Raw genomic sequence first — 57,671 nt, forward strand, 5'->3', positions numbered from 1 at the left:
TCAGTATTGTCTAAATGTAATGTATTTTTATTTAATCATGAATTCGGATCAGAAGCAACTCGAAAGATACACCATAAAATATTTTAAACAGCAATCAATGAGAATAGCAAAGTAGAGATCGAATTTGAAAGCATAGCCGAATCACCGGTATAGCACGCAAAAATCTTGCCAGTAACGGATTTTTCGTTACCAGCATAGTTGGTTCACGTATTCCAGCCATCCATCTCTGTCAAGCCGAAAAACGCTGCCCCGCATCCTGACGTGAACAGTTGGAAATGATCGCTCGCGCTGACGAGGCGAAGCGCTGCTGCGCCTCGCGCTCACGCCTCGGCGGGTGAACATCATCACCTATACCAACCGGCAGGGTACCTTCCCCCCGTGAGGGAGCGGACGGGGGCCGAGGGAGGGTACGGGGAGCACCATTTCCCGCACGAGCGCTGAAAACGCTCAAAACCCCACGGGCGCAGGGTGCTACACACCACGCCAGTGTGCTAACGAGGGGTGATCCCTCGCCTTGATAAATACAGAAACGGCTATAATCTCCAAACCGATACATCCAGGTAATTCGGTCCTGGTAACATACCGGATATACTAGATAGGGCATTTAAACAATCAATTGAACACATTCTCACTTAGAGTTTCACCGCTTCTCCCCACAACGAGCGTTGAAGGGGAGCTATGAATGCTGAGTATGTTCAAGCCCACGTCGATTGCGGTTGTTAGACATGTTTTACCCACTGCCAAATTTACTCTGCTGGCACGTCTCTATATAGAGAACCGATAAAGAATCGGCGCAAGATAGTTGGTAATAGCAAATTGAAACGTGTGGATTACATTTCCCGTTCGACTCGCATCAGTTCAGAATTCAACGGAGGATCGCAGTGCAGTCGAGGTATCGTTTCATGATCACTCTCGCCATCATCGTGTCAGTAGTCGGGTTGGGACTGGGTAACTCAGGAATCACCTCAAGATCGAGCGCTGATAATGGTATCGCTGCCGCCGCACCTGCTGGCGGTGTCACGACACAGCAGACGCAGCCCTACCGCGTCTTCCAGTTCGCCATCGGCGCCCATGCGACCGTGGGGCAATTCAACATTCCTTCCGACGTGGCCGTGGCGCCCGACGGCACTGTCTATGTGGCGGATCAGGACAGCCATCGCATCCACCGCTTCAGCGCCACCGGCGAGTTCCTCGGCGGGTGGGGAGTGTATGGCTATAGTGACGGGCAGTTCTACAATCCTCGCAGCGTGGCGGTGGCACCGGACGGCACGGTCTACGTGGCGGATACCGGCAACCACCGCATCCAGCGTTTCAGCGCCAGCGGAACCTTCCTCGGCGCGTGGGGGGCGCAGGGTTACAATGACGGGCAGTTCAGCTCTCCCGGCGATGTGGCGGTAGCGCCGGACGGCACGGTCTACGTGGCGGATACGGGCAACCACCGCATCCAGCGTTTCAGTGCCGACGGAACCTTCCTCGGTACATGGGGAGTGTCGGGCAGTGGCAACGGGCAGCTCTCTTCGCCGTCCGGTATAGCTGTGGCGTCCGATGGCACCATCTACGTCGCGGATAGCGGCAACCACCGCATCCAGCGCTTCAGCGCCAGCGGAACCTTCCTCACTACATGGATGGCATATGGCAGTAACGAGGTGGCAGTAGCCTCCGACGGCACGGTCTACGCCGCGGATTCCTGGAATAACCGCATCCTGCACTTCAGCGCTACCGGAGCCTTTCTGGGTACGTGGGGGGCTTCTGGCAGTGGCGACGGGCAGTTTAACAAACCTTCCGGTATGGCGGTTGCATCCAACGGTACGGTCTACGTCGCAGATAGCGACAACCGCCGCATCCAGCAATTCAGCGCTACCGGAACTTTCCTCGGCAAGTGGGGAGCGCCAGACAGTAGCGACGGGAAGTTCGGATCTCTTTCTGACGTGGCAGTGGCACCTGACGGTACAGTTTACGTGGCGAATAGTAACCGCATCCAGCGCTTCAGCGCCGACGGAACCTTCCTCGGCGCGTGGGGGCATTCCGGCAGTGGCAACGGGCAGTTCTCTTTTCCGTCTGGCGTGGCAGTGGCACCTGACGGTACGGTGTACGTGGCGGATTGGGGCAATCACCGCATCCAGCGTTTCAGTGCCGATGGAACTTTCCTTAGTGGATGGGGATCACGCGGTCAGAGCGAAAGTCAGTTCAGTTATCCCTCTGACGTTGCAGTGGCTTCCGACGGTACGGTCTATGTAGCAGATAGCTTGAACCACCGCATTCAGCGCTTCACAGCAACTGGCACTTTTCTCAATGCATGGGGTGAGTATAGCAGCGGCAATCGTCAGTTCAACAAACCCTCCGAGGTGGCGGTGGCGCCTGACGGCACGGTCTATGTGGCAGACGATGATCGCATCCAGCGTTTCGATGCCAATGGAAACCTCTTAAGCAACTGGTGGATGAGAGCTGCTGGCATAGCAGTTGCACCCGACGGTACGGTCTATGTGACTGGTGGAAACCACCAAATTCTGCGCTTCCACACCGACGGAACTATTCTCGACAAGTGGGGGTCGTATGGCAGCGGCGACGGGCAGTTCAGCAATCCTTCCGACGTGGCCGTCGCGCCCGACGGCACAGTCTACGTGGCAGATTACTACAACTACCGCATCCAGGTGTTCGGAACAGACTACCCAAATGCCTGGCGCGGCGAGTTCTTCGCCAACGACTGGCTCGCCGGGCCGGTGTTGCACGTTGAAAACGTTTCCGACCTGTTTCTGAACCGGTCGTGGGCCAGCCAACCGGCGGCGAACATCCCCGCCAACCATTTCACCAGCCGCTGGATGCGCTACGTGAACTTCCCGACTGCCGGACGCTACCGCTTCACCATCCGCGCCGACGATGGCGTGCGTTTCTGGGTCGATGACCGGCTGGTGGTCGAGTCCTGGCAGCCGCAGTCGCCCACCCGCGAGGTCACTGTTGAACTGTCGGCGGGCTATCACAAGCTGCTGCTTGAGCACTGGGATCAGCAGGGCGTGGCGACGCTGGCGCTGGAGTGGACGAGAGTTGCTGCTACTCCTACGCCAACAATAGAACTACCTCCTACAGTAGCACCACCTACACCAGAGTCGGGTGGTGCGGGACAAGCCAACCCGACGGCCATCCCCACGCCGACGGCCACGGCCATCCCAACAGCAACTCCATCCCCGACAGCCACGCCTACGCCGACGGCCACACCCGCGCTACCCCAAACCCCCACCAACCTGCGCCAAACCGGGCGCACCACCACCAGCATCACCCTCACCTGGCAGGACAATGCGGTGAACGAAACCGGCTTCCACCTCTATCGCAACGGCACTCGCATTGCCACTCTGGGCGCGAATATCACTACCTACACCGATACCGGTCTGACCTGCGGTCAGAGCTATCGCTATCGGGTTAGCGCCTACAACACCGTTGGCGAGTCGGCAATGAGCGAAGAGCTAACCGCCACCACTGCCGATTGTTCGCACTTCCTCTTTATGCTCTACCTCAACGGTGATAATGACCTTTATCGCTACGTAGAACGTGCGCTTCAGGCCCTCGAACGAGCAGCAGCGAACCCCAATGTTCTTATCGTGGCCGTGGTCGATGGTCCCCGAAACGGTGACACGCAGCGCCTGGTATTTGGGGCAACAGGGGTACAGCGCGAGCCGCTGGGTGAGCTTAATATGGGCAACCCGCAAACCCTTCAGGCGTTTGTTCAGTGGGCGCGGGAGCGCTACCCGGCCCAATATTCCTACCTGGCCCTGGCCGGACACGGCAATGGCCTGGTCGGCATCGGGCCGGATTGGAACGATAGGGATGATGTTCTTGACGCCGAGGAAATCCGGTTAGCTTTACGCGAAGCAACGAACAATGGGCAGCGCAAGATTGATATTGTTCATTACGATTCCTGCTCGATGGCCCTGTTCGAGCATGCGTATGAGATACGCGACTACGCCCATTATCTGATTGCTTCACAGTACTTGGCCTGGTCGGTCTTTGCCTACCGCGATTACGCAGCGCAGGTGAGCATCCAGGACGCCACGATGCTGTCCGGCCTAGACGAGGTGATTGCCAGTGTGAGTGCCGAGAGTACCCCGCGCACCCTGGCGACGCAGATCGCCGAACGCTATTTCAACCATCCTCAACTTACCGATAAGCCACGCACGATCGCGGTGCTCGATCTGGGACAGGTCGAATCGGTGCGTCAGGCCCTCGATCAGCTTGTCATCCTGCTCAAAAATGAAATAGCCAGCGTGCAAACGCCGCTGAAAAACATCCGTCAGCAGGTGCAAACGTTCGATTCGCGCTCACCCGCCTATGTAAACGACCCACAGGATGAGTATATCGACCTCTACCACTGGGCGAGTCTGGTACGGTCGCTCCCCAACGTGTCTATCAGTACTGCCGCTCAGGAGTTGATGGATAAGGTGCGCACGCAGTTGGTGGTCCTTTCAAGGCGAGCAAGTGGTCAGTATGCTGGTAGTGCGATCAATCTCGACCAGGCCTACGGGGTGAGTCTCTACTACCCATTCTGGTCAGGTGGGAGCGGGTACCGAACGTATATGGCCGACCGGATGTTCCAGTTCACGAGTAATAGTCAATGGGACGATTTTCTCGTTGACTACTTTGGCGTGACAGGATTATTCGGTACTGAGATGGAGCCACTGACCTTATTGCTTATGCTTCAGCCAAACGACGTCGTGTACGTGCCCCTGGTCGTGCGTGGGCTCTAGCCGCAGGGCGCGATCCTCTCTGGTGAGAGCGGACGGGATCTAGGGGGAAGGTGCGTGGACGCACTCCCCCTTCCTCTCCCCATGTGGGAGAAGAAGGGGGCTGGGGGAAGGTGAAGGCACCAAATGTCCCTATCTCTCACTCTTCACTCCTCACTCCTCTCCCCTCACTCCTCACCATTACATCCCCTTGCTCGGCCAGAGCCGCAGCAACCCGCTCAGCCGCTTGCACGCCGTTGGCCCACGTCTTCGGTACGCCAACACCGTCGCGGTAGCTGCCGGTCAATTGCAAGGTCGGGAGACGCTGTTCAAGCCGTTCCAACGTTGTGATTCGTTCACGGTGACCAAACGTATATTGGGCGATGGCATGACGCCAGCGTGTGACGTGCGTGAGGATGGGTTGACCGTTGATCCCCAGAAGTTGCTGATGATCGCGAATGGCCGCCTCAATCAGCGCTTCTTCGCTCTGATCGACCAGCTCTGGCCGGATTGCACCACCACTCAGAGTTGTTGTGAGCACTCGATCAGGTGGCGCTACGTGCGGGAAGATGCTCGATGTCCAGAGGATACCCAGAAATTGTCGCTGTTCGCTCGATGGAGCTAACACACCAAAACCGCACAACTCACGACTGAGCTGAGACCGCCGAAAACCGAGATGGACGACTGCAACTGGCGCATACGGGATCCCGCGCAGGGCAGCGGCGGCTTGTGCATCAACTGACTCGATCAGGTTGGCCGCAGCGTATGCGGGGGTAGCAATGATCACACTCCGACTGCTGATCGTCTCCAGACCGTTTGCGCCATCAACGGTCACTTCCCACAGCGAGCCACGTTGCTGTAGGCGAACTGCTTGCCGCTCAGTCCAGACATTCCCTGCGCCTAACGCCCGCGCCAGAGCGAGCGGCCATTCCGCCAACCCGCCACGAAAACTAAAGGTACGGCTACGCATCTTCGGTTCGCTCAGGCGAGCTTTATCCTTCGGTTTCCTCAGCATGCCCCGCACGATGCTGCCACCCCGCTGCGCTGCTTCCCATAACGATGGAAAGACGGCTGCAACCGAGAGGTGCTGTGGATTACCGGCGTATACCCCGGCAACGAAGGGGTCGATCAGATGGTTCGTAGCTTCAGGACCAATGCGGCGCGCAAAAAAGGCAGCAACACTCTCATCACCACTGCCTGGTTTGAGGTTAACAAATGGCTCCGCCAGGACACGCGCTTTGCCCTGCCACGAGAGTAATGACGTGCCGATCAGGCCAATCGGTGAGGTTGGTATCTCGATTGGCCGGCCCTTAATCAAAATGAAACGACGTTTACTACAACGCTCCGCCAGAGTAATCCGTTCACGAAGCCCTAAATCAACCAGTTCTTGCCATAACCGTACATCTTTCGTCCCTAGCGTATTCGGCCCGCAATCGAGTGTAAAACCTTCCGGCGTCGTGATGCTATGGATCACCCCACCGACCCGATTGGCGGCCTCGATAACCAGGACACGGTACCCGCGCTTATAAAGGGTATAGGCTGCTGCTAAACCACTGATGCCGCCTCCGATTACCACACTGTCATAGGCCGCTATCATGCGTAATCCTCCTTATACTGTGCTCGAGAAGATCGGTCGTTCTGTTGCTTGCTGGAAATACCGGTCAAGTTCCATCGCCAGGTTTCTGACGAAGAAGCGACCGCGGTCGGTTACTCGTAAGCGGTTCGGCTCGACCACCACCAGATGATCATCGGCATACGCCGCTATTCGTTCAATTTCAGCCGTAAAAACCTCACCCAAGCGCCAACCGTGGGGTGGCAGTGGTAGATCAAACGGAACTTCGAGATTGCACATCAAATGCATAATAGCATGACGCCGCATAAGATCGTCGTCGCTGAGCCGCATTCCTCGTGTAATCGGGAGACAGCCCTCGTCGATGGCACGCTGGTAACGTCCTAGACCGGAGTCGTTTTGTACATACCGTCCGGCAAGATCGCCAATTGCACTCATCCCGAAGCCGATCTGGTGGGGTGCCGGTAAGACGGTATAACCCATAAAATTGCGCTGTAACCGCCGCTCGCGTGCTGCTATCGCCAACTCATCGTTCGCCAGGGCGAAATGATCCATCCCGATCCATTCATACCCGACGGCGGTTAAGGTTTCAATTGCTTGCCGGAACAGTTGAAACTTATCGTAACCGGTCGGCAATTGACGGGCATCCACCCGTTTCTGATTGGGGCGAGCTTGCGGTAGATGGGCATAGCTAAAACAGGCAATCCGATCAGGGTGAAGATCGATCATCGCCTGGAGGGTCATAGCAAAGCTGGCCGGGGTTTGATAGGGTAAGCCGTAGACAAGATCGATGTTAATGCTGCTAAATCCGGCGTCACGCGCCGCTCGCACCACGTTCTCGGTCTGCCAGAGAGGCTGAATGCGCCCAATTGCAATCTGTACTTCCTGAGCAATATCCTGTACCCCGAAGCTAATGCGGTTGAATCCTAGCTCGCGGAAGAGAAAAACCTGTTCACGACTACCGATCCTCGGATCAACTTCGAGTGCGACCTCGGCGTCGGGAGCAATGGTAAAGGCGGCTCTCAACAATCCCATCAAGCGTCGAGTCTGTGCTTCATTCAAAAAGTTGGGTGTGCCGCCGCCCCAATGCAACTGCACAACTCGGCGCCCAGTACTCAGATGCGCCGTAATCATCGCTAGCTCATGTTCGATCCGATCAAGATACTGATCAACGACCGCGGGCCGCCGTGTCGATGTGGCATTGCACCCACAGTAGGCACAACGTTCAGCACAAAAGGGCAAGTGAACGTAGACACTGATCGGGTCGTTCGTGACTGCAACATCGTGCAGTGCAGCCAGATAATCTTCAGCGGTAAACGTGTTGCTCCAATGGGGAACGGTCGGGTAGCTGGTGTAGCGCGGGCCGGGTCGATTGTAGCGATCAATCGTTTCGCGAGTAATCTCGACAGTCATAACAGCCCCTCTTGTCGCAGAAATGATGTAGTTCGGTTTTCAAACTACAGGCCCAGAAAAAATATGATCACCAGGTTTTTCTCAAAAGCACATGATTAGTCTGATTGTAGCATGATAGTCAATCATTTGAACATCTGAAAAAGATATCTCTCAGCGTGGCATGATCGGCTTTTGACCGATAGTAGTGCGCTAGAGGGCCAGTATGTGACGCTGGTTTTCGTTATCGAAGAACAACGATGATAAATATTTTTTCTTTTAATGAGGTAATTGTCAACCGCTCATCATCGAGAGTCGGCTGTTCTCGTGCTATACTGTGATGCCGCATTCAGGCGGAACAATAGCATAATGGTGATGTTCATGAAACGTTCACAACAACGACCGATTCGTTTGAGTGCGCTCCGCTGTATTATCTATGAAGTGGCGCTCAACGGCTGGCGTATCCTGCGTCGCACGGTTAACGATTTTAGTCTCTGGCGATTAATTGAATATCCTTGGGCCACCAGAGCACTCGATGTTCGTCGTGGTGATCTGGTTGTCGATATTGGATCGGGAACTTCCTCCTTTCCACATATGCTGGCGAAAGAGGGAGTTGATGTTGTTGTCCTCGAACTCGATCCGGATCGGGTACGCTGGCAACAGGCCAAACGAGTGGCCACAGCGCGCCCAGGTGATGGTCGCTTCTTCCCACTGGTCGCCAGCGCCACAGCGATGCCTTTCCGATCTGATACAGTATCCCGCATTGCGGCTGTCTCGACGCTCGAGCATATTCCCGATGATGAAGCGGTTGGCCGTGAAATTGGCAGAGTATTGGCGCCTGGTGGTATTGCGGTCATCACGATTCCCTACACGAGTAGCGAGCGAACCGGCTTTTTCGAGGGTATTCGCCGTTTTAAGCGGGTAGCTCGTAATGCCTTTGTCCAAGAGGGGAAAGCCGGTTCCTTCTTCCGTTTCTACACTGACGACGACATTCAGCGTGTGTACGTTCAGCCGGCAGGTTTACAGATCAGTCCGCTGCGTGGATTCGGTCGCTCGATCCTCAACTGGCGCTACCACGAAACCAGGCTGACCCGCTTCTGGCGCACCTTTATTCTCAAAGATTTGCTGCTGGCCTGGATCGTTCATCCGCTCGAAGAGCGGTTTGATCGCAGCGATCCCCTCTATGTGATGTTTACGCTGCGCAAACCTGATATAAGGTCGCGATCGTGATCTGCTGGTTCGGAACAAATTTCCTCAAGCATACGTCTGAGTCATGGTAGGATAGGTCTGGGATGGAATCGACCATGCGAGTCATCTACATATTACCGCGCTACGATAGTGCAGCGATGGGCAATCGGATTCATACTGAGGTCATTCATGCCTGGCGCGAGTTGGGGATCACCGCCGAAGTCCTCAGTCTGGCCCCGGCGCAGTCCCAACCTACTTGCACGGTAGAAGATGGGATCGTTGTTCATCGCTTGCCTTCGCGTGGTCGTTTCACAACGCAGCTTGCCAATCGTGCGTTGGCTGCACTCTTTTTCTACCCCTATCTGACAAGTGCGATTGTTGGGATGCGCCGTTTCTTTGCAACCAATCCAACTTATGATCTTTGTCACGTGGAAACGGCATTTCCACTCGGCTTCGCCGCACTGCTTGCCGGTAGACGGGTACCACCGCTGGCCGTAACCTTACCCGGCGCCGATGTGATGGCCGAACCTGAATATGACTATGGCTATGCGCGCTTTCCGGCAGTACGTGCTGTGTTGCCACTGGTGTTTCGGCGCGCACGAGTGATCCGGGCCGACTCACCACAGATTCGGGAGCTGGCCATCGCTCGTGGTGCACCACCGGCTAAGGTAACGGCCATCCCATATAACATTACCGCCGATAGCTTTCCGCCGCACGATACGCCGCTGAGTGCGTTTCGTGCCCACAGTCGGGAAATTATTGTTGCTCGCCATCGTCTCGATCCATCCCGCCCCATCATTGTCAGTCTCAACCGGCTCCATCCCTTCAAAGGAATTGCCTACCTGGTTGAAGCCATCCCCACCATCCGCACTGCCGATCTTTCACCACAAGTAGTCATTGTCGGACCGAATCGCTCAACACCACGTTTCGGCGATTACGGTGCATTTCTCCGTCGCCGGGCACTGGAATTAGGGGTTGCAACTGATGTGATTTTTACCGGTGCTATCCCGCACCACGAAGCCCGTACTTATCTGGCCGGTGCAGATGTCGTGGTTGTCCCGTCGGTCGCCGAGTCGTTTAGTCGGGTGGTAATTGAAGCCTGTGCAGTTGGTACGCCGCCGGTCGTTACGCGCACGACCGGTGCGAGTGCCTATGTGGCAGCAGCTCAGGCTGGTCTCGTTGTTGAACCACGTTCAGGACCGGCCATTGGTGAGGCAATTGTGTCTCTCCTGCGAGATCCGGGTGTATGGCAAACCTATAGCGAACGGGCAGCAGCATTGGCGCCGCAGTTCTCATCAGCGTGCATCGCAGACGATCTGGCTAGTCTGTACCAGACTGCCTTGCACGTTCAGCCAATGCCAGCACCGATGCTCGGTCAATAACTGTCGATGTTGTTATACATCTGTTAAGGAGGAATTTCATGCCGCGAAGAACCAGTGTTGTACCCACCATTGCGCTGGCGGCTACGCTACTGGCAATAGGCGTAGCCCTCTTCCTGGCCTTTCGTCCCGGTCAGGCCGAAGAGGGAGGGCCAATCTTGCAGTATCCGCCCGAACCACCAGCCCCCACCATCGGCCCCAACCCGACCGTCCCCGCCAGCCTGGCCACCGGTCCGCAGTTCGTGGCCGATTTCGCTACTGCCGACAGCCTGACCGTCTGGCAGTCCGTCGAGCTTGATTTCGTCTTACCTGAAGACCGTGCCAACTGGGTCATCGACAATGGCCGCTTGCGCCAGGATTTTGCCGGTGAATTGCGCAACAGCTCGCTCGCCCAGGTCACGCTGCTGGCGCCCACCACGTTCACCGATGGTGTCGTGCGGGTGAGTTTCTACGATGAGTTTAACGGGATTGCCGGGGTGGTCGCTCGCTATCAGGGTGAGGTTGGCTACGAGGCGAGCTATTATGTCCTACGCCTGCTGAAGCGCGAGTACGAGGCAACGCCGAAATACGCGCTAGAAAAGGTGGTGGATGGGGTAGTGACGCCGCTGGCAACGGTGGAGGGGCCGGGCTTTGCCCCGCGCCAGTGGCACGTGATCGAGCTGGAGGTGCGCGGGAACACCCTGACCGCCCGTCTCGATGGCAAGCTGCTGATGCAAGCCAACGATGCCCAACCGTTACCGGCAGGGCAAGTTGGGGTCTACACCCGTGCCATTGGTGGCATCCTGTTCGATGATTTCATCGTCAGCCCGTGAGTGAACTCCGAGGAGCAGATCCATGAAGATACTCTTCCGCACCGTGTTTGTGCTATCCGCACTTCTGACCTTGCTCATTAGTACGCTGCCATCTGCCATCCCGACGGCAGCTCAAGCTCCGCTACAATTACTGGTTGAGACCGTTTTGCCTAACAGTGCAAACCTCAAGCTGCCCCAAGCGGCAACTTTCAATGATCAAGTGCATTTGATAGGGATTGCGGAATCGAGCGAAGCTTCCGATGGCAAAGCTCGGGTCTGGACAAAGACGGAGACCGGCACGGCATTTCCAAGTCCCTTTACGTTAGGTACCACAACCACATCCCGCACATCTCCCGAATACATCAACAGTGCCATCGCAACCTCACCCTCCGGCGAGGTCCTAACGCTCTGGATCGATCAGGCAGCAAAGATTATGCGGTTTCGCAAGCGCGATACCGCCGGAAATTGGGGCGCAATCTTCGAGATAACTCGCAACCTTGCTTTTCCGGTGCGACCTGCGCTTACCGTGGTGAATGGCGGTCCCCAGAATGGGCGCATTATCGCTGTCTGGCGCGATGACTTTACCGGTGATGATGCCTCTATCTACTACTCGTATTCTGACAACGGTGGTTCCTCATGGGCGCCCGTGGCGCGTGCTTTTGGGATGAAGGCGTATCGCGCCGTCGTGCAGTTAGCTTCAGGCACCAACGGCGAAGTCGCGCTGACCTTTACGCGCGACGCACCACGTCCGCTGCACGTGATGGTTTCATTGTGGCAGGGCAATGGCTTCAGCGTACCGGTGGATGTCAATCTCGGTGATAATAACCACTACGCTGATAGTAGCGTTGCCATCTATAATGGCAAAATCTATGTCGGTTATCGCCACGCAGATAGCGGTGTATTCTACGCTGAAAAAGACATCAGTAACTTTTTTGACAATCAGGTGTGGCCCCGATCACGCCTGACCGGTGATAAGGGAGATGGTCAGGTTTCGGTAAGTATCGATCCGTATGGCAACTTACACATCTCGTGGATTCGTACTCCAGGGAGCCGGAGCCAGAATCGGCTTAACTATGCGTTCCGGTTCGCCAACGGGACATTCCTCGGCCCGATAGAGTCGGCGACGTCTGGCCCCCTGTTCAATGCCTGGGGCGTTAACAGTTCAGGCAGTGGCTTCTACATGCATGTAGCCCATGAATTGTTTAACGGTGAGACACCGTTTCTCCGTTATGCCCTCTTCAAAGCTCCTGGTTCGCCATTTGGCTCCGATCCCTTGATCGAAGGCGGCGCTGCACGGGTTGGCGGTGATGGTCGTACCTCGATTAAGGTGACTTTCCCCGGCCTTGGGTCTACGCCGCAAGATGTGAGTGTACGCTGGCGGTGGGGTGCGCCACCTACCGATACCGAAAACGACTCTGGTGGTTGGGTACCATTGGCATCTAATGCCACTGCTACCACCGAATTGACCGTGCCTATTCCTACAGCTTTCCTGAATGTCAACGATTGTACGCCACGCACGTTGTACACGCAGTTGCGGCGAAATGGAACTGCGCCTGTTGTGGAGACAATGGAGCGCAAGGCAAGCGTAATCATTGACACCAATCTTGTAGCGACTGTTCAGGTTGCCAATCCGCTGTTGTACGATACGGCGAGCTGGTATGCTTCCAACTACTCGGTGCGCGATCTCGACCCCGGTAGTACACCGACGATGCAGGTCTGGCTATCGGTTAGCGATGGTGGTGATTGTTCACAGGTTTCACGGGTCAGAGTGGCTGCCAGCACGGCTGAGTTGGCTGTCACAAGCGATCTTGATGTCGAAGGTACGCTGAATGCTATCGTTCCTTTACCTGGTACTACCTTCTCACCACCATCGCCGGATGGTGATTACCCGGTGGTGGTACGAGTGTACGACCGGCTGGGGAATTCGCAAACCGTTATCAGGACAATCCGCCTTGACCGTACTCCACCGCAGATGACGCTCAGCGGAAGTGAGACCATTACGGCAACCGATTCACCGTTAGGCGATATTCTTCAGGATTTCACCTTTGATCTCTCTACGGCAACAGTGACTGAGACCAACGGTATCTTAGGTGTCTTGATTGCCGTAAGTCCGAACGCAGTCTCTAATCCGGCTACTGCATCTACGCTGCGCTGGATTGCAACGAAGGTTGATTTCAACGATGGCCAATTTACCGTGCCGTCCTGGAGTATGGCGAATGCACCTGGGGTCACGATGGTTACGACCAGTGCACCTGAGCAGACCTTCTATATCTACGTTCGCCTCATTGATCGTGCCGGTAATATTGGTGATACAGTTCTGGAGACGACGGCTACCAGTACGCTTACACCGGTGCGTACCTATATCCCATTAACATCACGCTGATGAAGTACATGTGGGGCACAGGGCTGTCTGTGCCCCTTTCAAGCAGAGCACAAAGGCAGGAAGGTGGAGTGTTGGGTAGGTGCCAGGTCTGACATTGGAACAGTAGGTGGTTCCCAAACTGATCTCATACTCATGCGGTGGTATTCTTCCCGGCAACACATGGGTGCGGCAACACTACGCTCCTATGTAGCACCTGCATCATCACGACGGCCCCGCGATAGCGTTGCTCTGTAATCGTAACCTTCTCATGCATACCGGTAGGGGCGGGTTCCCAACCCGCCCTCATTGTATGTCGTTGTCGCCCGCAATAGATTACGACAAATAATGATGACTGCCATCCACCTGACCGGCAAGCCACCGAAGCAAGCGAAATATCTCGTTCGTATTTGACGTGACTATGCAGTTCCCCGCTTAATCCTTGTACGGCCATAAGCTGTAGCATACAGGTTTGATAAGAACTTATTGCAAAAACCAAACGATTACGTTTGAGCCATTGTGACTATCATTGATTCACCCGACAGACTAAATGTGGGCCAGCAGTACGTGCATCCGATATGATGTATCAGGTTTAGTTTGGTATGAAGACTTGAAAGAGATACTTTTGATAGCAGGCGTATCTTTTGACGCACTCCTGCGTTATATAACTATCAGCAGCTTGTTGCTCCTCATCTGGTATTGCTCCTATGTCCTAACATTACAGTACAGCATCAGGAACATCGACTCTCCTCACGTCTCGCTGCTCGCTCCTCAAATAAATTTAGCGCTAAACTTTTACCGTTTTCAGTACTTTTTCGTTATATGCTGTCTCTATCAATATCGTCGGCTACGTTGTACAATGTCGGTATACTTCATCTGCAAGGAGGATTACGATGTGGAACCGCCGACCTATCCTGCTCATTTCATCACTGTTGTTGGTGGTAGTGGTCATCATCGGAGGCTTGTGGCTGGCGCTCCGTCCCGGTCAAGCCGAAGAGGGAGGGCCAATCTTGCAGTATCCGCCCGAACCACCAGCCCCCACCATCGGCCCCAACCCGACCGTCCCCGCCAGCCTGGCCACCGGTCCGCAGTTCGTGGCCGATTTCGCTACTGCCGACAGCCTGACCGTCTGGCAGTCCGTCGAGCTTGATTTCGTCTTACCTGAAGACCGTGCCAACTGGGTCATCGACAATGGCCGCTTGCGCCAGGATTTTGCCGGTGAATTGCGCAACAGCTCGCTCGCCCAGGTCACGCTGCTGGCGCCCACCACGTTCACCGATGGTGTCGTGCGGGTGAGTTTCTACGATGAGTTTAACGGGATTGCCGGGGTGGTCGCTCGCTATCAGGGTGAAGTTGGCTACGAGGCGAGCTATTATGTCCTGCGCCTGCTGAAGCGCGAGTACGAGGCAACGCCGAAATACGCGCTAGAAAAGGTGGTGGATGGGGTAGTGACGCCGCTGGCAACGATGGAGGGGCCGGGCTTTGCCCCGCGCCAGTGGCACGTGATCGAGCTGGAGGTGCGCGGGAACACCCTGACCGCCCGTCTCGATGGCAAGCTGCTGATGCAAGCCAACGATGCCCAACCGTTACCGGCAGGGCAGGTTGGGGTCTACACCCGTGCCATTGGTGGCATCCTGTTCGATGATGTGATCGTCACACCATAGCCGACCCTCTCATACGTTGATCTTGATGACATACCCACATATGAGAAAGTCATTGCATTCTCTACAGGAGATCACTCCTATGATGCGTCTACCTTCAATCATCATCACCATGTATTGCATCGTTGTTGTCCTGGTTGGCGTATCACCGCTTCCTTCACAGGCACAAGAAGGAGCTAGCTTCGTCCTTGAAACCAATCTTCCGGCCAGCAATACCAAGTACCCGCAACTAGCTGTTGATGCGAATGGCGTGTATGTAAGTGCTACCGACGGCATTTCATCAGAGAATAATGGCACGGTCAAACTTTGGATCAAAGGTGAAGAAGATAATGCCTTTCCAGCACCCTTACCGCTCGGCACTGTAGGCGCTGGGATTGCGCAGGATTGGGTACAGACGGCTGTTACGACTGCATCCACCGGCGAGGTCTATGTGCTGTGGATCGATCAGGTCGCTAAGACGATCCAGTTTCGACGTCGTGAACCAGGTGGTGCCTGGAATCCAGCAACATTTGAAGTAATGCGGGGTCATATCTTTGCGGTCGAACCGGCTTTAGCGGTACGTACAAACGGTCAAATCGTCGCTGCTTGGCGTGACGACAAAAATATCAATTTTGCCTACTCCAATGATCGAGGGACGACATGGTCAGCCGTGGGTTCAGTACCGGGAGCGCTGGCTTACAAGTCACAAACAGCAATGGCTGCTGGTCCGAATGGCGAGTTGGCGATTACCTTCACCCGCGATACGCCACGCCCATTGCACGTTATGGTCGCGCTCTGGAATGGCACCGGTTTTAATCCACCGGTTGATGTAAACGGCAGCACATCAGCAGTCTTTGCCGATGCCAGCGTCTCGTTCAGTCCTGATCCGGCGCCAAATACACGCATCGTAGTCGCCTTCCGTGGCGCAGATGACGGTATCTTCTTTGCCGAAAAGCTGGTCAGCAATTTTAGTGGCCCATGGACGGCAACTCAATTAATTAGTGGTAAAGGTGATGGCCGGGTGAACGTTGACTACGACCAACAGGGGAATCTACATCTCGCCTGGATTCGGCAGGGTACCAATCGTAATGTCAACCAACTGTTCTATGCTGTCAGGCCAGTAAATCAAGGTTTCCTCCCCGTTGTCAGTGCTCCAACCGTTGCACCGGTATTCAATGCGTGGGGTGATGCTCGAATCGGAGTGCGGAGCTATATGCACGTCATCCATGAATTGTTCCAGGGCACCGTACCACTTCCCCGTTACGTCTTATTCCGGGCGCCCGGCGCCATCTTTGGTTCGCGCCCACAAATTGAAAATGATGCTCCGGTCATAGGGGGTGATGGTAAAGTTTCGGTGAATGTCACCTTCCCCGATCTCGGTACAACGAATCTCCCTGATCAAGTGCGCTGGCGTTGGGGAGCACCGCCGACCGATACTGAAAATGACTCGGGTGGCTGGCAGCCGTTTAATCCAACTGGCCCGACCAGTATCCTGACAGTGCCTATTCCTGACTCACTGCGAACTGATGCTGGTTGTGTGGAACGAGTGTTGTATACACAATTGCGTCGTACAGCGAACAATCTCATCGATCAAGTGCGTTCAGATGCAGTTGTGATCGATACCGGTGTGTTAGCCGGAGTGACGGTTGGTAATCCCTTCTCACGCCTGCGAACCTCGCCGTTTACTGCGCTTGCACCGGCCGACCTGATCAGCGAGGGTGGGGCGAATGATGGACACCCCGATTATACTCGCATCCAATCCGTCTACGTCGAAATTCGCAACCTCGGCGATTGTAGCGGTTTGCAAAACTTTGCCCTGGCTCCTAACACGACAGTTCTTAATAGTGTAAGTAATATGACGATTAGCGGCGGTCGGTTTGCGAATATCCTACCTTACCCCGACATAGTGACCGAAGGCTCGTTACCGGTAGTAATTCGGATCCGCGATGCCCTCAATAACTCGATAGTGATTAACCGTACCCTTATTTACGACAATACACCACCTGTACTCAACGGCGGTAGTTTGCAGGTACTGCCAATTCCCGGTAGTGCAACGATTATCGTTAATCTTGAATTTACAAATATCGCGGTAACCGATAACCTCTACCCCGGGCGCGGTTTCTGGGGGGTTTGGCTAGCCAACAGCCGTACTCCGGTTGCCGATCCGGCAAATGATCCGAATCTCGTTTGGTTCCCGGTTGAAGCTCCCGGCGATAGCAACAGCTTCACTATTACGTGGAGTCTGGCCAGCGGTTTAACGGAAGATCAGCTCACACCAGGACCATACTACGTGTATGCTCGTATACTCGATGGCGCCGGAAATCCGAGTGTGAGCGGTAGTGCTGGTCCTAACAGCAGTCTCAGTGCCGCTCTCTTACCGGCAGCCACCATCACCCTCGATCAGGTGACTTTCCCGAAAGTGTATGTGCCACTGCTCCAACGATAGACTGGCGTTCAGTTGGGGGTTCTGAGAGTCGATACTTCCACCAGCTTGAGCGTGCTTGCAGCATAGCTGCGGCACGCTCAAGGGTTTTGCCGCAACTGAGCGCCTATCTGAAGTATACCGAAGGAAGGGGCAGTTTGCGAACTGCCCCTCAGATAAGGTGGGGCACCGTCGTCGGGGTGCAGCGCCGCTGCTCCCGTACATCTATCGGCCTGGTTTCATTCGTTGTGCTGTGACGACGAGTGTTCGGAGAGGCATTGTCGTCGCGACAGGCATGCCCGGCATCACACGGTAGAGAACGTTGGTTACTGATGTAGTGAGCAAGTTTCCAGCCGCACCCGATGAGTGGTCGTTGAAGCTAACTCCCGCTTTGCCTTCCTGCCCAGATGCTGTTCCACTTACGCCTTCCTCGTCCTGTGTATGAGAGGAAGCGGATTAAGGGGAATAAGTGATCACCCTTCGCAATACGCAATACGAAGAACCCTGGTTATCTCTTCTGGCAGTGATAGAACGATCCTTACTCTGATTAGTCACTATACCAGACGACCTTTTCTGTCAGTGGACGGCGGCGACCACGAGGCCATTCATGGTTCACAGGACGGCCAACGTAGAAGAAACCCAGTAAGCGTGTTTCCGGAGCAAATCCTATAGCACCGGCAACATGTGGATGAACCGCACAGCCGCCACTCATCCATTTTCCGGCAAGCCCTAATGCACTGGCTATCAGATGCAGGTTCTGAACAGCACAACCTACAGCAATCAGTTCTTCCCACTCTGGTCGTTTTGGATTTGGCTGCATACCGATAGCGATCCAGACTGGTGCCTGCCATGCCCGTTGGCGCTGTGATTTTTCACCAGAGCTTCCAGGTGGCTGATCTGGATTTAGAAGACGAAATGCCGTACCAAAAGCTTCACTAAGCATATGGCGGGCATCTCCACTGAAAACAGCAAAACGCCATGGTTCAGTTTGACCATGACTTGGGGCCCAGTTGGCGGCTTCAAGCATCAATCTTACTGCTTCCAGATCAATCGGATCGGATGACAGCTCTTGGAGGGCAAAACTGCGGCGTGATGCAATAGCGTTGAGTAATTGCTGAGGAAGTTCTGGCGAGCGTATCGGCAATGGCGACTCTAGCCAAATCTCAGATGATACAAGCTGGCGAGCTTTTTGCGCCATAGCAATGAGTACAGGTCGTAGTTGTTCGGTATCGGTCAGTGGTGGCTCAAACGGTAGAAAAATAGTCGTTTCAAGATCATCACCGATGGCATGAATCTCAATGCCATTGGCTGCAAGACGTGTTATCAATGCCCGTTTAGCCCAAGTGATGCCAGCCAAACCACGGGCATAGTCCAGAACCGCATCAGCGTGATCACTGTTCATATGTTTGATGGCTGCTTCCGCAATTTGTGCAATTGGATCGTGAGATTCTGTCATAGATTCTTCAGCTCAGTTTTTCGCTGTCCGGTAACGTCAACTCGTTAATGTGCCATTCCGTAGCGTTGCTCACGTCGATGCAAATATTCGGCCAGATAATAGCTTCCAATGACGAAGATTGCTGCAGCGGCTTGCAGACCGATACCTTCCCAGGTCGGATATACGCCAAACCAGAAACCAGTCCAGTAAGGTAAGTTTAGCCAACGTATTGGGTGTATCGGTAGCCAGCCGATAACTTGCAATACGTTGACCGTATGTCCGACCATCTGGAGAAGGACAGCACCAATCAAAATGCCGGTAACAATCAACATTTTCTTGTGCGGCAGCTTCATCTGCATGACAAACACCGCCAGTCCAACGAGAGTGGTAAGCGCCAGTCCGATAGCAACACCTGCCAGAACCGTGGTGATCGAATCGCTTAAAATCAACGCCTGAAGAAAGAGCACCGTTTCAAACCCTTCACGATAGATACTGGCGAAACCAAGAGTGATAAGACCGATCCATTGACCAGTTTGCCCACCGATAATCTGTTTCTTTTGTTGATGGAAAGAAGCCATCCAATCTTTCCAATAGACATCGTGAAAGAACCAATTGGTAATCAACAGTAATACAGCAACAGCAATCAGTGAAACAATAGCTTCCAGAGTTTCACCGAAGCGAGCCATCGCCATTAATGTACCCTGCGCTAAAAGCCACGTTAACGCGGTTGCCAGTATTGCCAGGCAAGCACCGATCCAGATGGGACGACGGAATCGTCGTTGAACTGGCGTTCTGAGACTACCCATCAGTGACGCTAAAATAAGAACTGCTTCGAGACCTTCACGAAATACGATCACAGCAGAGTTTATTGTAACGGCCAGAGGTGCATTGCTACCAGCTAAAGCCTGTTCAGCCTCGGCTAGTGCCTTATCGAGGGCAATGCGTGTAGCGGCGATCTCCGATGGTGCGGCCCGTTGTTCTATCAGGTATGCCAGGCCTTTGTGTTCGTTCTGCCCATACCAGAAATAGCCTTCAATAATTGGCTTGTACTGTGGCGCAAAGGCAATAAGCTTCGCTTCCGGTCCGATTTCCATAATTGCGTATGCCTCTAAACGAGCCGATTCAGCCAACGCATATTCGCCCGCACGCACGGCTTGTTCCATCTGGTCGAGAGCGGTACGAATAACATCAAAGTCCGCGTTACTGTTTTGTCGTTGCCACTCTGGCGGCAATAGCTCACGTAGATCGGCAAGAAGCGCTTCAGTAGTCGATTTGATCGTTACCGGATCAGTAACCTGACTACGATTACCAGCGTTGGCCAACGCAGTACCGAGTTCCGCCAAACGATTAGCCACAGTGGCTGCTAAGGCTGGATTCCTCGTTTCCAGGAGATCACGCAGGTCGGTAAACGCTGCCTGTGCGCCGGTAAAGAAGGTAATAGCCTCACGAATTTCAAGATCAATGATTACCTGTCCATTCCGTACACCACGCTCATATTCGATTGGGACGAGCTGCAAGAAGCGTAAAAGCTGACCACTCCGCCGTACTTGTTCAGCAGGGCTGAGTGGTGCGGCTCGAAAACCACGCAACAATTCCTGCACACTTTCTAAACGTAAGGCAACAGGTCGACCGGTAGAAGCTTCCTGCTGCAACTCCGAAAAGAGAGTTTGAGCTACAATGAGCGCTGTTTCGCCCCGCTGTTCGGCATAGGCAGGCGCCAGAATTGTAAAATAGCCAGCAGCGAGAGCCGCCGCTTCAGCACGTCGGCTGACGAATCCTTGCTGATCGGCATTTGCCAGGCTCTGCAGCGCTTCTTGCAAACGTGCCTGATACGTATCTAGCAGATCGGTCTGTACTGCTGCCAGGGCCTCTGCCGGCGACAGAATGCCGTCTACTGCCGCATAGACCGCTCTGGTGGCATCAGCATTGGGTCGAACAAAGCGATTAGCATGGCGAAACTCACGCACGCTCAGCCACCGGCGAGCTGTCGACGTATCACCATGTTGCAATGCCCCTGTGACCACACTATACCCGCCATAGAGCAGACCCGTCCAGATTTGCGCTCGTGCAGCCGCGAAGCCGGACATATCAGACGTTTCCAGTGCAGTCGCGGCTGAGCGAAAACCGTGTTGAATGATGTTGTCGGCAGTGACAGAATAGTGAACTATATCCGACCTGATAGCAGTGTATTGACGATACAGCTCATTCAAGTGAGCCTGAGCTGTGGTTGGATTGTTTGCTTCATTTAATTGAATCTGGATCAGTGAAGCTCGAATATGTTCGGCAATCTGGCCGGGTGATGGAGTCTGAGCGAATGTATCTGGCGTAACCAAAAATACGATAATGCCGATCAAGAGAAGCCAGATGAAGTTCGTGCGTGCTATACGGTAAATTGGCCGATATTCCATACAACAACCTTCATGGTAACACAGGACAACCGGTGTCAGCTTCACTAAGCACTCATTATTCAGCGAGGTTTATCCCGAGTACTCCGGCCATCTGACTAATCTGACCGGTTATCGCTGTTGCAAGGTTTTGCGCTTCAGCACCCAATGTATCAGCTTCTTCAGGAGTAAAGCGGCGACCACTACGCTCTTGGGCGTATATATCAGCAACAAACGCTTTCAAATTGCGCAGGCCATTGGCAATCTGTGCGGCCTGATCGGGATCAACCGTTTCGATTCGCGGTCGAATTTGGGCGTAAACAACTTCAAGGCCACTCAGAATGTCCTGAATATCAGCCAATCGTGAAATAACGTTGAAATCGCGCTGGGTAGACGCTTCTCCTAGTACGAATCGCGAATCACGCCACGAGGCGAAATATTCGCTCATTGTTGGCACCATCACGACCAGAGCAGTAAAGGCGTCAGACTCGGTTGGCGTCCAGGCCCGTGCACTGGCATCAAGCTCTCTGACCATCTTGACTAATAGATCAGCTCCAGCCTTCAAGACATTGGCATCTGGTAGTGTTTCCCCGAATTCGATGGTGCCGTCCTCATTCCAATCAGCCTTTACCTGACTAGCAAAGGCTGTTTCAGTTCCCCAGAGTGTGCTTTCAGTGACGCCAAACAAATTGCCTGGTTTGGGGAGTATGCGACCGTCTGGCAGAACTAAATCAAATGAGACTGCATTTTCTGGATCTTCATCACCCGCAGCTCCTGCATCGAGATCGACATCAAACTGGGCAAGTGAGGGGGTTCCAGCTACAATTCCTTCCATCTTCTCATAGATTGGGCTGGCAATCATCCAGGCTTCCCGGGCTGCATTAATTGCAGCAATAGTATCGTTTCGCCGATCCTGCCAGAGCCTGGCATAGTCAAAATTAACTGATTGGGCAAGTTCATAGTAGCGATTACTGGCAGTCTGTAATTGGGTTGCGGCTGTGACAAGTGCACCGGTGTGATCGAGGAGATACTCTTTAATACCCTGAAGGTTCGTAGCCACGGGAGAAGAGGTAGGAGTGATTGTGGCACTTGTTGCACTGCATCCACTAAGGAGCAAGAGCATCCAGATTAAGAACACGTTGAGATACCGTCGTGACGTCATAATTCCTTCTCAGCAATTGTGCATAGTTATATAGCTTAATCCTAGCCACTCCATGAGCATACTGTAAAACTCTTTGTTAGTATAACCTAATAAATAATGTTTGTCAATTTAAAACATATAAAAATTTTTCTATCCCGCTTCAACGAGCCAAACCCACCATTCGCGATGCGTTTGCCGATTCGTCGTACAATAGCACTGTGCGGAGCAAAGGGGAAGAGTAGCACTGCACGAAACAATTGGTGTGGAGGGATGAGTGCACTGCAAAACTCACCACGGAGCACACAGAGTACACAGAGCGTGTAAGGTTTATGAATAAGAGGATCATTTTTGGCCATTAGGCGTATGGAAGAAAAATGTTCACAACCCTACGTTCAATGAAAGATAAAATTATCTTTAGTCTCTGCGATCTCCGTGGTCTCTGTGGTGGAAAGATCACTGTTTTGCAGTGGAGTCAGGGAAGCTTACCTACCAGCAATGCCCGCCAACGTGAAGGCATCCTACCTGCCTAGTCGAACCAGTAGGTACATGAACCTTCTTTGTACTACCAGGAGTAGCGTGACGTATGCGCGCTTTTTTTGCCAACCGCGACCTGGGACCATTCGTCATCGTCCTGGTCTTTCTTGCCCTCTTGCCGCTGAGTCTGCCGCGGATCGCGCTGAGCGATGAAGTACAGTATTACGCCTATCTACGCTCGTTTTATTTTGACCGTGATCTCGATTTCAGAAATGAGTATCAACATTTCGCCGACATCGGTTTGCAGAATAATGATGATGCGGTGTCTAAAGCTCTTTTACGTCAAGACGATGCTAACCCCAATCCGAAGACCGGCAAGCTGCGCAATGTCGCCCCAATTGGCTCAGCACTACTCTGGGCACCTGGTTTCGTGCTAGCCGATCTCTGGGTGCAGGTGGTAAATGCTACCGGTGCTGACATTCCACGCGATGGTTATAGCCGACCCTATATCGTTGCTGTTTGTACAATGTCGGCCCTGTATAGCCTGCTCGGCTTGTTGCTGACCTATCGCCTGACCCGTTTCTACACCGATCAGGCGCCAGCGCTGATAGCAACGCTGACGATCTTCCTTGCCACGCCATTAGTCTTCTATACTTACCTGGCAATGGCCTGGTCACATGCCGCTGGTTTCTTCCTCTTCACGCTCTTCCTTACGATCTGGATGTACGGTCGTGAGGGATCAATCGGGCGTAGCGATGGCCGACGTCATTGGAGCGTCTGGTTTGCGTCAGGTGTGGTCGCTGGTTTGATGGTGATGACCCGTGAGCAGTTAGGCTTGTTGCTTATCATTCCTGCCCTGGAGGCACTGGCTGCTTATATCGGTGCTCTGCGGCGCTGGCAGTGGTCGGTGGTGCGCGAGCTATTTATCGGCCATATGATCTTTCTTGTTGTGTTTGTGTTATCGATAACACCGCAACTGGCAACCTACTGGGTGCTCAACGGGCGGCCTGGCCCATCGACAACGGTTGGGAGTAAGCTGGCGTTTGTGTCGATCGGATGGTTGTCGGTTCTGGTTAGTCCACACTTTTGGGATACCCTGATTCATCCAGCCCATGGTGCATTGCTCTGGAGTCCGATTTTGGCGATAGCCCTGATCGGTTTGATCTGGCTCTTTCGGCGTGATGGGCCGTTGGCACTACTGCTGTTCGTTGGTTTTTTGGGGCAGGTCTATATCAATGGCGCCTTCGGAACCACCTGGCATCTGAGTGGATCGTTTGGCTTTCGGCGTCTGATCGAGTGTACACCGATCTTCGTGCTGGGGTTGGCCAGCGTGCTGTCTTGGTTGCAGATGCGGGTCGGCTGGAAGCCGTTATTGGCCGGTGCGGTTTTGTTTGTCTTCTGGAATGTGGGACTGATCGCCCAATGGACGTTTATCAGACCAGATTTGCGGAAGGGGTTGATTTGGGATGGGATGCTCTATTATCAACTTCAGGTACCGCTTCAGGTACTGAGTCGCTTGTACGACATCCTGTTCGACCGTTGCCGATTAACCACGAATTGCTAACCAGGTGGGGTGACCACTGGGTCACCCCAGCCTAGTCAGGGCGATCTACAAGGCATGCTGCTGTTCACGGGTAGTTGCTAGGTGGCCCAGATGGCAGGCCTCACTCAGGCTAACCAAGTAAGGTAAATCATCGCCGTACTCGATGACGCTGATACTGGCATTCGTTACCCAGATGCGATTAATGCGATCCATATTCATGCCGAGCGCATCGGCAACCAGAATCTTGACAATCACATCATGCGTGCTGATCAAAACGGTCTGATTGGCGTGAATTTTACAAATCCGCTCACGAAAATCGAGTACCCGCTTGAGAACGTTAGAAAAACTTTCCCCACCTGGCATTTGCGACCGCGTCGGATGCTGGCGCCATTCGCGCAACCCGTCGGCGTAGCGTTCCATGATCTCGTGCAGGTATTTCCCTTCCCATTCGCCGTGGTTGATTTCGAGTAAGGCATCATCGTAAATGATTTCGAGACCAGGATGATGGGCAACGATGGCTTGTGCAGTATGGGCAGCGCGTTGGAGTCGGCTGCTGTATACCACGTCGATCTTTTCGTGTTTCAGCCGCTCACCCAGAGCTGCTGCCTGTTTACGGCCCAGCTCAGAAAGCGGAGCATCTTGCTGGCCCTGATAACGGTTGATTCGGTTCCATTCACTCTCGCCATGACGGACAATAATCAGTCGCATAGGTGCAGTTCCCTCAACACGGAATGAAGCTGGTCATCAGCGCCATTATAGCCGAGATGGTATCATTTGTGATGAAGAGACTTAGCAAGGAAGAGACTAATGGCTGCGCCAATTGATCGGAGCACCCGTCGTTTGATTGCAGCGTTTCGTTATGCCTTTCGCGGGATCGGTCATCTCGTTCACACACAGCGTAACTTTCAGATTCATCTCTTGATCGGTGCGATTGCGGTCAGTCTGGGCGTCGTGTTACGCATAGATCGCTGGGAGTGGCTCGTTCTGACGTTGACGATAGGGTTAGTGCTGGCTGCAGAAGGTTTCAATACGGCTGTCGAAGCCGTCGTTGATCTCGTGACCCGCGAGCATCATCCCCTTGCTCGTATCGCAAAAGATGTAGCAGCCGGTACAGTTTTGCTCTGTGCTTTGACCTCTGTGGTAGTAGGTATTCTGATTTTTGGGCCAAGATTATGGGTACTCCTCACTCTGTTGATCAAATAAATAAGTTTTTGCGTGGAAATTTAAAAACTGCGTTATACTACCTCTGATACTATACCTTTGCTCGATAGTTTACGACGCTTACATTCGGTGCTCACCATGTGGCCACTCGTCCGGCAGGCACGCTATCTCGGTCGCTATCGTGAAATTGCTCAGGTGCTGGTTCACCACGGATTTGGCTATCTGGTCGATCAGCTCGGGCTGAGCGCGCTCTTATCATTGCCGCGACGGGTCATTTTACGAGCACCGGCGCCGCCGCCCCTTGGCAGTGCCGCACGGCTGCGTGAGGCGCTGATTGAGCTTGGGCCGACGTTTGTGAAGTTGGGTCAGGCGTTAAGCACTCGTCCCGATTTATTGCCGACCGATGTAATTAGCGAGCTGAGTAAGCTACAAGATACGGTCCCCCCCTTCCCTGGTGAACAGGCAGTGGCCCTGATTGAGGCGACGTTTCAAGCCCCAATTGAACAAATATTCATTCACTTTGAGCGACAGCCCTTTGCGGCTGCTTCACTCGGTCAGGTGCACGCTGCTGTCTTACCCGATGGTACGCAAGTGGTTGTGAAGGTACAGCGTCCCGATATTGCCAATCGTATTCAAACCGATTTGGCGATTCTGGCCGATCTGGCCGCGCTAGCTCAAGAGCGTCTGCCTTTGGCCGCTCAATACAATGTGTGCGAGATTGTTTGGGAATTCAGTGCAATGCTGCGCGCCGAGCTTGATTATGTACGTGAGGCACGCAACGCCGAGCGCTTTCGGCAAATGTTCTGCGGGAACCCAAATATTTACATTCCGCGGGTGTATTGGGAATATACCGATACCCGCATCCTTACGACCGAGCGTATTGTTGGTATCAAATTGAATGATACTGCCGGATTACGAGCTGCTGGTGTTGATCTGCCACGATTGGCGCGGGCATGCCTCGATATTACCCTGGAAGAGATTTTTGCCCACGGCTTCTTTCATAGTGATCCTCACCCAGGGAACTTCTTTGTGATCAACGGTGATGTGCTAGGGGTAGTCGATTTTGGTCAGGTCGGAACGCTTGACCACGCCACAATGCAGGGTTTGCTCTGGATGATGGGAGCACTGGTCAACCACGATAGTCAGGGCTTGCTACGTGCACTTGAGCGGCTAGGAGTTATTGCACGGCGTTCGGCAACAATGGCATTACGGCGCGATCTGGAACGTTTTGTTGAGGGTTTTGTTGATCGACCGCTGGGGCTGATTTCAGCCCGTGAGACGTTCGAGGGTCTCACCGCGCTTCTACGCCGACATCGATTGGTCATTCCTGGGCCACTGGCCACCCTGCTGAAAACTATTGTGATGATGGAAGGGTTAGGAATGCAGCTCGATCCAGGACTGAATGTCTTTGCCGCAGCCCGTCCGTACATACAACGGGCATTGCGCGAGCAGATCAATCCGACTGCACTCGGTGCCCAGGCACTTGCCGGTGGTCGTGAATTGGGTGAACTGGCCTTTGAGATTCCCATGCAATTGAGCCAGAGTCTGCAACATCTTAACGATGGTGAGCTACGCCTTCAAACCCGTGAACTGGAATTGCGGCGCGTTGCCTCGGCGCTCATCGGCGCGGCCAACCGCCTAGCACTGGCATTGGTTGTGTCGGCATTTATTGTTGGCGTTGCGGCGCTGGTGATTGCTATGCGTGCATTTAACTGGTACGGCCTCTTGCCATGGACGCTGCTCTTCGTTGGAGTCGGCGGGGTTGTTACCGGTGGAATCATGTTGACATTGGCCTTATTGCGCCGTGAATAGAAAGACGACTCTGATTGCTTGTTGACATCCAGCGATACCTCCGGTGTGATCGTAGTTGCTCACCTACAATCATTGCTAGAGGAAGCTGATAGATGCGTTGAGAGAATGCCTACGTACTCCCCCACGACCTTCTTCCAACAGAGGGAGGCTTCCTCCGTTTTCAGTACGGATGGCGATACTCAGCATAAACAGGCCGTGTGCCACCCCGAGCAATGCATCCCGATGTACGGGCGCAGCGGTGCTGCGCCCCAACTGTTGCCCTTAGTCAGTATGGCTGAGCAAACGATTAATTGTGGCAACGATTAATCGCCGCTCAACAGCTTTTATTCGTTCATGGAGAGATTCAACTGTATCATCAGGTAAGATCGGTACTTCAGCTCTCGCCAGAATGGGACCATCATCAACCCGTGGTGTAACCCGATGAATAGTGCAACCGGTGACAGGCAATCTGAGGCGAAGCGCATCGGCGACGACGTGGGCACCGCGCAACGCCGGAATGACCAACCCACTGCTGGTTGTTACGGTATCACCACCATCATCCGGTAAGAGGGCCGGATGTTGATTGATCACCCGCTCAGGGAAGCGTTCTAGAAATGAAGCCGAGAGGACGCGCATAAAGCCGGCAAGTACAATCAGATGCGGCTCAAAGCATGCCACCACTCCGGCCAGACGCTGTTCCCATTGCTGACGTAGTGGTCCCCGTGGCGCTAGTAGCGGAATATGAGCCGCAGCAATACCGGCCTGAAGCGCACGCTGTAGCCCATACGCCTGAGCACGATCGCTCACAACCAGGACCACCTCTCCGGCCAGATCGCCATTTGCCTGCGCATCGAGCAGCGCTTGCAAATTGCTACCGCTCCCACTCAACAAAACGACGATATTGGGCACGGCTTACTCCTGACCAATATCGCGCCGGAAATGTTTGCCTTCGAAGCGGATTTGATCGGCAGCGGCGTAGGCGCGTTCCCTAGCCTGCTTCAGCGTTGAACCGAGGCCGGTCACCCCTAAAACCCGCCCACCTGCCGTACAAAGGCCGTTAGGGCCAATCGCAGTACCGGCATGAAACACCATAACCTGATCTTCATCGAGCGCCTCAACACCACGGATCACATCACCCTTGCGGGGACGACCAGGGTAGCCAGCGGCGCATAGAATGACACAGACAGCGTAACCCTTACGTCGGCGCAGCAGATTGGGCTGTAATTGGCCGGTGGCACAGGAATACAGCGCTCCGAGAAAATCGCCATCGAGCAGTGGTAAGACGGCTTGGGCCTCTGGGTCACCGAAGCGGGCATTGAACTCGAGTACTTTGGGGCCTTCGGCGGTCAGGATTATTCCGGCGTAGAGCAAGCCGCGAAACGGTGTTCCGCGGGCGGCTAACTCTTGTACGACCGGTTGCATGCAGCGAGTAACGATCTCATCGAGGATTGCGGGCGTCACCTCATCAACCGGTGCGATTACTCCCATACCGCCAGTGTTAGGGCCGCGATCACCTTCCTCGAGGCGCTTGTGATCGCGCGCCGTCGGCAATGGCCAGAGTCGCTCACCATCGCAGAGCGCCTGAACTGAAACCTCGCGCCCGTACAGTCGCTCTTCGAGCAAAAGGTGATGACCGGCGGGAATACTGCTCAATTTTGTAATCGCCTCGAGCGTCTCGTCCAGAGTCTCAGCGACAATGACACCTTTCCCTAACGCCAGACCATCTGCTTTCACCACCCAGGCTTTGCCACTAGCGCGGGCAAATTCAGCCGCTTCAGTTGCCGAAGCAAAGACATGGCTCTGCGCTGTTGGAACGCCAACCGCTGCCATAATCTCTTTGGCAAACGACTTACTGCTCTCGATGCGTGCGGCTGCTGCCGTTGGCCCAAAGGCCGGGATGCCAGCAGCCTGAAAGGCGTCAACGATACCGTCGGCAAGGGGGTTATCAGGCCCTACCACCAGGAGATCAATCTTTTCTTGCTGGGCAAGATCAATGAGAGCCGGGTAATCGTTCAGCGGGAAGGGAACATTACGGCCGTAACGTCCGGTACCAGGATTACCTGGAATAGTCAGGAGTTTCGTAAAGCCAGGTGAGCTGGCAATTTTCCAGGCCAGTGCGTGCTCACGCCCACCAGATCCAATCAGTAATACGTTCATAGATTTGTCATTACGATCCATGCTTTCTTGTGTACCAGTGATGACAAGTATAGCATGATCGTCGCCATTGGATGACGGGCAAGAGTCAGATTATGAGGTGGCGACGCCTCATCGTAATCGGTACCGATTACAAGAGTTGATACGTTACACGCTATCAAACAAGCCAGGTGCTCGTGCCAACACCGGATTATCGGGTTTATTGCTTGCTGGTCTATACCTAGCCCGGCGAACCAATTGAAGATTGAGTCCACTGCAAAAACTCACCACGGAGCACACAGAGCACGCAGAGCGTCTAAGATTTATGAATGATAAGGATAATTGTTGACCATTGGGCGCATGTAAGAAAAAATTTCCACAACCCTCTGTTCAATGAAAGATAAAATTGTCTTTAGTCTCTGTGATCTCCGTGGTCTCTGTGGTGAGAAGATCACCTTTTTGCAGTGAAGTCAAGATTGTATAAACGTATGCAAATCACCATCATAAACCTCCTCCCAACAGAGATTGAGCGGTTCCCCGAACTTCGGGCCAGAGGAACCTACTTGTTGCATTTCTGGCTAGAACATCCTCTCGAAGCGATCGCCATCGGTCGTTTTGGAATCTTCGCGTTAATGCCCGGCCATTACTACTATATTGGGAGTGCTTTTGGCACAGGCGGCCTGGCAGCCCGACTTCGACGGCATATGACCATCCACAAACGTTGCCACTGGCATATCGACTATCTACGCCCGTACCTTGAATTACAGACGATATGGGTATCACCAACAAACGAACGTCTAGAATGCGTCTGGTGTACATTACTGGCAACATTACCAGAATTATCACGCCCAATTACGCATTTTGGGGCTTCTGATACAGGTTGTGGAGGGCACCTGTTTTACGCAGTAGATGCCGTCACTGAGGCACGTATACATCACGCATTGCTGGCAGCAACATAACCCAATGTTCATCTTAACCCAACAACAAACAGGTGCAGTACATCCCCATCTGTACCGCACCTGTTTATGTTTGGCAGACGAACAGCTCGACTACACGTAACCTATTCCCGTACCGGCAATCCACGCTCAACGATCAGATCCATTGCCCGATCAATCGGAATGTGTACCTTACCCTCCATCGTGTAGCCATAGCTGTTGAGTAATCTGCGTGTCTCGTTAACGTAGGACTGATACGTGTTACCGGTTACCGGTGCTGGTTGCGGAGTAAAGGGCAACCGTCCGGCCAACAACACGACCAGACTCAGAACGATAAATACCATCAAGCCAGCGATCATCAGCCGACTCAGGGAAGGTTCAACTGCTGTACGGCTGGCCCGCGCCGGTTGTGAAGGTCGAGCAACAGTATAGCGTGGCGCAGAATAGTTCGGACGATAGCTCATTGGTCTCTCTCCTCTACGTGTTAGTGATGACCACTATTCTGTAACTGCTCCATATTCGGATCGCGGAGAGGCAGGAGCGGCGCTTGCTGGACATTGGCAGCAAACAGCGCTACCACCAGACCGATCAAGCCAATCGGTGCAGCAATATCAGTAATGGTAATATCCCACAGATGCTCGCGAAATTCGGGCAAAATGATCCAGGCCATATCGACAAAGCGCATGAGCACAATCCAGCCAGCAATTGTGGCAAGGGTTGTCAGATTGCGCTTCGTACCACGGAAGAGTAATACAAAGAAGGGCAATGCAAAAGCGAAGAGCATCAAAGCCAATGCCACAAATTCCCAACCGTGCTGAGTGCGATGTACATACCAGGGTGTAAACTCCGCGACATCACCTGACCAGATAATGATCAACTGACCATAAGACATGTACGTCCACAACACGGTAAAGGCAAATATCAATTTACCAATATCGTGGATCGGCTTCACCGAGACATACTCTCGGAAAAGAGTCGCATCGCGTACACGGCTCATCATCAATGCCAGGAAAGCCAGGGTCATAAGACCAGCATTTGCCATGTAGTGCGCACCATAAATTGTCGAGAACCAGTGTGGGTCAAGTGACATCGCTACGTCAAACGAGAAGAACGTAACGGTGATAACGAAGAGTGCGGCCCCAATACCGCTTAGACGGCGCATCCGGGTTGCCAACTTCTTCGCATCACCGCCAACATCCTGCTGGCGAGACCAAGCCCGCAGCGTGTACGCCAGGATTGTCCAGATCACGAAGAAAATTGCAATCCGGGCTGTCACCCACAATGGGCTTAGCCACGGCACCTTGTGGGCAATAATCGGATCAAACTCAGCGCCATCAGGTGTCACTACTTCTGGATTTGCCCACTCATACAATGGGTGCTCGAGCCCCAACGCCTTGTACGTATCGAAATAACCGAGGGCAATTGGGATGAACAGCAATCCCATGATTGGCAACGTAGCAGCGCCGGCTTCGAGCATGCGGCGCACCGTAACTCCCCAGGCGCCACCGGTTAGATGCTGTACCATCAGGAAACCGAGACAACCGAGGGGGATTGTCATTGCTACATAGTAGCCATAAATATACGACTCGAAGAACGATGTTGGATTAAGAAAATAACCAGCAACCAGTACGCCGATACCCAGTACAGCGGCCGTCAAACCCAGCATTTGTACCTGTCCAAGCTGTGGGATACGGGTCTGTGAGATAGTTGTTGTCGCCATGGATTCTAACCTTCCCGCCTAGTTACCAAGCCGTGCTCGTTCCTCAGGAGGCACATCATCAATAGTAGCATTTTGGCTCAACTGTAGTGCCCGAATGTAAGCAGCAATTGCCCAGCGATCCTCTGGCGTAATGCGTGACGCATAGCCATACATCGACTGATAGCCACCATTCTGAGGATCACCGCGGTAAACGCCATTCGTAATGACAACGAAAAAGTGGCTCAGCGGCGCTTCACGCAAACGTTGTTGATGGAAATTCGCCGGTACAATACCACCCCGTTCGGCAACCATACTTGCCCCATAGCCAGCCTCGCCATGACATACAGCGCAGTAGATGTTGTACTTCAGTTGGCCACGTAAGAGCAAGTCTTTGGTTACCGGGAAAGGCATCGCATCCACTTCCTTTCCATCGATCAGACCGGTATAGAGAAACTCATCGGTCTTGATAACTTCATACGGGATCGTTCCCACTACATTGGGACGCGATGAACGTCCGTCAGCGAAGAAGCTGCTCGGCTCATAGGTAGTGTACTTCTGCTGATCGTACATGTCTTGATGGCATGCGGTCAGCAACAGCACCAGGAAGCCGATCCAACCGAAGCGAATGATACGTGATGTCAGGCGAGGCGTCTGCATGGGATTCCCTCAGTATGTTACTTCAGAAACCTGCATCGGATTCAATGAGCGCAGGAACTGCGAAGTACGCGAACGATCAAACAATGGATCTGTTGCTTCAATGCACAAGAAGAAAGCATCTTGTGACGCATACTGAAAACGGGGAACGTTGAACACCGGATGGTACGGCGCCGGTAACCCGTTTAACACGACCATTCCAATTGCCGAAGCAAACGAAGCCAGCAGAATACCACTTTCAAAGGTGATCGGGATCATTGCCGGCCAATTGGTAATATCGAGTGGACGACCACCGACATTTAGCGGATAATCGACGATATTACCAATGTATTGTAAGATAAACCCTGCCGCCGCCCCGATCAGCCCAAAGAGAAGGACGAGCCGCGGTACACCCGTATCACCGTGAGCAATTTCCTCAATCACCTCTTCAATCGGGAAGGGTGAAAAGGCATCCATCTTTGTATAGCCGGCGGCTTTCGCCTTGCGTGTCGCTTCAATGAGCGCTTCAGGTGTTGGAAACTCGGCCATGATGCCGTATACGTCGTTACGCATTGCCTTCCTCCTCTAGTCTGCTGTGGCTGCACCATGAGCAGGGCTGTGATCGTGCCCGTGATCGTGGGCACCGTGCTCTGCCCGTCGCCTTGCTTTCTCAGTCTCTTGATACAGGAACATCCGCATCTCAAAGATGTTGATCATCGGCAAGACCCGGATGAAGAGGAAGAGCAGCGTAAAGAAGAGACCAAAGGTACCGATATACAGTGACCAGTCCCAGATCGTTGGGATATATAGACCCCACGATGACGGCAAGAAGTCGCGTTCGAGCGAGATAACGATGATCACGTACCGCTCGAGCCACATACCAACACTGACAATTAGGGAGATGATAAGCAATGCTGGGATATTCTGACGCACCTTCTTAAACCAGAGCGGCTGGATTGCAACTGCGTTGCAGAAGAGCAGACCCCAATATGCCCACGAGCTTGGCCCAAACAAGCGGTTGTAGAGCAAGTATTCCTCATACTCATTACCGCTGTAGAGCGAGGCAAAGACCTCCATGAAGTAGCCGTAGACCACAATCATCCCTGTGGTCAGCATCACCTTCGCCATAACGTCAAGGTGATGCATTGTGATGTAGCTCTCGAAACCATAGAAGGTACGTACCGGGATCATCAGTAGCAGCACCATCGCGAATCCGGCAAACACGGCACCAGCCACGAAGTAAGGTGGAAAGATCGTAACTTGCCAGCCCGGCACTTGCGAAATGGCGAAGTCGAGCGAGATGATAGAGTGTACTGACACTACCAGCGGCGTTGAGAGACCGGCCAGCAAGATTGAGGCCATCTCGTAGCGGTGCCAGTGGCGAGCAGAGCCACGCCAGCCCAGCGCTGCAATACCGTATAGCCGCCTCACCCAGATATTCTTGGCCCGATCACGCAGGGTGGCGAAATCGGGAATCAATCCCACCAACCAGAATATCAGCGATACTGTAGCATAGGTTGTAATTGCAAACACGTCCCACGCCAGAGCGCTGCGGAACTGTGGCCACATCCCGTGGGTGTTCGGATACGGGATCAGCCAGTAGAAGAGCCATGGCCGACCAAGGTGCAGGATCGGGTAAAGACCGGCGCAAGCCACCGCAAACAGAGTCATTGCCTCAGCAAAGCGGTTAATCGAATTGCGCCAGCCCTGATTGAGGAGCAACAAGATCGCTGAGATAAGAGTACCGGCGTGACCGATACCGATCCACCACACGAAGTTGATGATGTCCATGCCCCAGCCGACCGGGATATTAATACCCCAGATACCGACACCACGAATGAACAGCCAGGTTACCGCCACAAAAAAGATCATCAACATGAAAAATGCCACACTGAAGCCAGCCAGCCAGCCTTTAGGCGTCTTCAGCGGCGGCGTGAGGGGAACATCGCCGATCTTAGCAGAGATCGACGAGTAGGTTTCTCCCGGCAACAGATAGGCCTCCCCATCGTCTACTGGCCGGGTGCGGAGTGGTTGTGCCTGTGCCATTGCTAGCCTTCCACCTTTTCTAGTTCCTCTGACGGATTGCGGACACGGGCCAGATATGTTGTGCGCGGAATGGTGTTCAGGAATGCCAGCAAGCTGTAGTTGTGCCCTTCTGCTTTCCACTTCGCGACGCGGCTGTTTTTGTCATTAATGTCACCGAAGACAATTGCACCGGTCGGACAGGCCTGCTCACAGGCGGTCTGAATCTCGCCATCGTTAATCACGTATGATGACTGACCAGCCTGTACTGCCCGTCGCTTGGCAGCAATCCGTGCGCCGCTAATGCGTTGTACGCAGTAGGTACACTTCTCCATCACACCTCGGACGCGCACCGTCACATCTGGGTTGAACGCGAGCTTGAAGGTCTCGGTTGTCGTATCGCTGTATTGCAGGAAGTTGAACCGCCGTACTTTGTACGGGCAGTTGTTCGAGCAATACTTCGTACCGACACAACGATTATACACCATATTGTTCAGACCTTCGTAGTCGTGAACGGTGGCCGCAACCGGGCAAACGACCTCACATGGCGCTTTTTCGCACTGCATACAATTGACAGGCATCATGTAGATCGAAGGGTTATCAAGATCCTCACCAGCAAAGTATCGATCAATGCGGATCCAGTGCATTTCGCGCCCGCGTGAGACCTGATCTTTGCCTACAACGGCGATATTATTTTCGGCCTGGCAGGCAACGACGCAGGCGTTGCAACCGATGCAGGCATTGAGGTTGATGGTCATACCCCAGGCATTCCGATCAGTGTAGTCATCGCCAGGTTGCAAAGAGATATAATTTGGCGACTCACGTCCATATTCCTCTTTATAGACCTCTTTGGCAATATATTTGGGGTCTTCCTTAAACTTCTTGAACTCGCCAACGCGATAGATGTCGCGGCCTTCTAATGTCCAGTGATCCTGAGTACTTACCAGCAGATACATCCGACCGGTGTTAGTTACTCGTGCACCGGAACCAAACCATGGACTATCACTGGTACGAATCGGGTAAACGTTAACGCCGACACGGTTGCCTACCCGTCCAGCATGAGTACGCCCATAACCGAGATTCAGTGTAATGGAATCTTCAGCATGACCGGGCAACAACCAGATAGGAATCTCAATGACCCCACCACGGTATTCAATACGGGCAATTGTACCGTTGACCTTCGAGAGCTGTTCGAGATACCGCTGCCGCTCACGATCGTCTTCTTTACCGCCAACCAGGCGTTTTGCATCGAAAGGCAACCCCAAGAGCTTGATCGCTGTCCGCGGACTCATCAGTGCTGCATTGTCCCAAACCAGCTTCGTCAGGGGACGAGGCAGCTCTTGCAGCCAACCGTTATTTGCATAGAAGCCATCGAAAAGTGAGGGGTCAGGACGGAAGACAATTTCAACCTCTGTATCAGGCTGCGGAATAGGAGCGGCGCGAATAGCCGCTTCATTGAGTTCAGGGGTAATGACCGGTGCAGCAGTATCAGCAATCACACCCTGAGCGAGTGCAATCTTCCAGTTCGTTTCGCCAATGCGCTCAACCCAGAACGTTCGCACCAGATCATAGCTGTCGGCATCCGGTTGACCGAGCATTGCTGCCAGCAGTTCGTTTGCCGTCTTCCCGCCGTAGAGTGGTTCAATCAGCGGCTGGATAATACTGGCCGTACCGTCAAAGGCGCGGGCATCACCCCAGCTCTCAAGCGGGTGAGCCTGTGGAATGTGCCAGGTGGCAAGAGCTGAGGTCTCATCGACAAACTGACTCAGGTGGATCGTCAATGGAACACCCGCCATACGGTTGGCAAAGCGCAGATCGCCAGGCGCATTGTAGACAGGGTTTCCACCGATGATAATTAACGTCTCAACGCGACCAGCGGCCATCTCACTAACCAACGCGACCAGCTCTTCTGTCTGATTGGTCGGACGCGCTTCTACCGGTTCGTGATAGAACACCGTCTTACCGACATTGCCTAGTTCAGCGTTAATCAGATGAGCAAGGGCGTGAACGACGGCAGGCTGCTGTTCGCCAACGAGCACAACCGACTTCCCGCGATGCTCTTCCAGATCGCGGACGATGGCTTTCAAGAACTCTTCTGCCTTCGGACTGAGATTCGTTGGTGCGCCACCTACTCCTAGTTCGTGGGCTAGAGCACCCGTAAAGGCCGCAACAGCATCAGCACGCAAGGGTAAGCGATGATCGGCAGCCGTACCGGTTGTGGATGGGCTGGCTTCAACCACGTACAACCGGTTCATTGTCTCACTACCCTTCCGCACCTTCCGGCCTTCGGCGAAAGCGCGTGCATACGGAATGAACCCCGGTCCGGGCGCCAGAAAATCGGCATCAAGACTGACAATGATCTGTGCTGCGGAAAGATCGTAGCGGGTCGTAATATCGCGACCGAAAGCCAACCGTGCTCCGGCCACAACATTATCGCGATTGATCGGCTCGTACTGATACCAGCGCGCTTGTGGGTACGCTTGTAAAAACTGCGCAATCTGCGCTGCCAGCGACGGCGATGTTACAGTTGTCGTCAATAAGCGCACACCGGCGCCTTGCGTTGCGCGAGCAGCGGTCAGCGCATTTTCCAGGGTAGTGGTAAACTCAGCCCATGTACTCGGCACACCCTGTCGCAACACTGTTGTCGAGCGATCAGGGTCGTACATCGTCAAAATCTCAGCCTGAGCAAAAAGATCGGTGCTTCCTAGGCTGGCCGGATGACGAGGGTTACCTTCGACTTTCGTTGGACGGCCTTCGTTCGACCGCACCAGCACGCCAGTACCGTACCCACCGAGGGTCAGGGTTGAGGCAAAATACTGTGGCACACCAGGGATCCGACCTTCCGGCTGGCGATCAAATGGGGCAATGTACTCGCGTGGCTGATAGGTGCATGCAGTGACGCCAGCCAGAGCCAGTGAGGCTCCCATTAGCTTCAAAAAGGTGCGCCGACTGATCCCATCGCCCAACTCACTCGCACCACTCGGAAATTCGCGTTCTACCAGCTCGCGGAAAGCTGGTGAGTCGGCTAACTGATCGAGCGAACGCCAGAATTGTGGTCCACGGGCGTCGCGCAACTGGGCGCGAATCGCTTCGAGATCGGATTGTTGCTGTGTCATGGTTTCTACCACCGTTGATAACGCTTCCCAAGAGGCACGCAGGTTTCACCAAACTGATTTAGGCGAATTAGCGATGGCACACATAACAGTTCGTTAGCTGTTCTGGCGGCATAATGCCGTATTCTTCCACTAATTGTCGACCGATCTCCAATTGGTTCGCCGGTGGTACATAGTCCATGTTGTAGACTTCTTCACGTGGGCGAACATACAGCTTAGGATTTCGGTGGCAGTTTAGACACCAGCCCATATAGAGAGCCTGTTGCTGCCAGACCACCGGCATGTTATTGACCTGACCGTGGCACGTTGAACAGCCAATCCCTTTGTTGACGTGGATTGAGTGGTTGAAATACACAAAATTAGGCAGGTCATACACCTTTACCCACTCGATCGGCTTACCGGTGGCGTAACTCTCGCGCACCTTTTCAAGCAGTGGGCTATAGGTCTTGATTTGGGAATGGCAGGTCATGCAGGTTTCAGTTGCCGGAATGTTGGCAAAGTACGACTGATCGACTGACGTATGGCAGTAACGACAGTCTATGCCAATCACATTTACGTGTAGTTGGTGGCTAAACGCCACTGGCTGCTCAATCGCGACATTAACCTGTCGGAAGTAGTTCGACCGGAAGTAGACACCGAGAATGAGAATCCCTTCAACGACGAGCAAGACGAGCGCAAAGATGCTCAAACGAGCCAGCAGGTTGGCGTTACGGGGAAAAATCTGTGCCATGTTGCATTACCCTATCCAGGAAGCGAACTGCACGATGTCACCTAATCGGTATTATAGAACCGTTTTGCTTTTGCGTCAAATACCAGGACGCAAGTTCCTCTACTTTTGCCGTACAGGATGCCAAAAACGCGAAATAGATAGCGTGGTTTAAGTGACAGGTTTTTGCATATTTTGCATAACCCCTCATTCTAGTCACGTTGTCACATTGCCGCCTGGGTCACAGGTTTACCTGTGGCGATCACCTTCTTTTCTAATCATATCACAATTTTTTGTGCAATGAGCGTGCAATCTTGTGACAAATAGTGCAAGGAAATGTTCTTTCTGGTCTTTGCGTGACAACTCCATCTCGGTAGAAGCGGACCTCCTTACGCGGGTGTAGAGGTTTTTTTAGAGCTTGTACTCGACGAGTGACTGACTCCTCGCACTTTCACCCCTCCTGCTCTTCTCTCACAGCGGAAGGAAGAGGGAGCATGCGCAATCATTGCCTCCAACGGACGAGAAAGCGAGGCGAGCCCTCCCGCAAGGCTAGAGGAAGGGAGAGCAAGCGACAGGTTGAAGAGCCATTCCCTGACTTACGGCTCTTCGTATCTTGCTGCGGCCGGCCGATAAATTATGGTATAGTGTGCAACAATGAGATGCGTAGCACGGAGGACGTGCGATGAAAATAGCAATTATCGGTCTGCCAAATAGTGGCAAAACGACAGTTTTCAATGCCTTGACGCGAGGTCACGCCGAGACTGCGGCCTATTCTTCAGGTCAGCTAGAACCAAACCTGGCAACAGTGAAGGTGCCTGATCCGCGGTTAGAAGTATTGGCAAAGATGTTTAAGCCGCGGAAAATTACGTATGCTGATGTCCAATATGTCGATATTGGCGGTTTGAGTGGAAGCGGGCGGGCTGGTGGTGGGTTACCGCCGGTATTGCTTAATTATATTGCTTCGGCTGACGCTCTCCTACATGTTGTGCGCGCTTTTGATGATCCGACAGTGCCGCATCCAAATGGTTCAATTGATCCACAGCGTGATATTGCGGCTGTCGATCTTGAATTGGCTTTTTCCGATTTGGGCATTATCGAACGACGCCTGAACCGACTGAATGCTGAGATTCCCAAATTACCGGCAAAAGAGAAGGAGTTGCGTACTGCCGAACGAGACCTGTTGCAGCGGTTACGTGAAGCGCTCGAAGCAGAAACGCCAATTCGGGCGCTTGAATTAACCGAAGACGAAGCGCGGATGATCCGTGGGTATCAGTTTCTCACGGCCAAGCCGATGCTGATTGCGCCCAATATCGGGGAAGCCGACATTGCCCATCCACCGCAGATTGCCTATCCTCACCCGCGTAGTGCTGTCGAGCCGTTGTGCGGTAAAATCGAGGCTGAGTTAGCCCAGCTTGATGATACCGAAGCACGGGTGTTCATGGATGATCTGGGGATCACGGCGCCGGCCCGTGACCGGGTGATTGCTGCAAGTTATGCGTTGCTTGGACTGGTCAGTTTTCTCACTGCCGGGCCTGATGAAGTACGCGCCTGGCCTGTTCCACGAGGAACGCCAGCCGTAGAGGCAGCAGGCGTGATCCATTCTGATATTCAACGCGGATTTATTCGGGCCGAAATTGTGGCGTACAGCGATCTGATTGCTGCTGGCGGCATGAACGAGGCAAAAAAAGCCGGTCTGGTTCGGATGGAAGGCAAGCAGTACATTATTCAAGATGGAGACATCTGCCATTTCCTCTTCAATGTCTGAACGATTGTGGACGGCGTCGCTGCGTTCTGCGCCATGGGGTGCGGCAGTTACCCACATGATGGCAGCAGCATTGGCAGCGGTTGATCCGGCCCAGGCAACCATTGCCACGCTCCGTCGCGAGGGTGAGTGGTTGCTGGTTGGTGAGCGGCGTTACGACCTGCGAGCGTTCGACCGGGTCTGGCTGGTTGGCGCGGGTAAGGCAGGTTCGGCAATGGCGCAGGCGGCAGCACAGGTGTTGGGGGATCGACTGAGCGGCGGGATTGTAGTGGTGAAGGACGATGGTGCCCCGCTACCGGAGATTCCCGGTGTTACCCTGATGCGCGCTGCACATCCAACACCCGATGAACGGAGCGTGCTTGCCGGTCAACGCATTGCAACGCTGCTGGCTCAGGCATCCGAACGCGATCTGGTGGTGGCGCTGATTTCAGGGGGTGGATCGGCATTGCTCAATCTGCCGGTGACAGGGGTAACACTGGCCGATATTCAGCAGCTTACCACCGAATTGCTCGCCTGTGGAGCGCCAATCGGCGCGATCAACACGATCCGGAAACATCTCGATCAGATCAAGGGTGGCGGATTGGTACGAATGGCAGCGCCGGCGACTCTCGTCACTCTGATCCTCTCCGATGTGGTTGGTAGTCCGTTGGAAGTCATTGCCTCCGGGCCGACGGTCGCCGATCCGACGACGTTTGCCGAAGCGCTGGCCGTGATCGAACGATACGAATTGCGTAACCGCTGCCCACCGGCTATTTTGGCTTATCTCGCGGCGGGTGCACGCGGCGACCACCCTGAAACCCTCAAACCGAACGATCCCCTCTTAAGCAAGGTTCAGAACGTCTTGATCGGCAGTAATGCTCAGGCCGCACAGGCAGCGCTAGCAGCAGCACAGACGGCTGGATTTCATACGATGATCTTGACAACCTTTTTAGAGGGAGAAGCCCGTGAGGTTGGTCAGGTGCTGTCGGCAATTGCTCGCGAGATTGTAACGTCTCATCAACCACTACCTGCCCCAGCATGTCTTATTGCCGGTGGCGAAACGACAGTAACGCTGCGCGGAACAGGGCGAGGTGGGCGTAACCAAGAGTTAGCGCTGAGTGCAGCAATTGCGCTAGATGGACTTGAGCATGCGGCAGTGATCGCGCTGGCAACTGATGGTGGTGATGGGCCAACCGATGCTGCTGGGGCAGTGGCAACCGGGGCAACGGTGAGACGCGCCAGAGCGTTAGGGTATGACCCGGTTGATCATTTGCGGCGAAACGATGCCTATCCCTTTTTTGCGGCATTAGATGACTTGCTCCGTCCTGGCCCAACTGGTACGAACGTAAACGATCTCGTGTTTATTGTTGTCGGTTGTTGACCATTGAAAACGAGAACCATCGTCGGTTACAACTTGGTGTAATCTGACAGAGCTTTTGTTCCGCAGCGAGAAGTTGCCCAATCCCCGTTGTCGAGCCTTATACGCACGTCGTGCCGGGCGGGTCGGGCACCCGCCCCTACGATGCAACGATAAGTGCTCGACTATATTTATGCACTCACAACTCAGCAAGTGCCTCTTCGACCGAAATGAGATAAGCCGGACCACCAATTGGAGCTGTGACCGTTTCTAATCCCAGACCGAGATCAGTGACGGCAGTGATCACAGCGGGCACGTACTCACGTTCGGTTATGAAGACCACCGTCGGGCCAGTATCGGTACTGGCATAAACCGGTATCCCGCGTGCACGCAGATCGTTGCACAGCCGGAATAGAGTAATGTTTTCCGGTTCCCAGCCAATAATGCGCTGCTCGCGCGACCCCGACATCGTCACGCCATGGAGACGCATGCTATCGAGTTCGGCGAGTTGACCGATGGTTTTCCAATCGCCCCGTCGTACCGCACCAATACACTCACGGACTTCATCGCCACGCGCCAACATCCAGGCGCGGAAGAAGATACTATGCGGCGCATCATGATGCGCCTGTTCGGTTTTCAAGCCGATCCGCGAATCGATAGGTACGGTGATTAACGCGATATTATCAAGTTCGTGGTGCTGATCGAGGCGCACGGCGTAGCTTTCGGCAGGAGGAATGCCAGGATAGCTAAGCCAGAGTGCCAATCCGCCGGCAGCGCTACGACAGCCGGAACCGGCTAGCAGGCGAGCCAGGGTGGAGAGAAAACGAGTATGACCGGCCAGTTCTGGGCCGAAGATCGCACCCACGGCGGCACAAGCTAGCGCTGCCGCTGCCGACGCACTGGTTCCCAGACCCTTACCGGCCACCCGCGTGCGTAGCACATTCCGCGAAACAACACGGGCATGGCTGGTGATACCGGCCAGTGATCGTACGGCATCGAGCACTGTTACTACCCGCTCAAGTTCACGTCCCTGGGCCGGAATACCGCCGATAACAGCACTATCAACCGGTAAGGCAGGATCGAACTCGACCAGAGTCGTTGTGTGGGCAGCAGCATTGTTAAGTGAGATCGATGGCAAAAAGGCAATACGCTGTGCCCAATCACTCAGCCCGTGATATTTGAGCACACCCTGCATTGGGTACGCACGGGCAGCAGCAACACCGCGTGGACGGGCCGGAGGGAGAGATGGTAGTGGTGGGGGGATGAGCTGATAGTGTTGCAAATCGGCCAGGATGCGTTCGTGGGCCGACCGCATTGGGGCCACAAGATCGGCAAATTCTGGTGGAATGGTAGAGGTGTGCATAGACACGAATGTTTCCTGTACTGACGTTACACGAATGCTAAAGGCAAGTCAAAGATTCGCTCTGAGAGAGCAGTGTCCTGCCGAGTGCTACTTTTCTGCCAGTTGCTCATCGTTCGGCATGTGCCCCTTCCTCTCGCACGAGAGGAAGGGGAAGAGCAGGTTGTGAGCAAATCCAGTCGATCTACCTACTGTCGACCACCATAGTTTGGTGCCTGTTTCGTAATAATGACATCGTGCGGATGGCTCTCAATCTGACCGGCAGTGGTAATACGGATAAAGCGTGCATTGCGCCGCAGCGCTTCAATATTAGCTGCGCCAACATACCCCATTCCTGCACGCAAGCCGCCGACTAACTGATAAACGGTATCGCTCAGTGGCCCTTTGAACGGTACCATACCCTCAATCCCCTCAGCTACCAGCTTGCGGGCCTCGGTAACATTGGTCTGGAAATAGCGATCACCACCGCCGCGTTGCATCGCCCCGATGCTCCCCATGCCGCGATAACTCTTATAGCTCCGACCTTCGTAGAGGATCAGTTCACCGGGACTCTCTTCGGTACCGGCGAAAATCGATCCGATCATAACGCTATGAGCACCGGCGGCAATTGCTTTAGGAATATCACCTGAATACTTAATACCGCCATCGGCAATAATCGGAATACCGTATGGTTCAGCGGCGCGGGCACAGTCAAAAATAGCCGTAATCTGAGGCATACCGGCGCCGGTGACAACGCGCGTGGTACAGATCGAACCAGGACCCTGCCCAACTTTCACTCCATCCACCCCACGCTCGATCAGGGCGATGGTAGCAGCGGCAGTTGAAACATTCCCGCCAATAAGCTGAATCTGAGGGAACAATTCCCGTAATTTGACTACGGCATCGAGCACACCACGCGAGTGGCCGTGAGCGGTATCGATCACTAAGACATCAACCCCGGCGCGTACCAGCTCAGTTGCGCGTTCGATATAATCGCCACTGACGCCAACGGCTGCGCCAACGCGCAGCCGTCCCATATCATCTTTGCAGGCGTTTGGATACTCGATCCGCTTCATAATGTCTTTGACGGTAATCATGCCGCTCAGTTTGCCTCGTTGATCGACGACCAATACCTTCTCGATCCGGTGCCGGTGTAATACCTCCTTCGCCTCTTCAAGTGTCGTCCCTTCAGGAACCGTTACCAGGTTCCGTGATGTCATCAGATCGCGAATCGGACGGTTACGGTCGGTCTCAAAACGTAAATCGCGGTTGGTGATGATACCGACGAGATCGCCATCAGGGGTTGTGACGGGAACGCCGGAAATTTTGTATTCTGCCATTAGATCGAGGGCATCGCCAACAGTACGGTCGGGTGGTAGGGTAATCGGATCGGTGATCATACCACTCTCCGAACGTTTTACTTTGCGCACCATCTCGGCCTGGTTGGCAATCGGCATATTTTTGTGGATAATGCCAATGCCGCCTTCACGGGCAAGAGCAATGGCCAACCGATGTTCGGTGACTGTATCCATTGCAGCGCTCACGATCGGTATGTTGAGGCGAATGTTACGGGTAAGCCAGGTTGAGACATCGACAGTGGCCGGCAAAACATCGGATTCGGCTGGAATAAGGAGAACGTCATCAAAGGTCAGCCCTTCACGCGCAAATTTTTCTTCCCAAGCGATACCCATGCAAACCTCCTCCGGTACTGATTACAAAAAACCCCCGCGGTCAGCGCAGGGGGATGAATGACTGCTGCCTTAGAGCGACGTACAGAATAATCCATGTACAATTGAGGTCACGAGCGTCTTGCCCGCAGAGGCAAATGACATAACCAGCTCAGTGTACTAATGTTATGTGCATTGCTAGAGAACGATGGTCGCACCTTGTGCGTATCGTTCTGCGTGTACTATACTCCGAGCTGCCTGCCTCGTCAAACATGGCGGAGAACGAGAGACAATTCACGGTATAAATTCGATAACAGACATCTTGCCCTGGGCGTGTAACTATTCTCGTTGTCATTGTAAGATGCTATGATTAATCGAGGAACGTGGTGCGTTATCACTAGAGGAGTGATCGTATGGGCAAACGGATCGTGCGCAGTCTTGGTTTTGTTATCGCCAATGTTGTCGTGATGATCATTTTACATGGTAATTCACGACAATTTTGGCCAAAGATTCCTTATCTGAGTTTACGGAATGAGAGTACCGCAGAGCACACACGATTACTGTTCAACACGATGATGGTTGTTACCATTGGGCAGGCCCTGATCGGTCAGTTACCACGTGAACGCTGGTTGCCACGTGGGATTGTACTGGCGGTGCTTCCGGCATTACTGCCAGCCTTGATCTTTTTAGGACGACGAGTGCTCCGCCTACAAGGTGATGCTGGCGAACGTTACAATCTCAGTCTGGTACCACTATTACCGATTGCCGCTTCAGTGCTGGAAGAAATACTTACCGCAAAGCTTAATCCACCTGCGGATGAACCACACGCAGATTACAGCCATCTCGTGTGAAGAGGAGTGTAACTACTCAGCGCCATTCGGCGAACATCACATCATTGCCACGAGTAGGGACACCGACACCACCACGAACCGGTGCACCCTGCTCGTCGCGCACAGTAAATGTCACTTCTTGGCGTGGGCGTAAGCCGCAAATACGGGCATCACCACTCGCATCGAAAACTGCGCCGAGTCGCAGACCATCTACTGAAACGCTCCAGCCACTTGTATCAACACCTCTAATCTGAATGAGCACACAGCGTGAATCTTCAGTCTCACTTAGCTTCCTGAATCGTAACCGGGGAGGTTCAGGTGGAACAGTTGGCGTCGGTGGCGGTGGAACATCGATGTTGTCGATCAACCATCGTTCAATATAGCCACTACGTCCTGCCAGGTTTTGATCGCTGCTGGTACGAATCCGTATCCGATACCAGCCTGCGGGTTGATCACTCAAGACTTCTACTTCATCACCATTCCGAATTGGATCGGTTAGGCTACTGGTAGCTACCGGTTCAGCATACAGACGGGAGAACAGACCCTGACCATCTTCTTCAATCCGACCGGTATAGCGATATTCTGCGCGCACACCGGCAACAGTTCGGATACTGACGAAATCACGCAGGGTCACCGCCGCACCAGGCACCGGTGTACCGTTCAGTTCGAGGGTGAACGGAATTGCCCCAGCGAGGGATGTTTTCAAGTTTGCAAGACGCAGGCGTAATTCACTATCGCTACTACCGGCAATGATTGTCAATGCAATCGGCTCGTAGCCAGCCGCACGAAGGGTTGCCGTGCGTACCGTTGATAATCCTGCGCCCTGCACGGTAAATTCAAGAGGTATTGCTCCGGTGAAGAGTTCGGTTGGCATGATCCGATCAACGCGAAATGCGAGTACCGGAGATGGTGATGGCAAGGGGCTGGGGGTCATTGTCGGCGTTGGCGATGGTGTTACCAGCGGTGTTGCCGGTTCAACAACCGCTGTAGGAGATGTGACAACAAGGTCTGATGGGGGGACACGATTCAACCCAATTGCAGATGCCAAAGCAAGCAAGACAATGATGACGACGCCAATACCGACCGGAACTGCCATGTTCAGATCAGAACGCTGTTTCGTGATCGTCGATTGTGAGAGCTGTCGTTCAAGGGTGTCGATAGTTTGCATGACCTCGCCGACACGCGGATCATGGGCTGGCAATCGTTCAAGCGCACTGCGATACTCATTCAACGCTTGATACGGTTGACCCTGATCGTATAACGTAGAGGCCCTGGTCATGAGCTGCGCAACCGGGTCAGGTAAAGATGGTGTTGGCAACGACGGCGATGGCTCCTCAACCGGAGCCATTGTTGGTGAGGGCAAAATGGCCTGCCAATCTTTCAATGGAGGGCACATCGACGGGCTGGTGCTCTGCCAGAGACGATCAAGCATTTGCGCCGGGCCTAGCCCCCACCGTCTGGCTAATGCCTCGCGGAGAATGTGGTAGCGTTCGGTCGGTTGCAGCAGGTCAGCGGCAGAAAAAAAGCTGTTATCAGCCGCAGCGTTGCGCACGTTTTCATCACACCAACCGAGTAATTCCAAGATCAAGAGTGCACCACTGAAGCGGTCGGCCATTAACCCTTGTGCAGGTGCAGGATGCAGATAGGGGCTAACTGGTGGCGGCAGTGGTAACCGTAACACGCCTGCGCCGTGCACCGTTTCAAGATCAACCAGTGCAACAGATGCCGCAGCCCCCAGATCGATCAGGCCAGGCAGCATAACATTGGCCGATTGCAGATCACCGTGTACCAGTCCTCGCTGCTCGAGGTTAACCAGAACATCGGCCAGAGCATGGGCAAGGTTCAGGCATTGTGATGGCGTGAGTGGACGACGATAGCGTATCAGTTCTTGCCAAGGCGGCCCATGAACCCACGGCATCAGAATAGCGTATTCGAGTTCGGGATAGGTTCTGATCAGGGCGGGTTGATCGGCAGCGGTAAGAACAAGGCGGCGTGCTGCTTGTAAACCGGGAATCGCACTAAGTGGTTGAAGCTGCAACGCATGGGTGCAAAGGGCCTGATCACGAAGCTGTGATTGCACCTTCAAGGCAACAAAACCACTAGTACTGCGCAATTGCACAACGCGGCTGGATTGCCCCTCCTGGATGAAGGGGTAACCAGGGATGGCCGGATGGGCACAGACGTAATAACTGGTTCCCTCGATGATCAATTGCTCGTCAATATTTACCTGAAAGGGCATGGATTTAGTCTCTATCTAAGCAGTGAACGGCTAAACCTGGCATAGCGAGGTTCGTAACTCTGACCCGTTCGTGATTCTGACCTGGATGATATGAGCAGTATACCACCTCGAGATGTTAGCTAGATCAGGTTTGGATGGGCAATGGTCACTGTGGCAGACAGTGATGTGTCCTATGTATGGATTGCATATGTTCAAGCAATATTTGATCTGAACCGACAACTGGCGGATCGGCAATTGCAAGACATTATCTGGGCAAATAGTGAACAATTCTCAATTGTTGAGGTCTTGACGAATTGCGTTATGCACTGTAGGCTATATAGTGTACCCCTTGTTATCTATATCACAACTGATCTGGTATGGTAGCGTTTGCGTCAAGGAGGACTGTCGATGATCGACACTGCGCCCCCCGCCCCATCACGGGCGCCCCGTTCTAATCCAATTCGGAATCGTCAAGATTGGGAAGCTCAGCGTGCTGCTGCGCTGGCCGATCCCGGCGCCTTTCATGGCGCGATTGCTCGTACGGTCATTCACTGGTACGATCCGCAACACAACCGTTGGATTCGGTTTAACGAAGAAATCCAACGCTGGGAAGGGCTTGACGCTGCCACCGGTGCGCCGGTTGCGGTCGATTACCCGGTCGATTATCAGCCTTGGCAAAAGGCGTTTGATGACAGTGAAGCACCGTTCTACCGCTGGTTCATCGGCGGACTGACCAATGCCTGTTTCAATGAGGTTGACCGGCATGTCATGCTCGGTTGCGGCGACGAGGTTGCATACTACTTTGAGGGCGATCGTTGGGATAACTCGCTCAACAATGGTCGTGGCGGCCCGGTGGTGCAAGAAACGATCACTCGACGGCGCCTGCTGGTTGAAGTTGTGAAGGCTGCCCAGGTATTGCGCGATTTAGGTCTGAAGAAGGGCGATCGGATCGCGCTCAATATGCCAAACATTATGCCGCAGATTTATTATACCGAAGCGGCGAAACGACTGGGTATCTTATATACACCGGTATTTGGTGGTTTCTCAGATAAAACTCTGTCAGATCGTATTCATAATGCGGGTGCACGGGTTGTCATCACCTCTGACGGTGCTTATCGCAATGCGCAGGTTGTTCCATACAAAGAAGCGTACACCGATCAGGCGCTCGACAAGTACATCCCGGTTGAAACAGCCCGGCAGATTGTAATCGACACGCTGACAACGCTACCGCTGAACGATGATCAGCGTCAGACAATCGTCAGCGAAGTTGATGCGGCACTGGCCGGCGAGATTACCGTTGAGCGTTCGGATGTGATGCGCGGAGTTGGCGCAGCGCTGGCAAAATTGCGCGATCTCGATGCTGCCGTGCAGGCGAAGATACGCACCACGCTGGCACAGGCGTTAGTTGAGTCTCCGCCACGGGTCGATGCGGTTGTGGTAGTGCGCCATACCGGCCAGGAAATTCTGTGGAATGCAAGCCGTGACCGGTGGAGCCATGAACTGCTCGATGCCGCGCTAGAGAAGATTCTGGCTAATGCCCGTGCTGCCGGTTTTGATGTCCACTCTGAGGCTGATTTACTCAATCTGCCCGATGACAAGCTTGTACCTGCCCTCTATGCCAGTATTCCCTGCGAGCCGGTTGATGCCGAGTATCCGATGTTTATCATTTACACCTCCGGTAGCACCGGTAAACCCAAAGGCGTGATCCACGTGCATGGTGGGTATGTGGCAGGCGTGGTCCACACCTTGCGGGTCAGTTTTGATGCCGAGCCGGGCGATACTATCTACGTGATCGCCGATCCGGGTTGGATCACCGGTCAGAGCTACATGCTGACGGCAACTATGGCCGGTCGCTTGACGGGTGTGATCGCCGAGGGATCGCCGCTCTTCCCCTCTGCCGGACGCTACGCTAGTATCATTGAACGCTACGGTGTCCAGATTTTTAAGGCGGGTGTCACGTTCCTCAAGACGGTGATGTCTAACCCGCAAAATATCGAAGACGTGCGCATGTACGATATGCACTCACTGCGGGTTGCCACCTTCTGTGCTGAACCGGTTAGCCCGGCGGTGCAGCAATTTGGAATGCAGATTATGACCCCGCAGTACATTAATTCGTACTGGGCCACCGAGCACGGTGGTATCGTCTGGACACACTTCTACGGTAATCAAGACTTTCCGTTGCGCCCTGATGCTCACACATATCCGTTACCCTGGATCGCCGGTGATGTGTGGGTAGCTGAAACCGACGAGAGTGGGAACGTTCGGTATCGAGTAGCCGATTTTGAAGAAAAGGGCGAAATTGTCATCACTGCGCCGTATCCTTACCTAACCCGCACGATCTGGGGCGATGTACCCGGCTTTGAAGCATACTTGCGGGGAGAAATCCCACTAACGGCGTGGAAGGGAGATGCCGAACGCTTTATCAAGACCTACTGGCGCCGCGGACCGAATGGTGAATGGGGCTATATTCAGGGCGATTTCGCTATGAAGTATCCTGACGGTAGCTTCACCCTCCACGGTCGTTCAGACGACGTAATCAACGTGTCTGGTCACCGAATGGGCACGGAAGAGATCGAAGGGGCAATCTTGCGTGATCGCCAGATTACGCCCGATTCGCCGGTAGGTAATTGTATTGTGGTTGGTGCACCACACCGCGAGAAGGGCTTGACACCGGTGGCCTTTATTCAGCCTGCGCCCGGTCGGCATCTTACCGGTGCTGACCGTCGGCGGCTCGATGAGTTGGTGCGCACCGAGAAGGGTGCGGTGAGCGTTCCCGAAGATTACATTGAAGTGAGTGCTTTCCCCGAAACGCGCAGTGGCAAATATATGCGTCGCTTCCTGCGCAATATGATGCTCGACGAACCACTCGGTGATACGACAACGCTGCGAAACCCAGAGGTGCTAGAAGAGATTGCCACAAAGATTGCCGAGTGGAAACGAAAGCAGCGCATGGCGGAAGAGCAGCAGATCATCGAACGCTACCGCTATTTCCGCATCGAGTACCATCCACCGACAGCCAGCGCCGGTAAGCTGGCCGTCGTGACGGTGACCAATCCACCGGTTAATGCACTGAATGAGCGCGCCCTCGATGAGTTGAATACGATTGTTGATCACCTTGCCCGACGGAACGACGTAGCAGCAATCGTCTTTACCGGCCAGGGCGCCAAGAGTTTCGTCGCCGGGGCTGATATTCGCCAGTTACTCGAAGAGATTCACACGGTCGAAGAGGCGATGGCCCTACCCAACAATGCGCACCTCGCCTTCCGTAAGATCGAACGGATGAACAAGCCGTGCATCGCGGCAATCAACGGCGTAGCGCTAGGTGGTGGGCTTGAGTTCGCCATGGCCTGTCACTATCGCGTGGCCGATGTTTACGCCGAGTTTGGTCAACCAGAGATTAATCTGCGCTTGCTGCCGGGCTATGGCGGTACTCAGCGTCTGCCACGGTTGCTGTACAAGCGGAACAACGGTACCGGTCTCTTACGTGCGCTTGAGATGATCCTGGGTGGACGGAGTGTACCGGCCGACGAAGCGTTGGAATTGGGCTTGATCGATGCGGTCGCTACTGGCGATCAAGATGCACTTTCACTGGCCTGCGAGCTGGCCCGCGCCGCGATTGGCGCTGATGGGCAGTTGATCGATACGGCTGCCGTCACGCAGGCGTTCCGCCATCGTCAAGAACAACTCGAAGAGTGGCGCAAGCCCAATCCCCGCTTCGCTGACGATGAACTGCGCTCGATTATCGCCCATCCACGGATTGAACGCATCATCAAGCAGGCGCATAGCGTCGGGCGTGATGCAGCTTTGCATCGCGCTTTGGAAGCGATCCGCTATGGCTTTATTCACGGCTTCGAGGCAGGTCTTGAACACGAAGCGAAGCTCTTTGCCGAAGCGGTAGTTGACCCGAACGGCGGTAAGCGTGGTATCCGTGAGTTCCTTGATCGCCAGAGTGCACCGCTGCCGACACGCCGACCGTTGATCACGCCTGAACAGGAGCGAATCTTGCTCGAACAAAAAGAACTTTTACCGATCGGTTCGCCTTTCTTCCCCGGTGTTGATCGGATTCCGAAGTGGCAATATGCGCAGGCGGTCATTCGTGATCCTGAAACCGGTGCTGCTGCACACGGCGATCCGATAGTGGCCGAAAAACAGATTATCGTGCCGGTGGAACGACCTCGTGCGAATCAGGCCCTCATCTACGTCCTGGCCTCAGAGGTAAACTTCAACGACATCTGGGCAATTACCGGTATTCCGGTCTCGCGGTTTGATGAACACGACCGCGACTGGCACGTTACCGGTTCGGGTGGCATCGGTCTGATCGTCGCCCTTGGTGAGGAGGCGCGACGCGAGGGGCGGCTAAAGGTGGGCGATCTGGTTGCCATCTACTCTGGTCAGTCGGATCTGTTGTCACCGATGATGGGACTTGATCCCATGGCAGCCGACTTCGTGATCCAGGGGAATGATACACCGGATGGTTCACACCAGCAATTTATGCTGGCGCAAGCGCCACAATGTCTCGCGATTCCTACCGATATGAGCATTGAAGCGGCGGGAAGCTATATCCTTAACCTGGGTACGATCTACCGGGCGCTCTTTACCACGCTGCGTATTCAGGCTGGCCGGACGATCTTTATCGAAGGTGCCGCTACCGGTACCGGTCTGGATGCCGCCCGGTCGGCAGCACGCAACGGCCTGCGCGTGATCGGTATGGTCAGTTCGGCGGAACGCGCAGCGACTCTCCTTGCAGCGGGCGCCCATGGCGCGATCAATCGTAAGGATCCGTCGGTAGCGAATTGCTTTACCCGTGTACCGGAAGACCCGGCAGCCTGGGCAGAGTGGGAGGCCGCTGGCCAGCCATTGCTCGAGATGTTCCGTGCGCAGAACAACGGTCGCCTGGCCGATTACGTAGTTTCTCATGCTGGTGAGACGGCATTCCCGCGGAGTTTCCAACTGCTCGGTGAGCCGCACGATGGACATATTCCGACGCTGACCTTCTACGGTGCCACGAGCGGCTATCACTTTACCTTCCTCGGTAAACCGGGCGCCGCTTCGCCAACCGAGATGTTGCGGCGAGCCAATCTGCGTGCCGGTGAGGCCGTGCTCATCTATTACGGTGTCGGCGGCGACGATTTGGTCGATGCCGGTGGTCTGGAAGCCATCGAGGCGGCACGTCTCCTGGGCGCACGGATTGTCGTGGTTACGGTAAACGATGCGCAACGCGAGTTCATCCTGTCGCTTGGGTTCGGTGCTGCGCTCCGGGGAGTGGTAAGCCTAGCCGAACTCAAACGTCGCTTTGGCGATGAGTTCGAGTGGCCGCGCACAATGCCGCCACTGCCCAATGCTCGTCAGGACCCGCAAGGTTTGAAAGAGGCGGTGCGTCGCTTTAACGATCTGGTCTTCAAGCCGCTCGGTAGTGCGGTTGGCACGTTCTTGCGCAGTGCCGATAATCCTCGCGGCTATCCCGATCTGATCATCGAACGGGCAGATCACGATGCGCTGGCCGTGAGCGCAATGCTGATTAAGCCCTTCACCGGTCGGATCGTCTACTTCGAGGATATTGGTGGGCGACGCTACTCCTTCTTCGCGCCCCAAATCTGGGTGCGACAACGCCGCATCTATATGCCAACTGCGCAAATCTTCGGCACCCATCTCTCGAACGCTTACGAGGTCTTGCGCCTCAACGATGAGATTAGCGCTGGTCTGTTGACAATCACCGAACCGGCGGTGGTGCCGTGGGATAAGTTGCCCGAAGCACATCAGGCAATGTGGGAAAATCGCCACACCGCAGCTACGTATGTAGTCAATCACGCCTTGCCACGACTCGGCTTGAAGAGCAAAGACGAGTTGTACGAGGCCTGGACGGCTGGTGAGCGATAACGGTGAAGGGGGCGGGTTTCAGAACCCGCCCCCGACTTATTTAGAGCCTATCTGAACCTCACAGTACAGCGGATGAAACCTGATAGATGTACGGGCGCAGTGCCGCTGCGCCCCAACCGATCTTCTTCTGCGACACAGGGTATTCCGTATAGGCTCTTAGTCCGTTTGGTGCTGACGTGGCTGGCCTGAAGGACACACTCGTTCGAGCCAGACAATCCCGGCAAGGGCCACGATCAGGAGACCAGCGAAAACGAGGTACGCTTCTGAAGGGCGGGCCTGGGTAATGTATACGCCAATTAAGCCGCTGGCACCTGCCAGTAGATAGCAGGTCAGAACCGCTTCGCGCTTTGTCATTCCTAATGCGTGGAGGCGGTGTGAAAGATGGTCTTTACCGGCCGTAGTAAAGGGATTTACCCCACGGCGAACACGAGCAACGAAGACCAGGGCCAGATCGAAGAGTGGTAAACCCAGGACGCAGACCGGTACCAGCCAGGTTACCAGCGGAATGTTGTTGAGAAAGCGCAGTTTGATCGCTAGTGCTGCTAGAATGAAGCCGATAAAGAGACTACCGGTATCACCCATAAAGATACTGGCGGGGTTGAAATTGTAGCGTAAAAATCCGATACAGGCACCAATCAGAGCAGCAGCCATTGCGCCGACTAATACCTGCCGCGGTTGATTCATAGCCGCCAGGAGCAGAAAAAAAGCAGCCGCAATAGTAGCCACTCCACCTGAAAGCCCATCCATGTTGTCGAGAAAGTTGATGGCATTGGTAATGACAACGACCCATAGCAAGGTCAAGGCCCAGTTAAGAGCAGGCCACGGCAAGAGTTGTACCTGAGTGCCGGCGAGGAGTAAGACCGTTGCAGCCAACATCTGACCGCCGAGTTTGATTATTGCCGGCATGCCCCACCGATCATCAGCTAAACCAAAGAGTGAGACAATCGTAGCGCCGAGCAAAATCCCAATCAGTTCACGAATATGAGCCAGATCACCGAATAACAGCAGTGCAGCAACAAATGCAGTGTAGATTGCCGCCCCACCAAGAAGAGGGATCGGTGTCGTGTGACTGTCGCGACTGCGTGGGATTGCAATAAGTCCACTACGTAGGGCGGTTCGCCGCGCAATTGGCGTAACCAGGATCGAGAAGGTAAGCGCCGCTACCAAGATCAAGGCAATGTTTGCCATAGCATACATTCCCAGTGCATTGATGATGTTCCAATAACCCTGCTAACCCAGCTAATAACCAGTGTGGTACCGACTAGCGGCGGACTTGTTCCAACACTGCTTTCAACTGCTCCACCTGTGCTACTTCACCGGTACGGCCTCTGTTTCTAAGTACTGCTAACATGCGTTGGGTTTCAGCGATAGCGGCGTCATACTGAAGTGTCTCGCTCAATACCAGCGTGTATTGTTGACTGAGCGCAACGTTTTCGGGCTGAATCGCCACCGCTCGGGCGTATGGCTCTACCGCGCCGGCAATATCGCCAGCCTGAACTGCCAGGTGGGCCACAGCCGCGTATAATCTGCCAGCCTGATCTACCAGCGTCGGTATCTCAATGGCCCGTTCTGGTTTCCCTTTGACATCGGCTAGAGTTTGTTCAGCACGTTCAGCCTGCACCGCAAATGCGCGACGCAGTTGACTCAGCAAATCAGGGCGACTGCTCAAAGCTCTGGCAATGCGATCGAGGTTGTCTACCACCTGCTGCGGTGAACGTTCGATTGCCTGTACGTAGAAGGTCGTTGCTGCATCAAGATCGCCGGTACGGAAGCGTATTAGGTCACCACGTCGTAGTGCTGTATCACCGTAGCGTGGATCAAGTTGGGCTGAGGTCTGCAACAGCTCATCGGCTTGCTGAAAAAAGGTACCTGCCTGATGAGCATCACCGCTGGTAGTAGCGTATTCGGCCAATTGCATCAGAACGCCAGCCCGCTCGTTTATCAAGGTTACATCACGAGGTGCAATCGTGGCGACCCGTTCATACCATTGGAGTGCTGTATACAGCCGTTGCACGTCACCCGTCCAGCCGTACCAAAAGGTATTAACGCGACCCAGGTTTGCGTAGTGATCTTTATTCAACGGACTGATCTGGTGAGCGCGTAACAAAGCAGCTTCAGCATAGGCCAGCAGACGTATCGGTGATGAACGTTGGACGAAGGCCGTAACTGCCGGAATCCCGTCAAGCTGGAGGAGTGTATCGAGGTGAACCTGACCGGCATCACCAAGCGCACCCCCTTGCGCACGCAGCGTATTTGCTAGCGTCATAAGAGTACGGGTGAGATGAAGATAGTAAAAATCCTCACTCGGATTAGCCCGGATCGTTCCAATGTATTCGTTTAGAGCTGCCAGCAATGTTTGCGCTGACCCTTGACCCTGATCGGCATAACTTTGGGCCTGCTGAAAACGCATATCGGCATAAATCGGTTGCAGGTTCAGCCACCAGATGAGAGCAGTGGTACACAATCCAATCAAGCTAGCAACCCCAAGCATACTTTTATCAGCCTGTCGCGATGCAGGGCGTGGCGGATTGCGACGAGCGGCTTGGCGTCCGGTCGGCTTTGCCGGTATCGTTTGCGGTTCGGTAATCGTTACCGATGGCTGCACGCTCTCCATATGGGCTACGGCGACACTCAGGCCCAGCAACATCCAGAACATCATCAGGGTGGCAACAATCGGGATACCGGTCAACCCTTCAACCAGGTGTGCCGTCACTGCGCTAAGAATTGCAATAACGAGCAGTTGATGACGCCAGCTTGTTGCGGTCCGTAATTGATGCAGGCAATACATGGTCAGACTGCCAATCACCCAGAGATACATTGCTAGGCCAAGTAAACCTTTGGTTACAACTTCATCGAGGAGAGCCTGATGCGAGCGATCAGGGGAAGCACCGCGCGCCTCGACATTCGCCAGCGATGGTGGATAAAAGCGATTGAACGCTACGAACATACTTTCCGGCCCCCAACCGATGAAGAGCCGTAGAGGGTCACTCGTGATCAGCGCAAGCGTACCGCCAGCGTGTTCATCACCAAACCAGATCAGCCGTCGCACCAGGCCGGTACCGCTCTCAATCTCAAGCAACCGACCCATCCGACCGATGTAGGGAACATCACGTAGCCGATGGAAGAAGGGGGCGTCTGACACATTAAACACGATCAAGAACCCACCAACCGTCAGCGTTATTGCGACCCAACCTGCTAACAGTTGCCCCAACCGACGACTGTTGCGCTGATCACCATCGGCGGCGAAGCGTTGTTTTCCAAACCAGAGGGCCAGCGAAATGAATAGAAAGAGACCGGCGCCCAACCCGATCCACGGGCCACGGCTCTGACTGAAAAAGATCGTGGTCAGTATCAGTCCGAGCACGATTGTACTGCCTGTCGCTCGGAGTTGCCAGGTAAGACGTGATGGCTCTTGCGGTGCTCTCCCAAGCATACTCAGGCCGTAGGCACCGACCAATGCCACAACAGCCAGTATTAACCAGAGCCACCAATCGAGGGCATTGGCCGCAACCTCAGCCGCAGCAACCTGCTGAATACCGCTAGCTGCATTGACCGCAAACGCAATACCAAAGCCGAGCAGGTAGATTAGGGTCAGCACAAGGGGCCAGCGCGGAAGAGCAGAGCTACCCGATACAGTCAGCAGCCACCAAAGTGCCGATGCACAGAAAATAGCGCCTGGAAAACACCACCAGTACCGGAAATCCACTGTTCGGACTGCTACACTGAACTTGACCGTTGCCAGAATGAGCAAAGCGCCGGCTAGCCACAAGAGCACGCGGATGATCGCCCAACGCCACTCGGCAGATGGCTGAGTCGGAACTGGCGCTGTCCGTATCGCTGCCAGGGCAGCGAATAACCGGTAAAGCGCCAGTGGGACGATCATAATCAAGTATGCAGCAACAAAAATTGAATTCCCCAACGTTGAGGCAACACGCGAGATAACGTCACCTCGCCATGGCAACGGATCGAGCTGGTAGTGCTGCATAATGCCGTAAAGAGCAACCACCGTTGCAGTAGACAGA

General features: G+C 54.1%; 36 protein-coding genes (1 of these 36 running past the window's edge). 16 read left to right on the plus strand and 20 right to left on the minus strand.

Annotated features, from left to right (window positions below; translation table 11 throughout):
* Window positions 1-902: 902 nt before the first annotated feature.
* On the plus strand, window positions 903-4,736 hold the full coding sequence (locus JE47_RS21520; protein ID WP_051871060.1) for a clostripain-related cysteine peptidase: 3,834 nt from the start codon (window positions 903-905) through the stop codon (window positions 4,734-4,736).
* Between the two features lie 136 nt (window positions 4,737-4,872).
* On the opposite strand, the gene hemG is transcribed toward JE47_RS21520, so the two are convergent.
* Both hemG and hemN read right to left on the minus strand, forming a co-directional pair.
* Entirely contained in the window at window positions 4,873-6,309 is a 1,437-nt protein-coding gene (gene hemG, locus JE47_RS0103065; RefSeq protein ID WP_031458339.1) for a protoporphyrinogen oxidase, read from the minus strand.
* Between the two features lie 12 nt (window positions 6,310-6,321).
* The gene (hemN, locus tag JE47_RS0103070; RefSeq protein WP_031458340.1) at window positions 6,322-7,695 is read right to left on the minus strand and encodes an oxygen-independent coproporphyrinogen III oxidase; all 1,374 of its coding nucleotides are present in this window, start codon (window positions 7,693-7,695) and stop codon (window positions 6,322-6,324) included.
* 357 nt (window positions 7,696-8,052) lie between these two features.
* Here hemN and JE47_RS0103075 point away from each other — a divergent pair, with 357 nt between their 5' ends.
* The 6 genes from JE47_RS0103075 (at window position 8,053) to JE47_RS0103100 (ending at window position 17,474) form a co-directional block, all read left to right on the plus strand.
* Window positions 8,053-8,901 carry a class I SAM-dependent methyltransferase gene (locus tag JE47_RS0103075; protein ID WP_152555987.1) on the plus strand — a complete coding sequence of 283 codons (849 nt, stop codon included), beginning with the start codon at window positions 8,053-8,055 and terminating at the stop codon, window positions 8,899-8,901.
* A gap of 74 nt (window positions 8,902-8,975) precedes the next feature.
* Window positions 8,976-10,241, plus strand: coding sequence for a glycosyltransferase family 4 protein (locus tag JE47_RS0103080; RefSeq protein ID WP_035418906.1), 1,266 nt, complete (start codon window positions 8,976-8,978; stop codon window positions 10,239-10,241).
* 38 nt (window positions 10,242-10,279) lie between these two features.
* On the plus strand, window positions 10,280-11,050 hold the full coding sequence (locus JE47_RS0103085; RefSeq protein WP_031458343.1) for a hypothetical protein: 771 nt from the start codon (window positions 10,280-10,282) through the stop codon (window positions 11,048-11,050).
* Between the two features lie 22 nt (window positions 11,051-11,072).
* Window positions 11,073-13,412: a sialidase family protein gene (locus tag JE47_RS0103090; RefSeq protein ID WP_031458344.1), complete on the plus strand. Its 2,340-nt coding sequence runs from the start codon at window positions 11,073-11,075 to the stop codon at window positions 13,410-13,412.
* Window positions 13,413-14,281: 869 nt separating this feature from the next.
* The gene (locus JE47_RS0103095) at window positions 14,282-15,052 is read left to right on the plus strand and encodes a hypothetical protein (protein ID WP_031458345.1); all 771 of its coding nucleotides are present in this window, start codon (window positions 14,282-14,284) and stop codon (window positions 15,050-15,052) included.
* A gap of 79 nt (window positions 15,053-15,131) precedes the next feature.
* Window positions 15,132-17,474, plus strand: coding sequence for a sialidase family protein (locus tag JE47_RS0103100; RefSeq protein WP_031458346.1), 2,343 nt, complete (start codon window positions 15,132-15,134; stop codon window positions 17,472-17,474).
* Window positions 17,475-17,997: 523 nt separating this feature from the next.
* Here JE47_RS0103100 and JE47_RS20305 read toward each other — a convergent pair.
* Genes JE47_RS20305 through JE47_RS0103115 form a run of 3 tightly spaced genes read right to left on the minus strand, consistent with a single transcriptional unit; the run spans window position 17,998 to window position 22,431 of the window.
* Window positions 17,998-18,906 carry a nitroreductase family protein gene (locus tag JE47_RS20305; RefSeq protein ID WP_035418908.1) on the minus strand — a complete coding sequence of 303 codons (909 nt, stop codon included), beginning with the start codon at window positions 18,904-18,906 and terminating at the stop codon, window positions 17,998-18,000.
* A gap of 44 nt (window positions 18,907-18,950) precedes the next feature.
* Window positions 18,951-21,293, minus strand: coding sequence for an FTR1 family protein (locus JE47_RS0103110; protein ID WP_031458348.1), 2,343 nt, complete (start codon window positions 21,291-21,293; stop codon window positions 18,951-18,953).
* A gap of 55 nt (window positions 21,294-21,348) precedes the next feature.
* Window positions 21,349-22,431, minus strand: coding sequence for an EfeM/EfeO family lipoprotein (locus JE47_RS0103115; RefSeq protein ID WP_031458349.1), 1,083 nt, complete (start codon window positions 22,429-22,431; stop codon window positions 21,349-21,351).
* A 353-nt stretch (window positions 22,432-22,784) separates the two neighbouring features.
* Between JE47_RS0103115 and JE47_RS21760 the strand changes: the two genes are divergently transcribed.
* A complete protein-coding gene (locus JE47_RS21760; RefSeq protein ID WP_160173272.1) occupies window positions 22,785-22,940 on the plus strand; it encodes a hypothetical protein in 156 nt (51 codons plus the stop codon).
* Window positions 22,941-22,993: 53 nt separating this feature from the next.
* On the plus strand, window positions 22,994-24,448 hold the full coding sequence (locus JE47_RS0103125) for a glycosyltransferase family 39 protein (protein ID WP_031458350.1): 1,455 nt from the start codon (window positions 22,994-22,996) through the stop codon (window positions 24,446-24,448).
* A gap of 45 nt (window positions 24,449-24,493) precedes the next feature.
* On the opposite strand, the gene JE47_RS0103130 is transcribed toward JE47_RS0103125, so the two are convergent.
* Window positions 24,494-25,135, minus strand: a complete 642-nt coding sequence (locus JE47_RS0103130) for a histidine phosphatase family protein (protein WP_031458351.1) — start codon at window positions 25,133-25,135, stop codon at window positions 24,494-24,496.
* 99 nt (window positions 25,136-25,234) lie between these two features.
* Between JE47_RS0103130 and JE47_RS0103135 the strand changes: the two genes are divergently transcribed.
* Complete coding sequence (locus tag JE47_RS0103135) at window positions 25,235-25,630, plus strand: diacylglycerol kinase family protein (RefSeq protein ID WP_028458901.1); 396 nt, start codon at window positions 25,235-25,237, stop codon at window positions 25,628-25,630.
* Between the two features lie 96 nt (window positions 25,631-25,726).
* Complete coding sequence (locus JE47_RS0103140) at window positions 25,727-27,400, plus strand: ABC1 kinase family protein (RefSeq protein WP_031458352.1); 1,674 nt, start codon at window positions 25,727-25,729, stop codon at window positions 27,398-27,400.
* 261 nt (window positions 27,401-27,661) lie between these two features.
* Here the strand turns inward: JE47_RS0103140 and purN are convergent, their stop codons facing one another.
* The gene (purN, locus tag JE47_RS0103145; RefSeq protein ID WP_031458353.1) at window positions 27,662-28,288 is read right to left on the minus strand and encodes a phosphoribosylglycinamide formyltransferase; all 627 of its coding nucleotides are present in this window, start codon (window positions 28,286-28,288) and stop codon (window positions 27,662-27,664) included.
* A 3-nt stretch (window positions 28,289-28,291) separates the two neighbouring features.
* Window positions 28,292-29,536 carry a phosphoribosylamine--glycine ligase gene (purD, locus tag JE47_RS0103150; protein ID WP_031458354.1) on the minus strand — a complete coding sequence of 415 codons (1,245 nt, stop codon included), beginning with the start codon at window positions 29,534-29,536 and terminating at the stop codon, window positions 28,292-28,294.
* Window positions 29,537-30,000: 464 nt separating this feature from the next.
* Here purD and JE47_RS0103155 point away from each other — a divergent pair, with 464 nt between their 5' ends.
* Window positions 30,001-30,471: a GIY-YIG nuclease family protein gene (locus tag JE47_RS0103155; RefSeq protein ID WP_236631117.1), complete on the plus strand. Its 471-nt coding sequence runs from the start codon at window positions 30,001-30,003 to the stop codon at window positions 30,469-30,471.
* Between the two features lie 101 nt (window positions 30,472-30,572).
* On the opposite strand, the gene JE47_RS0103160 is transcribed toward JE47_RS0103155, so the two are convergent.
* The 7 genes from JE47_RS0103160 to JE47_RS0103190 all read right to left on the minus strand — a co-directional run bounded on the left by JE47_RS0103160 (window position 30,573) and on the right by JE47_RS0103190 (window position 38,644).
* Window positions 30,573-30,911, minus strand: a complete 339-nt coding sequence (locus JE47_RS0103160) for a hypothetical protein (protein ID WP_031458356.1) — start codon at window positions 30,909-30,911, stop codon at window positions 30,573-30,575.
* A gap of 20 nt (window positions 30,912-30,931) precedes the next feature.
* A complete protein-coding gene (locus tag JE47_RS0103165) occupies window positions 30,932-32,167 on the minus strand; it encodes a hypothetical protein (RefSeq protein WP_031458357.1) in 1,236 nt (411 codons plus the stop codon).
* An 18-nt stretch (window positions 32,168-32,185) separates the two neighbouring features.
* A complete protein-coding gene (locus JE47_RS0103170) occupies window positions 32,186-32,803 on the minus strand; it encodes a c-type cytochrome (RefSeq protein ID WP_031458358.1) in 618 nt (205 codons plus the stop codon).
* A gap of 9 nt (window positions 32,804-32,812) precedes the next feature.
* Window positions 32,813-33,352, minus strand: a complete 540-nt coding sequence (locus JE47_RS0103175; protein WP_031458359.1) for a DUF3341 domain-containing protein — start codon at window positions 33,350-33,352, stop codon at window positions 32,813-32,815.
* Window positions 33,353-33,364: 12 nt separating this feature from the next.
* On the minus strand, window positions 33,365-34,825 hold the full coding sequence (gene nrfD, locus JE47_RS0103180) for an NrfD/PsrC family molybdoenzyme membrane anchor subunit (RefSeq protein WP_031458360.1): 1,461 nt from the start codon (window positions 34,823-34,825) through the stop codon (window positions 33,365-33,367).
* Window positions 34,826-34,827: 2 nt separating this feature from the next.
* A complete protein-coding gene (locus JE47_RS0103185; protein WP_031458361.1) occupies window positions 34,828-37,917 on the minus strand; it encodes a TAT-variant-translocated molybdopterin oxidoreductase in 3,090 nt (1,029 codons plus the stop codon).
* A gap of 67 nt (window positions 37,918-37,984) precedes the next feature.
* Window positions 37,985-38,644 carry a cytochrome c3 family protein gene (locus tag JE47_RS0103190; RefSeq protein WP_031458362.1) on the minus strand — a complete coding sequence of 220 codons (660 nt, stop codon included), beginning with the start codon at window positions 38,642-38,644 and terminating at the stop codon, window positions 37,985-37,987.
* Between the two features lie 658 nt (window positions 38,645-39,302).
* On the opposite strand from JE47_RS0103190, the gene ychF reads away from it, so the two are divergent.
* Window positions 39,303-40,385, plus strand: a complete 1,083-nt coding sequence (ychF, locus tag JE47_RS0103195; RefSeq protein ID WP_031458363.1) for a redox-regulated ATPase YchF — start codon at window positions 39,303-39,305, stop codon at window positions 40,383-40,385.
* Window positions 40,378-41,742, plus strand: a complete 1,365-nt coding sequence (locus JE47_RS0103200; RefSeq protein ID WP_031458364.1) for a glycerate kinase type-2 family protein — start codon at window positions 40,378-40,380, stop codon at window positions 41,740-41,742. Before ychF ends, JE47_RS0103200 begins: the two co-directional genes overlap by 8 nt.
* A gap of 175 nt (window positions 41,743-41,917) precedes the next feature.
* On the opposite strand, the gene JE47_RS0103205 is transcribed toward JE47_RS0103200, so the two are convergent.
* The gene (locus tag JE47_RS0103205; RefSeq protein ID WP_031458365.1) at window positions 41,918-43,081 is read right to left on the minus strand and encodes a diphosphomevalonate/mevalonate 3,5-bisphosphate decarboxylase family protein; all 1,164 of its coding nucleotides are present in this window, start codon (window positions 43,079-43,081) and stop codon (window positions 41,918-41,920) included.
* A 185-nt stretch (window positions 43,082-43,266) separates the two neighbouring features.
* A complete protein-coding gene (gene guaB / locus JE47_RS0103210; RefSeq protein WP_031458366.1) occupies window positions 43,267-44,748 on the minus strand; it encodes an IMP dehydrogenase in 1,482 nt (493 codons plus the stop codon).
* Between the two features lie 389 nt (window positions 44,749-45,137).
* On the opposite strand from guaB, the gene JE47_RS0103215 reads away from it, so the two are divergent.
* Complete coding sequence (locus JE47_RS0103215; protein WP_031458367.1) at window positions 45,138-45,575, plus strand: hypothetical protein; 438 nt, start codon at window positions 45,138-45,140, stop codon at window positions 45,573-45,575.
* Window positions 45,576-45,591: 16 nt separating this feature from the next.
* Here the strand turns inward: JE47_RS0103215 and JE47_RS0103220 are convergent, their stop codons facing one another.
* Window positions 45,592-47,793, minus strand: a complete 2,202-nt coding sequence (locus JE47_RS0103220) for a serine/threonine protein phosphatase (protein ID WP_031458368.1) — start codon at window positions 47,791-47,793, stop codon at window positions 45,592-45,594.
* A gap of 387 nt (window positions 47,794-48,180) precedes the next feature.
* Here JE47_RS0103220 and pcs point away from each other — a divergent pair, with 387 nt between their 5' ends.
* A complete protein-coding gene (pcs, locus tag JE47_RS0103230) occupies window positions 48,181-53,649 on the plus strand; it encodes a propionyl-CoA synthase subunit Pcs (RefSeq protein ID WP_031458370.1) in 5,469 nt (1,822 codons plus the stop codon).
* Window positions 53,650-53,805: 156 nt separating this feature from the next.
* Here the strand turns inward: pcs and JE47_RS0103235 are convergent, their stop codons facing one another.
* Both JE47_RS0103235 and JE47_RS0103240 read right to left on the minus strand, forming a co-directional pair.
* The gene (locus JE47_RS0103235; RefSeq protein WP_031458371.1) at window positions 53,806-54,837 is read right to left on the minus strand and encodes an MraY family glycosyltransferase; all 1,032 of its coding nucleotides are present in this window, start codon (window positions 54,835-54,837) and stop codon (window positions 53,806-53,808) included.
* A 73-nt stretch (window positions 54,838-54,910) separates the two neighbouring features.
* On the minus strand, window positions 54,911-57,671 hold the 3' portion of the coding sequence (locus JE47_RS0103240) for a hypothetical protein (protein WP_031458372.1). Its footprint extends 455 nt past the window's final position; only the last 2,761 of its 3,216 coding nucleotides appear in the window; the start codon falls outside the window, past its right edge; it ends in the stop codon at window positions 54,911-54,913.

Source organism: Chloroflexus sp. MS-G (assembly GCF_000735195.1).
In the GTDB taxonomy this organism is placed as follows: Bacteria; Chloroflexota; Chloroflexia; order Chloroflexales; family Chloroflexaceae; genus Chloroflexus.

What these genes read in the sequence shown, in the direction of transcription:
- JE47_RS21520 (WP_051871060.1), top strand. Translation starts at nt 903, where the DNA reads ATGATCACTCTCGCCATCATCGTGTCAGTAGTCGGGTTGGGACTGGGT.
- hemG (WP_031458339.1), bottom strand. Translation starts at nt 6,309, where the DNA reads ATGATAGCGGCCTATGACAGTGTGGTAATCGGAGGCGGCATCAGTGGT.
- hemN (WP_031458340.1), bottom strand. Translation starts at nt 7,695, where the DNA reads ATGACTGTCGAGATTACTCGCGAAACGATTGATCGCTACAATCGACCC.
- JE47_RS0103075 (WP_152555987.1), top strand. Translation starts at nt 8,053, where the DNA reads ATGAAACGTTCACAACAACGACCGATTCGTTTGAGTGCGCTCCGCTGT.
- JE47_RS0103080 (WP_035418906.1), top strand. Translation starts at nt 8,976, where the DNA reads ATGCGAGTCATCTACATATTACCGCGCTACGATAGTGCAGCGATGGGC.
- JE47_RS0103085 (WP_031458343.1), top strand. Translation starts at nt 10,280, where the DNA reads ATGCCGCGAAGAACCAGTGTTGTACCCACCATTGCGCTGGCGGCTACG.
- JE47_RS0103090 (WP_031458344.1), top strand. Translation starts at nt 11,073, where the DNA reads ATGAAGATACTCTTCCGCACCGTGTTTGTGCTATCCGCACTTCTGACC.
- JE47_RS0103095 (WP_031458345.1), top strand. Translation starts at nt 14,282, where the DNA reads ATGTGGAACCGCCGACCTATCCTGCTCATTTCATCACTGTTGTTGGTG.
- JE47_RS0103100 (WP_031458346.1), top strand. Translation starts at nt 15,132, where the DNA reads ATGATGCGTCTACCTTCAATCATCATCACCATGTATTGCATCGTTGTT.
- JE47_RS20305 (WP_035418908.1), bottom strand. Translation starts at nt 18,906, where the DNA reads ATGACAGAATCTCACGATCCAATTGCACAAATTGCGGAAGCAGCCATC.
- JE47_RS0103110 (WP_031458348.1), bottom strand. Translation starts at nt 21,293, where the DNA reads ATGGAATATCGGCCAATTTACCGTATAGCACGCACGAACTTCATCTGG.
- JE47_RS0103115 (WP_031458349.1), bottom strand. Translation starts at nt 22,431, where the DNA reads ATGACGTCACGACGGTATCTCAACGTGTTCTTAATCTGGATGCTCTTG.
- JE47_RS21760 (WP_160173272.1), top strand. Translation starts at nt 22,785, where the DNA reads ATGTTCACAACCCTACGTTCAATGAAAGATAAAATTATCTTTAGTCTC.
- JE47_RS0103125 (WP_031458350.1), top strand. Translation starts at nt 22,994, where the DNA reads ATGCGCGCTTTTTTTGCCAACCGCGACCTGGGACCATTCGTCATCGTC.
- JE47_RS0103130 (WP_031458351.1), bottom strand. Translation starts at nt 25,135, where the DNA reads ATGCGACTGATTATTGTCCGTCATGGCGAGAGTGAATGGAACCGAATC.
- JE47_RS0103135 (WP_028458901.1), top strand. Translation starts at nt 25,235, where the DNA reads ATGGCTGCGCCAATTGATCGGAGCACCCGTCGTTTGATTGCAGCGTTT.
- JE47_RS0103140 (WP_031458352.1), top strand. Translation starts at nt 25,727, where the DNA reads ATGTGGCCACTCGTCCGGCAGGCACGCTATCTCGGTCGCTATCGTGAA.
- purD (WP_031458354.1), bottom strand. Translation starts at nt 29,536, where the DNA reads ATGAACGTATTACTGATTGGATCTGGTGGGCGTGAGCACGCACTGGCC.
- JE47_RS0103155 (WP_236631117.1), top strand. Translation starts at nt 30,001, where the DNA reads ATGCAAATCACCATCATAAACCTCCTCCCAACAGAGATTGAGCGGTTC.
- JE47_RS0103160 (WP_031458356.1), bottom strand. Translation starts at nt 30,911, where the DNA reads ATGAGCTATCGTCCGAACTATTCTGCGCCACGCTATACTGTTGCTCGA.
- JE47_RS0103165 (WP_031458357.1), bottom strand. Translation starts at nt 32,167, where the DNA reads ATGGCGACAACAACTATCTCACAGACCCGTATCCCACAGCTTGGACAG.
- JE47_RS0103170 (WP_031458358.1), bottom strand. Translation starts at nt 32,803, where the DNA reads ATGCAGACGCCTCGCCTGACATCACGTATCATTCGCTTCGGTTGGATC.
- JE47_RS0103175 (WP_031458359.1), bottom strand. Translation starts at nt 33,352, where the DNA reads ATGCGTAACGACGTATACGGCATCATGGCCGAGTTTCCAACACCTGAA.
- nrfD (WP_031458360.1), bottom strand. Translation starts at nt 34,825, where the DNA reads ATGGCACAGGCACAACCACTCCGCACCCGGCCAGTAGACGATGGGGAG.
- JE47_RS0103185 (WP_031458361.1), bottom strand. Translation starts at nt 37,917, where the DNA reads ATGACACAGCAACAATCCGATCTCGAAGCGATTCGCGCCCAGTTGCGC.
- JE47_RS0103190 (WP_031458362.1), bottom strand. Translation starts at nt 38,644, where the DNA reads ATGGCACAGATTTTTCCCCGTAACGCCAACCTGCTGGCTCGTTTGAGC.
- ychF (WP_031458363.1), top strand. Translation starts at nt 39,303, where the DNA reads ATGAAAATAGCAATTATCGGTCTGCCAAATAGTGGCAAAACGACAGTT.
- JE47_RS0103200 (WP_031458364.1), top strand. Translation starts at nt 40,378, where the DNA reads ATGTCTGAACGATTGTGGACGGCGTCGCTGCGTTCTGCGCCATGGGGT.
- JE47_RS0103205 (WP_031458365.1), bottom strand. Translation starts at nt 43,081, where the DNA reads ATGCACACCTCTACCATTCCACCAGAATTTGCCGATCTTGTGGCCCCA.
- guaB (WP_031458366.1), bottom strand. Translation starts at nt 44,748, where the DNA reads ATGGGTATCGCTTGGGAAGAAAAATTTGCGCGTGAAGGGCTGACCTTT.
- JE47_RS0103215 (WP_031458367.1), top strand. Translation starts at nt 45,138, where the DNA reads ATGGGCAAACGGATCGTGCGCAGTCTTGGTTTTGTTATCGCCAATGTT.
- JE47_RS0103220 (WP_031458368.1), bottom strand. Translation starts at nt 47,793, where the DNA reads ATGCCCTTTCAGGTAAATATTGACGAGCAATTGATCATCGAGGGAACC.
- pcs (WP_031458370.1), top strand. Translation starts at nt 48,181, where the DNA reads ATGATCGACACTGCGCCCCCCGCCCCATCACGGGCGCCCCGTTCTAAT.
- JE47_RS0103235 (WP_031458371.1), bottom strand. Translation starts at nt 54,837, where the DNA reads ATGGCAAACATTGCCTTGATCTTGGTAGCGGCGCTTACCTTCTCGATC.